Raw genomic sequence first — 56793 nt, 5'->3', positions numbered from 1 at the left:
TCTACAACATGTGTCACATTAAAATTTGAATCTACCAAACGAATAGTACTTTGGTTAGTAGTATTCTTAAAATCACAGATATAAAACTCCTGAGCATAAGCTCCTAGTGAAAAAAGAAGGAAGATGAAGATGGCTCTCATAGTGTATTTTTCAAATTTGGGACCAAAATACTTAAAATAGCTGTAGATTGAATCTTAACTTTTAGCTTTCCGGGGCTAATTCAACTTTAAGCCCGTTCATTTCCGGTTTCATATGTATTTGACAACCTAAACGACTATTTTCTTTTACATGGAAGGCTTCTGCCAGCATAGCATCTTCATCATAACTCATTTCCGGCAATTCATGGTCGCTTAACACATAACATTGGCAGGAAGCACACATTGCCATTCCTCCACAAATACCTATAGTTCCTTCCGGTGCCAGTTCATAAGATCGAACTATTTCCATCAAATTCATATTCATATCGGTTGGGGCGTCAACCTCATGCAAAATGCCTTTTCGATCTATGATAGTAATTTTAATGTCGGTCATCAATTAATCGATCGATTTAATTACTGCTTTAGGAGCTTCTTTTTTACTACCGTCAAAGCCCTCTACACCACTAACAGTTGTATATTTCATAACATAACGTTTATCGGGGAAGATACGTTGGTATGCACTTTGACACATTAGAGTTGCTTCATGAAAACCGCAAAGAATTAATTTTAGTTTTCCGGGGTAGGTATTAATATCTCCAATAGCATAAATTCCGGGAATGTTGGTTTGATAATCTAAAGAATTGTCAACTTTAATAGCGTTCTTCTCAATTTCCAGTCCCCAATCTGCAATAGGGCCTAATTTTGGTGCCAATCCAAATAAAGGTATAAAATGGTCACACGCTCTATTAAAGACTTCGGCACCTCTTTTAATAGAAACGCCTTCCACTCTATCATTCCCTAAGATATCAATGACCTCTGCAGGTGTGATTAGTTCAATCTTTCCAAGATTTTTCAATTCCTGAACTTTCTCAACACTATCCAATGCCCCACGGAATTCGTTTCGTCTATGAATAAGGGTTACACTGGAAGCTACATCCGTCAAAAAAATACTCCAGTCCAATGCCGAATCACCACCTCCGGCAATAACAACTTTTTTGTCACGATAGATTTCCGGGTCACGAATAATATATTCTACTCCTGTATCTTCAAAATCTGAAATATTGTTAATTGGAGGTTTTCTGGGTTCAAAGCTTCCTAGCCCTCCTGCAATAGCAACAATAGGCGCACTATGTTTTGTGCCTTTATTGGTCGTTACAATAAAAGTTTCATCATCCAATTTTTCAATTGTTTCAGCTCGCTCTCCTAATGTAAAACCCGGTTCAAAGGGTTCAATTTGTTTCATTAAATTGTCTACCAGATCTCCCGCCAAAATTTCAGGAAAAGCAGGAATATCGTATATAGGTTTCTTGGGATATATTTCGGCGCATTGTCCTCCGGGTTGGGGTAAGGCATCAATTAAGTGACATCGTAGTTTTAATAAGCCTGCCTCAAAAACAGTAAAAAGACCCGTGGGTCCAGCACCAATAATAAGTATGTCTGTTTTTATCATGTAAAATGACCTTGTTGATTTCTGGGCAAAAGTAACTTCTCTTATAAGTTTAGTAAATGATATTTGTCACGTTTCATCTACACTTACAACACTTTCAATCTGAGGAGCGTACTTTTTAATGGTCATTTCCACTCCGCTTTTAAGTGTCATTTGGTTCACCGAACAGCCTACACAAGCACCTTTCAGTTGAACACGGACAATTTTTCCATTATCAATGGACATCAATGAGATATCACCTCCGTCACTTTGTAAAAAAGGCCGGATTTCATCGAGCGCTTCCTCAACTTTTGTTTGTAATTCTTTTTGATTCATATTATTTCTTTACGGCACTACAACCTGCCATAGTGGTTATTTTTATTGCTTCGGTGGGAGGAAGGTTTGTGTTCCTTCGAACTGTTTCTTCTACTACATTTTTTGTGATATTTTCAAAAGCTTCCTCCAGAAGTGTTGCTGTTTGCAAAGCCGCTGGTCGCCCACTATCACCAGCTTCTCGAATACTTTGCACTAAAGGAATCTCCCCTAAGAAAGGTACTTCCAAATCTTCTGCGAGATGATGTGCTCCTTCTTTTCCGAATATATAATACTTGTTTTCCGGTAGTTCTTCCGGTGTAAAATATGCCATATTCTCAATAATCCCAAGCACAGGTACATCTATGTTCTCCTGTTGAAACATTGCAACTCCTTTACGTGCGTCTGCCAATGCTACGTTTTGGGGAGTACTTACTACAACAGCTCCGGTAATAGGTAGTGATTGCATAATACTCAAGTGTATGTCACCGGTTCCGGGAGGAAGATCGATCAACATAAAATCCAGTTCTCCCCAGGCAGCATCAAAAATTAATTGATTAAGAGCTTTAGCTGCCATAGGTCCACGCCAGATCACTGCCTGATTAGGTTGGGTAAAAAACCCAATGGAAAGTACTTTTACTCCATAATTTTCAATAGGTTTCATCTTGCTTTTTCCATCGACATTAACAGACAAAGGTTTCTCCATAGCAACATCAAACATAATAGGAATTGAAGGCCCGTAAATATCTGCATCCAAAATTCCCACTTTAAAACCCATTTTTGAAAGTGTTACCGCCAGATTTGCAGCTACCGTAGACTTCCCAACGCCTCCCTTCCCGGAGGCAACAGCAACAATATTTTGAATACCCGGAATGGGCTTTCCTTTAATAAGATTTGGGTTTTGAGGTTTGGCAGGAGCTTCTACCTTTATGTTTACTTGTACTTGTGCATCTGCATACACCTGTTCCTTAATAACTTTTATTACATCTGCTTCAGCACGCTTTTTAATATGTAATGCCGGTGTAGCTAATTTCAGGTCTACGATCACTTCATCTGCAAAAGTTACTACATTTTGGACCGCACCGCTTTCTACCATATTTTTCCCCTCTCCAGCAATAGTAATGGATTCAAGGGCTTTTAATATATCTTGTTTATTAAGCTTCATATTTTCTTTCAGCAATATTTAGATTCATTCTAAAGTACAAATATAGTAGTAAAACTTCGGAAAATGAAGTGACGGCATTGAAATGATTTATAGTACGATAAGTAGTATTTTACTTGGATTGGAAGATCTATTTTAAGCTTATAATTCTTTCATAGGGTCCCAAAATAATTTGTCGAAATTTTGGATCTGGTTTTCTATTACTTCTACTCCTTCACTTTCTAACAATTGTTGCATTAAATTGGTGCCATCAAAGTGATGTTTTCCGGTAAGCAGTCCTTTTCGGTTTACAACCCGGTGTGCCGGGACACCCTCTTTATTTCCACTGGCATTCATGGCCCAACCCACCATTCTGGCACTTCCGGAGGCTCCTAAGTAATTAGCAATTGCTCCATAGGAAGTTACTCTTCCGTAAGGAATAAGCCTGGCTACTTCATATACTTTTTCAAAAAAGCCGGTTTCAGACATATTTAAAAATTATTGAAGATTTTTATGGCAGTAATTATAGAAATCACTGCTGTTATAAATCCTATGATGTAGTTCATATTCACCTTCAATTTTCCCTGATCTTCCTTTCTTCGAAAATACTGTACATAAATAATCAACATAGTAAACGCTCCAAACCCTGAAGCAATGACTGCTGCCAAAAGCTCGGGCTGTGTAAATTTAAACCACCCAAATCCAGCAAACGTAATACTTATATATACCCAATATGGTAATGGCAATAAGTTGAGTGCTCCTAAAAACATCCCGGAGAAAAACTTACTTGTTTTGGATTTATTGACTTCTTCCGGCATTTCCCTGCGTGTATCCTTGGCAATGAAAAAAAAGAAAATGGTAATACAAATGAATATCCCTAAGGCTACTTTTTGAAGCATATCCACCACTTCAGGGTGCCTGTCAAGATAACCGGCAAATAAGAGCGCAATATATGTTTGCACCATTACGGTTACACAAACACCAATGGAAAAAAGAAGTCCTTTTTTCCGCCCTTCTTTCATACTAATTTTTGCGGCAGACATATTTAGTAACCCTGGCGGAATCACGCCCACAAATGAGGCTAAAAAGCCAACTACAAAATTTAAAATCAGAGCCATTTATGTTTGTTAATACCGTGAATATAAACAAAATTATACGAACCGGAATTTAAACCGAACATAGGTAATTTTTTTGTTTTCTTCTAAGTATTGGCTTTCGTAAAAAGTTTGTATTTGTGTTACTTCTTCCGGAGAATGGTTATTCCCATAAACATCATGATGAGCGTATTCAATTTCTTCGTCAAGTCCATGCAATAATCCTAACGTATAACCATGCATAAACTCACTATCTGTCTTTAGGTGGACAACACCATCTGGTTTTAATATTCGTTTATACTTGTTTAGAAATTCAATATTGGTCAATCTGTGTTTGGTTCGTTTATATTTTATTTGAGGGTCCGGAAAAGTAATCCATATTTCGTCTACTTCATTTTCGTCAAAAAGGCGATCAATTAACTCAATTTGAATTCTCAAAAAACATACATTAGTAAGGTTTTCGTCTAATGCAGTTTTTGCTCCTCTCCAGAAACGGGCACCTTTAATGTCTATCCCTATAAAGTTCTTACCGGGAGATCGTTGTGCTAAATTTATTGAATACTCTCCTTTACCACAGCCTAGTTCCAGTACGATTGGGTTATTGTTTTTGAAAAAATCTCTTCTCCAGTTTCCCTTTAATTCATGAGTATCATTAAGAATTTCATCCCGAGACGGCTGAACCACATTTGCAAAGGTTTCATTTTCTTTAAACCGTTTTAATTTGTTTTTACTTCCCACAGAATTAATTTTTTGGTAAAATTAAGGAAATATTATACCCTTACTAATATCCGTACCTTTGTTTTTATGGCAAAGCAAAAAACCATTTTAGTAGCACCGTTACACTGGGGTTTGGGACATGCCACACGATGTATTCCTATTATACGGGAATTATTGAACACCTATAATGTTATTATCGCCTCAGATGGAGCTGCACTATTATTACTGCAAAGAGAATTTCCTCAACTACCAACCATCGAATTACCTTCTTATAATATTACTTATCCAAAAAAAGGGGAATATTTTAAATGGTCATTGTTTTTTAAATTACCCCACATCAAAAAAACAATAGCTTCTGAAAAAAGAATCGTCAAAAAGCTTGTTTCTGAAAATGTGATTGATGGAATTATAAGTGATAATCGATTTGGTATACACAGTAAAAAAGTTCCTACAGTATTCATAACACATCAACTCAATGTACTTTCAGGAAAAACCACTTATTGGAGCAGTAAACTACACCAAAGCATCATTAAAAAATTTGATGAATGCTGGGTCCCGGACGTAGAAAAATCTCCAAATTTAAGTGGAAGATTAGGCCATATTAATGCAGCAAATCTAAAATTAAAATACATTGGGCCACTAAGTAGAATGCAAAAAAAAGAAGCTGTTAAAAAATATGATTTTATGGCTTTACTCTCCGGGCCGGAACCTCAGCGAACTATTCTGGAGGAAAAATTATTGGAAGAATTTACTGAAAAAGGAGTAAAAGTATTATTGGTCCGGGGTATAGTAGAAACAGAACAAAAAACAGATCAGTTTAAAAACATCACTATCGTTAATTTTATGGACACTCCCCAATTGGAAACTGCAATTAATGAAAGTGAAATAGTAGTTTCACGCTCTGGTTATACTACAATTATGGATCTTGCCATATTAGAAAAAAAAGCCTTTTTTATTCCTACCCCCGGGCAATACGAACAAAAATACCTTGCAAAACGTTTAAAGAGTTTAAGGTTGGTCCCTTATTGCAAACAAGACAACTTTACGATTGAAAAATTAGATGAAGTTTCTTTCTATAAAGGATTAAAAGGTTTTAAAGTTTCTTATAGGGTTGATCACTTATTTGGACTTTTCGAGGGTAAATGAAAATTCTGAGCCTATACCTATCTGGCTTTCAACATAGATTTTTTCATCATGCGCCTCTACTATATGTTTCACAATGGAAAGCCCTAATCCGCTACCTCCCTCTTTTCTAGATCCACTTTTATCTACCCTGTAGAATCTTTCGAAAAGCCGTGGAATGTGTTCTTTTTCGATTCCCTCGCCATTATCGGTCACCCTTACAATCACTTTATTTTTAATAAGCCCTTCAATACTTACCTCCGTTGTTCCGCCATTTTTTCCATATTTAATAGAATTTACGATAAGGTTAGAGAGCACTTGTTGGATTCTTTCTCTATCTGCATTTACAAATATTGGATCTTTATAATCGATATCAAATATCAGGGAAATGTTCTTTTTGGCTGCTTTCATCTCGATCAAATCAAATACATTTTGAACCAATTCAATAATATTGAAATCTTCCTTTACAAGATTTAGGTCACCCACTTCAAGTTTAGTAATCATGTCTAAATCTTTAATAATATAAATAAGTCTTTCTACCCCTCTATTTGCACGTTGTAAATACTTCTTTCGAACCAATTTATCCTTCATTGCACCATCCAGTAAAGTCAAAATATATCCCTGAACAGTAAACAAGGGTGTTTTAAGTTCGTGAGAAATATTCCCAATAAATTCTTTTCGGTAGTTTTCACGAACTTTCAAACTTTCTATCTCCAATTTTTTATCCTTTGCAAAACGCTCTACTTCTTTGGTGAGCGTTTCCATATCTGTTGTGATTCGTTCCGGATTTAGAGTAGAAGCATCTAAAAGACTTACATCATCGTAGATCTTTTTAATCCGTCTATATATAAACTTCTCAACCAGCCGTTGAATAATGAAGAACGAAAAAAAATAACATATTAGCGCAAAACCAATTAAGAACCAGAAATCAATTCCTTGGTAGAAATAAAAAAAAACACCCATTACAAGTGTCAAAAAAAGTGTAATGGATGCAGAAGTAAAAGCTGCAAAATTATATTTTCTCTTAAAATTGTCTGCCATTAAACTACAAACTTATACCCAACTCCTTTAACAGTTTTAAATTTTTCATCTCCAATTTTTTCACGTAGTTTACGAATATGTACATCGATGGTTCTACCACCTACGACTACTTCGTTTCCCCAAACTCTATCCAGAATATCTTCTCTTTTAAAAACTTTTCCCGGTTTTGAAGCTAATAACGATAATAATTCAAATTCTTTTCGAGGCAATATTATTTCTTCTTTGCCTTTCAGAATTTTATATTCTTCTCTGTTTATTATCAAATTACCCAATTTCATATGGGTTTCCTCCTCAGTAGATTCTTTAAAACGGCGTAATAAAGCTTTCACTTTGCTAATTAAAACCTTTGGTTTTACAGGCTTTGTGATATAATCATCTGCACCGGCCTCAAATCCCGCTACCTGGGAATAATCTTCCCCTCTAGCTGTTAAAAAAGTTATAACCGTTTCAGAAAGCTCAGGGATATTCCGCAATTTTTCACAAGCTTCGATCCCGTCCATTTCGGGCATCATAACATCTAAAATTATTAAATGGGGCTTACTCTTTTTAGCTTGTGAAATAGCCTTTAGTCCATTTTCGGCAGTAATTACCTGATATCCTTCCGCAGAAAGGTTATAACCTACAATTTCCAAAATATCCGGTTCATCATCTACTAAAAGTATTCTTGTATCCTTTTTCTTCATAGTATTATAAAGGTTTTTAAAGAAGCTAAATATACTACTAATTACATTTTAGAAACTTTTACAAGGTAATTGTTAACGATTAGATAACATATTCATTAATAGTTAAAATTTTTTTGTTTTTTGCTTTTAATTTCTACATTGGGGTCATCAAATTCGTTTGATTCATTCTTAATGGCTCCCCAGGTATATTCATATTTTCTTATACCTCATTAAAAATGAAAAAATTTATTCTTTTAGCAACACTCCTTTTAAGTATTACTTCTTCGTCCCAAATTACAGGCACAAGTTTTGAAGAACCGGATCTTTTTAACGGTTTTTACACAGACACTGGTGATGCCGGTTTAATGCATGATCTTGTCAACAACATTAATGAACCTCTCGTAAACTATAGCACTACAGGTGGAGAATTAGGATTTAACGCTACATATACTCCCTATGAAACACCTGGTGTTGGATTAACAGATGGTAATTTGGCAGGTGTTACCGATAATCCTCCCAATAGCACCAACCCATTCCCAAATGGTTCTAAAGGATATGTGATTAGCGATGTAGACGGAAATTTTATTTTAGAGTTCGACCCTGTAGATCTAACAGGTGCAAATTCACCTACTTTAACGCTTGATTATTTTTTAACTGAAACCAGTTATGAAGGTGATGGAACTGTAAACGAAGCTGCTTCAGACAGGTTACGCATTTATGTTAAGGACCACACCAATTCTTCTGAAATAGACATCTTAGATACAACCGGAAGCGATATTAATGATCTTTTAATCGAAGGAAGCTGGATCACCGGGGAAGCCACACTACTTGCAAATACTACTGTGCAATTGGTCATTGAGGCCAGGAACAATGCGGGCACAGAAGCTTTCTACTTTGACAACATAGTGTTTAACGGAACATTAGGAACCAACCATTTTCAGAACAGCCAATTCTCTATTTTTCCCAATCCTGCAAATAGTTACATAAATGTTCTATCGCGGGGATTTGGTCCTAAAGCAATATCTATTTATAATGTTTTGGGAGAAAGGATAATTCATACCTCCATTAACGGCGACAGATTAGATGTTTCTTCCCTTAGCAGAGGTATATATATTGTGAGAATTACACAGGAAAACTTGACTATTAATAAGAAATTAGTAGTGAAGTAATCACTTATTTATTACAAATTTTAAAGCTTTTGTGAGAACAGAAGCTTTTTTTATTGCCTATTTTTGAAATATATTTTTCTGAAACTCCTAATGCTCGAAAAAGACATTTTTACAATTGCTGATTCTGAAGAATTTGAAAACCTAGCTCTCGAAGTTTTTAAATTTCAATACCATAATACTAAAGTATATCGAGAGTTTTGTGATTTTTTGAAAGTAACAGAAACTTCTGTAAAAAGCATCGATACCATCCCTTTCTTACCCATACAATTTTTTAAGACTCATAAAATTCTGGCTGATGGTCATACCGCAGAAAAGAGATTTATTAGTAGTGGAACAACCGGAAGTACCCACAGCACCCACCTCATAGCAGACCTTTCTCTATATGAACAAAGCTTTAATAAAGCATTTATACATAGCTATGGAGATATTTCAACATATACCATTCTTGCTTTACTTCCTTCTTATTTGGAAAGGGGGGATTCTTCACTGGTTTATATGGTAGATCATCTTATAAAAAAAGGCGCAAATTCTCATAGCGGATTTTATCTGGACAATACTGCTGCATTAATTGATAAATTAAATTTTTTAGAAGCTTGCCAACAAAAAACACTACTTATTGGTGTTTCTTATGCTCTTTTGGATTTATTAAAATTACAGAACTTTCATTTAAAAAATACACTCATAATGGAAACCGGAGGTATGAAGGGGAGACGTAAAGAAATGGTAAAAGATGAGCTGCATGAGATATTAAAAAAAGGATTTGATGTAGAAACAATTCATAGTGAATACGGAATGACCGAATTGCTTTCTCAGGCTTATTCAAAAGGCAATGGAGTTTTTATATGTCCGCCATGGATGAAGATTATTACCCGTGATACTGAAGATGCACTCACTTTAACGTCCAAAAAAACAGGAGGTATAAACGTTATTGACCTAGCCAACCTCTACTCTTGTTCATTTATAGCTACACAGGATCTGGGAAAAAGGTATCCTAACGGTAGTTTCGAAATTTTGGGTAGATTTGATACCAGCGATATTCGTGGCTGCAATTTGATGGTTTTATAAATGGATGCTCCAAAAAAAAGTAATAATGGTTGTTTCTGGATGATTGTTTCCGGAATCTTTACATTGATCGGCTATGCAGTTATTAAAAACGCATTTAGTTTTCACAGCTTTATTTCCCTGATATTAGCGTTAGGCATATCTGTTTTTTTTACGCTCAAAATTTTTGGCGGGCAACCTAGAAAAATAATTACTCAAGGGGTTGTTGTTATAGTTATTATTTACAGTGTTTTTACAATTTTTTCATATTTATTTTCGGTTATAACCCCTTACGTTAACGAGGAAGTAACATTTGCAAAAGACGAATCTGTTTCAAAAACAACGCTAATTGAAGATAAAGACACCATTTCTGTATATAATAGTAATAGGGTATGGAAAGATAATTATGGAAACAATTATGCAGGAAACCTTACCGTAAGAGAACAAGATTTTTTCAGTTTAAAAGGGCATATTAATTCATACAGGCCACCAGGCGGGGGAAATTTCTGGGGAAACTTGTATGATTATATCGACCGAAAGGACACTCCCAGCTTAGATTTGGTGATTCAGACCTTTGAATCTATTAATGCCGAAAAAAAACTAAACCAAATGGAGTTTGCCGAAATGGTCGTGAGTTGCATTCAGGATATACCTTATTCATTTGTATTTCAGGAAGCGTGTTTGCCCGCCCAACACTATGAAGAATCCATCAAGCAAATTTTAGAAAAATGCCCGGAATGTTGTATTGGGAATATAATGTACGGCATTCAGAATCCTGTATCATTTATTCAAAATTTAAAAGGAGATTGCGACACTCGCACTGTAATCATTTATGCTATCCTGAAACATTTTAATTATGATGTTGCTATTTTAAATAGTGACTTTTACAAACATTCTATTTTAGGGATTAACCTCCCGGCAAGTGGTTTGAATAAGATCTACAACGGGAAAAAATACATTCTTTGGGAAACCACTGCAAAATATTTTGAGGCAGGATATTTGTCTCCGGGTTTTAATGATATTACCTATTGGAATGTGGTACTAACCAGCAAATAATAAAACTATGAATACACAACTTTTTACTCTTGCGCTTCTGGAAATCTTGCTATCAGTGATCATCACTGTCGTTATCATTTTTGTTTCCTATAAAATGCTGAAGAAGTTATTTTTCAAAAAAGAAGAACTGGGCGGATCTAATTTAGCCTTTACTGTGTTTACTTCCGGAATAGTATTGTCTATTGGTATCATTTTAAGTGAAATTCTACCATCTATTACCAATGTAATCAGACTTTCTTTAAATCAAAATGAAGCTATTGACCTTATAATGATCGCAAAATATTCGGGCATGTATCTTTTTATAGGTTTTGTGATGGCAATTTTTATAAATGGTTCCGTATTTTTTCTGTTCTCTATATTGACCAAAGGGATAAATGAGTTCAAGGAAATACAACAAAATAATCTTTCTGTCTCATTAATAGTAGTGGCTACTTTGATAAGCATTACCCTTATCGCTAAGGATAGTATCGCTCTTTTAATAAGTTCATTGATCCCTTATCCAGAAGTAACTAATTATTTATAAAAATTGTAAGGTTTTTAGTTTATCTAAGACCAACTCTATGTTATGAAAGCGGGAAAGCTTTTTCATAATTTGGTTGGTTAGTTAGTATTGAAAATCCTGACATTTTTTATGTTGGGATTTTCATTTTTTACACCACTTTTATAATGAAATAATTTTTCTTTCCGCGTTGTAATAAAACAAATTGATCGTTTATTAAATCTGTTGTGGAAATTGTATATCCTTCAGTAACTTTTTCTTTATTTACAGAAATCGAATTTTCTTTTAAAGCGCGTCGAGCCTCACCATTCGATTTAAGGAATTCTGTCTTTTCAGCCAATACCCCAATGATATTCAAACCATTTTTAATTTCTGAAACTGAAACCTCTGCTTGTGGAACACCTTCAAATACATCTAAAAACGTCTTTTCATCTAATTCTTTTAGATTTTCCGAAGTAGACTTACCAAATAAAATAGCTGAAGCCTTCACAGCCTTCTCCAGCTCTTCTTCGTTATGAACTGTAGTTGTTACTTCCTGCGCCAACCGTCTCTGAAGTAAGCGCATATGAGGTGCTTCCTTATGTTCGGCAACTAATCCATCGATAGTCGATTTGTCTAAAAAAGTGAAGATCTTGATATATTTTTCGGCATCTTCGTCACTGGTATTTAACCAATACTGGTAGAATTTATAAGGTGAAGTCCTGTTGGCATCCAACCATACATTTCCACCTTCGCTTTTTCCAAACTTGCTGCCATCACTCTTTGTAATTAACGGGCAGGTTAAAGCATAACCTTTTCCACTTGCAATCCGGCGAATCAATTCGGTTCCTGTTGTAATATTCCCCCATTGGTCACTTCCACCCATTTGTAGTGTGCAATCATGATTCCTGTACAAATGCAAAAAATCATATCCTTGTACTAATTGGTAGGTAAATTCGGTAAAAGACATCCCTTCAGTCCCTTCTCCTGTGATCCTGTTCTTTACAGAATCTTTCGCCATCATATAATTGATAGTAATATGCTTACCTACGTCACGAATAAAATCTAAAAAAGAAAACTCCTTCATCCAATCATAATTATTCACCATGATAGCTTCATTGGCTTCCCCGGACGTAAAGTCTAAAAACTGAGATAACTGTTTACGAACACACTCTTGATTGTGTCGCAGTGTCTTTTCATCCAATAAATTTCGTTCGCTAGATTTTCCTGAAGGGTCTCCAATCATACCTGTGGCACCTCCTACCAATGCAACCGGCTTATGTCCGCAACGTTGGTAAAATGCTAACAACATAATAGGAACCAGATTCCCAATATGTAACGAATCTGCCGTTGGGTCAAACCCAATATACGCAGCTCGCATTTGTTCCATGAGGTGTTCCTCGGTCTCAGGCATTACATCGTGAATCATCCCTCTCCACTGTAGCTCTTCAACGAAATTTTTAAGTTTCAAAGTTTTGTTGTTTTAAAGATTTCAGCAAAGATAGGTGGAAGCATTAAAAGAGAAAAGAGTATTGTAAAAAAGACTATTCTTTTATAAATTTTTGGACCAGATCGCCTTTATTGGTATTTATTTTTATAAAGTATACCCCGGTTTTTAGATTAGAGACATCTAGCAGATCGATATTAGTTGTTTTAGCAAGAACTTTTCCTCCCAGTATATCGTACACCTCAATAGCACCTATAGTCAATCCATCAGTGTTTTCAAAATAGATAATAGTATCTGCGGGGTTTGGGTAGAGTATAATTTGTAATGGATTCTCAACGTCATTCAACCCCAAAATACAATTTTCACTATAGTCTGCAGTAGAATCTTTAATCCATCCGGTTTGGCTATTAGCAAACGCTTCGTTATCTACCTGAATACAATTTAAGTTGGGATTGTTCTCTGCATTAAATATGAGAAAAGAAGAATTATTTCCGTTTTGGATGTTTAAGTTCATTAATCGATTATTATTACACCACAACTTAGTAATATTGGAGTTCTCTGAAATATCCAGATTAATTAATTGATTAAAAGCAGTATCCAAAATAACAAGATCTGGATTTTCGGTTAGGTCAATGGCACTCAAGTTATTTTGGCTAAAACAAAGTATTTCAAGATTGGTGTTTTGTGATAGGTCCAGTGAAACCAAGTTATTAAAATTTAGATTGATATCCCTTAAGTTTATATTTTGAGAAAAATCAATAGTTGTCAATTGATTACCAGAAAATCTAATTTGCTCCAGATTCGGGTTTTGAGTAACGTCTATTGAAGTGAGTTTATTGAAATCACAATAAATTTCTTTAAGATTTGGGTTTTGAGTAACATTCAAGTTAGTAATATCGTTAAAAAAACAACTCAAACTCTCCAACTTTACGTTTTGTGACAGGTCTAAAGTCGTCAGTAAATTTTGACTACAGTTAAGGCTTTCAATATTGATAAAGCTCTCAATTCCTTCTAGGGAAGCAATTTCCTCAGCTCTTACATATAACCATACTACAGCCTCTGCTTCACTAACCTGTATTTCACCGTCATTATTAGTATCGGCGTTACTTTCCGGGTTGCCATCACCATCAAAATCAACCACATTTTCATTGACCAATGCATTCTTAAAATTGGCATCAGGAATATTTACGATCTGTGAATACGCAAAATTGCACATTACAAGCAGGAACAGTATAAAATAATTCTTTTTCATATAGGATAGCAAGCAACAGCTAAAAACCGTATCATAGTAATAGTAAATATACGATTATTCTCTTGGAAGTTATTGTTATTAAGGCAGAAACAAAAAATCAAACTATATTTCACCAAGAACTATTACATTAGCCCTATGGTTTTAGTTACTGGAGGTACAGGTTTGGTAGGTTCACATTTGTTGTATTCATTACTGAAAGACAATGAAAGTGTTCGTGCCATTCATAGAAGTTCAAGCGATCTGGAAGCTGTAAAAAAAGTATTCTCGTACTTTACCTCTGAACCTGAGGTTCTATTCCACAAAATTGATTGGGTAGAAGCAAATATCACAGACATACCTGCTTTGACATTAGCTTTTAAAGATATTACACATGTTTATCACGCTGCAGCATATATTAGTTTTAACCCAAAGCATTACCATAAACTTAAAAAAGCAAACATAGAAGGTACTGCCAATATTGTAAACCTCTGTCTGGAGAATAAGGTTAAAAAAATCTGTTATGTAAGTTCTGTCGCCACCTTGGGAAGTGCAGAAAAAAATGATCTAATCAATGAAAAAACCGTTTGGAACCCGGAAGATGACAATAGTGTATATGCCATTACCAAATATGGTGCAGAGATGGAAGTATGGCGTGGCACCCAAGAAGGTTTAAATGCTGTAATTGTAAACCCGGGTGTTATTCTCGGAGAAGGATTCTGGAACTCCGGCAGCGGAATGATCATAAAAAGAGCTTCAAAAGGAGTTTCTTTTTACACCACTGGCGGTTTGGGAATTGTAGATGTAAAAGATGTGGTCAATGCTATGGTTTCATTAATGAAAAGTTCAATGAAAGGACAAAATTACATTTTGGTGGGAAAAAACATCCATTACAAAGAATTGCTTTCAAGTTTATCCTATTATTTCAAAAACAGGCCGCCAAAAAAATTAGCTCCTAAATGGATCTTGACATTTATGAGAATTCTCGATTGGTTTTCAGCAAAATTATTTGGAACAAAAAGAAAATTACTAAAAGCTACTGTGAATTTATTGTATGCTACTTCTTTTTATGATGCTTCAAAAATAGAGCGGGAGTTAGATTTCAAATACACATCACACGAAGAAACATTTCTGCGGATCACCAAAAATTATGGATCAAAGTTTTAATTTGTATCAGTCTGCACCGGGTCAATTAATCCGGTTGGAGTTTCAATACTATCTTTCTTAGCATTTGTTTCTATTTCTGCCTTAGTCTTTTTTGTATTGGCCAGCTTGATACTATCGTGCTCTTTTTCAATTTGAATTAATCGTTGTTCCACCTTATTGAACATGGCAGTATAGCCATTGAGATCTGAAGTATAATATGCATTACTTTTTGCAAATTGCAGACTGTCAATATCATATTTTTTATAAAGTGTAGAATCCAATTTTATCCCTTTATCATTAATGATTCTTGAATTAATACTTCGGGCGGCATTCATTAAATAAGAATCTGTTAAAATGTCGATCATTTTTTCTTTCGGGATCAAATTCTCAGGTTTCTCGGGCCGTTTAACATCTTGACAGCCCCATAAAAACAATATAATTACAATGCCTAAAAAATATCTCATCCTCTGTTAAATGTTAAGCGCTCTGCATTACCACGATTTAAATACTTCCCGTTTTCGTATACAATCTGGCCGTTTACAAATGTATGTGTAATGCGGGACCTAAAAGTTGTCCCTTCAAAAGGTGACCAACCACACTTATAAGCCAGATTCTCTTTTGTAACGGTCCAGGGAGCATTAGGATTTATTAAAACCAGATCTGCTTTATATCCTTCTCTTATAAATCCGCGTTCTTTTATCTGAAATAATATCGCCGGGTTATGTGCTGTTTTCTCCACTATTTTCTCAATGGAAATCCTTCCTTTATGATACATTTCGAACAATGCTTCTAAAGCATGTTGTACCAAAGGCCCTCCAGAAGGAGCTTTGGTATATACATTATCTTTCTCTTCTATAGTATGCGGTGCATGATCTGTAGCGATCACATCAATACGCCCATCATTTAAAGCTTTCCAAAGTCCGTCTCTATCTTTTTGTGTTTTTACTGCAGGATTCCATTTTATCTTAGTGCCTTTGGTCTTGTAATCCTCATCTGTAAACCATAAATGGTGTATGCAAACCTCAGCAGTAATCTTCTTTTTGGCTAATGGCTCTTTATTACTGAAAAGATGTGTTTCCTTTTCCGTAGAAAGATGAAAAACGTGTAAACGTGCACCTGTTTTTCTGGCAAGTTCAATTGCTCTTGACGAAGAGATGTAACATGCCTCTTCGCTTCGGATAATAGGGTGTAATTCTATTGGGATGGCATCACCATATTCTGCCTTATATTTTGCTAAATTTTCTTTGATCGTTGACTCATCTTCACAATGAGCAGAAATCAACAGGTTGGTTTTACTGAAGATCTCTTTTAAAATTTTAGGATCGTCTACCAACATATTTCCTGTAGATGAACCTAAAAACAACTTGAGACCTGCCACTTTGGTTTCATCTACTTTTAGTATCTCAGACAAATTATCATTGGTGCCGCCAAACATAAAAGAGTAATTGGCCCAAGAAGTTTTTTGGGCAATTGTAAATTTTTCTTCTAACAACTCAATAGTGGTAGCCTGTGGTACAGTATTGGGCATTTCTATATAAGAAGTGATCCCTCCCGCTACAGCTGCTCTCGATTCGGTTTCGATCGTTGCTTTATGTGTGAGTCCCGGTTCTCTAAAATGTACCTGATCATCTATCATCCCGGGAAACAGGTAATGCCCGTCTGCATCTATTACTCTAGTATCTGCAGATTTTACACTAATGCTCTCAGACACTTCAATGATGCGATCATTTTCAACAAGCACATCACCAAGAAAGATCGCTCCCTCGTTAACAATATTTGCGTTCTTTATTAAAATATTCTTCATTAAATATCGTACTTGGTAAAAAGACTTTTAAACTTCATTTTTATTACTCCAAAAATGGCTTCGGAAATAATCCCACTACTCATTTTTGATTCTCCTCTGGTTCTATCGGTAAAGACCACAGGGACTTCCACAATTTTAAATTTACTGAGATAGGCCTTAAATTTCATTTCAATTTGAAACGCATACCCTATAAATTGAATTTTATCCAGATGTATTTTCTCTAATACAGCACGTTTATAGCATACAAATCCTGCCGTAGTATCATAAATATTCATTCCCGTGATAAATCGCACATATTTTGAAGCCACCCAAGACAACAAAACCCTGCTCATAGGCCAATTGACAACATTCACTCCCTTTACATAACGGGAACCAATAGAAAGGTCATATCCTTCTTTAGCACAAGCATTATATAAACGAATTAGATCATTTGGATTGTGAGAGAAATCTGCATCCATTTCAAAAATGTAATTATACTTTCTTTCCAATGCCCATTTAAAGCCGGCAATGTATGCAGTCCCCAGTCCTTTTTTCTCTTCACGCTCCAAAATAAAAAGCTGACCAGGGTAAGTTTCAAATAGTGATTTAACAGCATTTGCAGTACCATCCGGAGAATTATCATCCACCACTAAAATATCAAACGCTCGTTGTAATGAAAAAATGTTACGAATAAGGCGTTCAATATTTTCAATTTCGTTGTAAGTGGGAATTACCACTACCGCTTCGGACATATTTCCCTTTTTTTGGGCAAATGTACCTCTTTTTACCTAAACAATATGCGAATGAAATTCGAATTGAACTCCTTTTTACAAATCTATTTTGGTGTACCTTTGCTATAAAACTTAATGTGCAATACATAGAACGACACACAGAAACCTTAGATTGGATCACACTGTTATTAGTGTGTTGTTTTGTATTGCTTGCCTTTGCAAAATATTTATATCCTAAACGGTTTGAGGAATTTATATTGTTGCCTATTACCAATAAATATTTTTTGGTGCAAGGCAGGAATGATGAAATACAACATCCTTTTAATATATTATTATTTGCTTCTCAAGTAATCTCAGTTTCATTATTCATTTACCTTATCATAAAAAAAATCGACCCTGAAATACCAAAAAACAATGCATGGTTATTCGTTCAAATTTCTACAGGTTATATTGTCTTTGTATTTATAAAATTCTCAATTGAGAAGATTATTGGTGCTATTTTCTCTATTGACTCACTTATAAATAGTTATTTATATCATAAATTAAGTTACAGAAACCTCATGGCAATACTTTTTTTTGTTGGAAATCTTATCTTTTTTTACGTCCTGAATCCTTCACTTAATCTATTGTTTATCTTTGTTTCGGTCATTTTATTGCTAAACGGTATTGCACTGTTTTACAGTTATAAAACAAATGGAAACCTAATTTTAGGTAATTTCTTTTATTTTATTTTGTATCTTTGCGCTCTTGAAATTTCACCTTATATTATACTCTATAAAGCGTTATCATAGAAGGTAAATTTAATATGCTGCTTATGAAAGTGAAAACTATTTTAGTTTCTCAACCCGAACCTAAAGTTGAAAACTCTCCTTATTTCAATTTAATTGAAAAACAAAAAGTAAAGATAGATTTCAGGCCTTTTATTCATGTAGAAGGTGTTTCAGGGAAAGATGTGCGTTCTCAAAAGGTAGATCTTACCAATTATACAGCTATCATTTTAAATAGTAGAAATTCTGTTGATCACTTTTTCAGAATTGCTGACGAATTGCGTTTCAAAGTGCCGGATACAATGAAGTATTTTTGCCAAAGTGAAGCTGTAGCATTTTATCTTCAGAAATATGTGGTATACCGTAAAAGAAAAATATACGTAGGCAAAAGGACATTTACCGAACTTTCCCCCCTTATAAAGAAATATAAAACCGAGAAGTTTTTAATGCCTTCTTCAGATAAGTTAAAACCTGAAGTTCCTTCTGTATTAAACGATTTGGGCGTAAACTGGAAACAAGCTACTTTTTACAAAACTGTAGTAAGTGACCTATCCGATCTGCGTGACGTATATTATGATATTTTGGTTTTCTTTAGCCCAAGCGGAATAGAATCTTTACTTCAAAATTTTCCGAATTTCGAACAAAATGATACCCGTATTGCTGTTTTCGGAAACACCACTGTAAAAGCAGCTACAGAAAGTGGTTTACGTGTTGATATACAAGCACCCACTCCGGAAACACCATCAATGACCATGGCTTTGGAAAAATATATTAAAGAAGTCAATAAAAAATAATTTTTCAGTTGTATTGAAATAAAAAAAGCCTTCGAAATTTCCGAAGGCTTTTTTTATTTCAAACTTTTATTTATCCTACCTGCGGCGCACCTAGAAGAATTTCATTATTGGCATATTCTTCAAACTTTTTAAAATTGTCTTTAAAAGAAGTTGCCAATTCTTTTGCTTGAATATCGTACGCTTTCTTGTTCTTCCAGGTTTCTTTAGGATTTAACACTTCAGTTGGAACATTAGGGCATTCCTGTGGAACATTCAACCGAAAGATTGGGTGTTGCTCGTATGGTACATTATCCAGTTCGCCATCAAGTGCAGCTGTGATCATAGCACGAGTGTATTTAAGTTTCATTCGGGTCCCTACACCATAAGGACCTCCTGTCCATCCTGTATTGATCAACCATACATTTACTCCGGCCTCTTTCATTTTAGCACTTAACATTTCAGCATATTTTGTAGGGTGCAACGGCATAAACGGCGCTCCAAAACAAGCCGAGAAACTTGGTAATGGTTCGTTGACCCCTTCTTCGGTCCCAGCAACTTTGGCAGTATATCCACTAATAAAATGGTATGCTGCTTGTCCTGGTGTTAATTTTGAAATAGGAGGCAAAACACCAAAAGCATCCGCCGTTAAAAAGAAGATGTTTTTAGGGTTTTCTCCTATAGAGGGCTCCTGAATATTTTCTATATGATAAATAGGGTAGCTTACACGTGTATTTTGTGTAATGGAAGTATCGGCAAAATCCACTTCGCCATTTTCGTCCATAACTACATTTTCCAAAATAGCTCCGGGTTTGATCGCATGATAAATATCCGGTTCGTTTTCTTCAGAAAGATTGATCACTTTTGCATAACAACCTCCTTCAAAATTAAAGATGGTATTCTCAGCAGTCCATCCATGCTCATCGTCTCCAATTAATTTACGGTTTGGGTCTGCAGAGAGCGTGGTTTTACCAGTTCCGGACAGACCAAAGAATATAGCCGTTTCCCCGTTCTCGCCTACATTGGCAGAACAGTGCATTGGCATTGTGTTTTTATCTACCGGAAGTATAAAATTAAGTGCGGAAAAAATTCCTTTTTTAATCTCTCCGGTATATCCCGTACCTCCTATTAAAGCTATTTTTTTTGTAAAATTTAAAATAGCAAAATTGTGTTGCCGTGTACCATCTACTTCAGGGTCTGCCATAAACCCGGGGGCATTTACAACAAGCCATTCCGGATCAAAGTCTTCTAATTCTTCTTCTGTCGGGCGTAAAAACATGTTATAGGAAAACATGTTAGACCAGGGATATTCATTAATAACACGTATGTTTAAACGATAGTCATCATTGGCACAGGCATAGCTGTCCCGAACGTAAATTTCTTTTTCAGAAAGATAATCAACTACTTTTTCATATAAAACATCAAACATATCCGTTGGAAACGGAATGTTGATATTTCCCCACCATATTTTATCACGAGTAATATCATCTTTTACTATAAACCGATCTTTAGGAGATCTTCCCGTAAATTCACCGGTATTTACTGCAAGTGCCCCACTGCTTGCTTCCTTTCCTTGTCCTTTTCGTAATGTCTCGTTGTGAAGTTCTTGAGAAGATAATTGATAATTAACTTTTGCATTCTTGATTCCATAAGAGTCTAACGAAATCGATTTTGCAGTTTGGTTTTTATCGACCATAACTAGTTTTAATTGTTGTGGCTACAAAAATAATAAATCTAACAGAGATAAAATGGTTAAAAAAGTATAATTATCCCTACTTAATTGTTAATAAACCATAGACCAAGCGTAACCACCCAACGATAAAGAGTATACCCCCAATTGGAGTTACAGGGCCTAAGAAAGAAACACTAAAAGGCAGTACGGTTTTTAAGGCTAATAGGTATATTGAGCCTGAAAAGAATAGTATTCCCATGAGAAAAAACCAAAACACCCATTTTCTGGTTTTGGAAGGAATCCCCGTTGCAAAACCAATCACTAAAAGTGCCAGTGCATGATACATTTGATACCGCACTCCGGTTTCAAAAGAGCTAAGCGCCTGTGCGTCTACAAGTTCTTTTAACCCATGCGCCCCAAATGCCCCAATTGCAATAGTAACAGCAGCTAATAACGAAGCCGTCACCACAATTTTTTTATCAAAATTCCTCATGAATTACACTTACAATTAGTACTTTCGTCTTGTTAAACACTACTGCTACAAAGCTAGTAAAAAACCTACGGATGAGAAACATTTTGATAATTGGAGCAGGCCGTTCTGCTATAAGTTTGATTCAATATTTAATTGACAGAGCTGAAGCTGAAGAACTATTTATCACCATTGGTGATATTTCTGTACAAAATGCCCAGAAGTTCAATGAAAAACACCCCAATGTCCGTGGAATTGTACTTGATGTATTTAACGAATCTCAGCGAAAAAATGCCATTTCCAATAGTGACTTGGTAATCTCGATGCTTCCGGCACGTTTTCATATTGAAGTGGCAAAGGACTGCATAGAATTTGGCAAACACCTGGTGACAGCTTCTTACGTAAGTGATCAAATGCAGCTTCTAGACAAAAAAGCCAAAGCCAAAGGACTGGTGTTTATGAATGAAATAGGTCTTGACCCCGGGATTGATCATATGAGTGCAATACAAGTGATTGACCGTATACGGGAGAATGGTGGGAAGATGTTACTTTTCGAATCCTTTACGGGTGGATTGATCGCACCGGAAAATGATGATAACCTTTGGCATTATAAATTCACATGGAATCCCCGAAATGTAGTTTTAGCAGGACAAGGCGGTGCTGCAGAATTTATTCAGGAAGGAACCTATAAATATATTCCATACCACAGGCTGTTCAGAAGAACAGAATTTCTGGAAATTGAAGGCTATGGAAAATTTGAAGCTTACGCCAATAGAAATTCATTGAAATATAGAAAAGTATACGGCCTGGAAGATATTTTAACTTTGTATCGTGGAACCATTCGCCGGGTAGGTTTTAGCAAAGCATGGAATATGTTTGTCCAGTTGGGAATGACAGATGACAGTTATACTATACCGGATTCTGAAAACCTTTCATACAGGGATTTCATCAATCTTTTCTTGCCGTATTCTCCAACTGATTCTGTAGAATTGAAATTGCGCCATAGTTTAAAAATTGATCAGGATGACCTTATGTGGGGAAAATTGTTAGAACTTGATATTTTTAATACCGAAAAGAAAATTGGTATTAAAGATGCATCTCCGGCTAAGGCACTTCAGAAAATACTAATGGATAAATGGACCCTCGCCGAAGAAGATAAAGATATGATCGTCATGTATCATAAATTTGGCTACGAATTAAATGGTGAAAAAAAACAAATAGACAGTAATATGGTCATTAAAGGTAGTAACCAAACACACACTGCTATGGCAAAGACCGTTGGGCTGCCAGTTGCTATTGCTGCTTTAAAGATCCTGAATGGAGAAATTACCACTCCCGGAGTACAAATTCCTATTGCCAAAGAAGTGTATGAGCCCATTTTGAAAGAATTGGAGTCCTTCGGAATTACTTTCAAAGAAAACCAAGTGCCTTATTTGGGCTATAACCCTGACAATGTAGAAGGATAACCGAAAACTTTTAGTTTTATTGATTTACCTCCTGCCTAAGAAGATACTTACAAAATATAGCAAAGTTGCTAATGAACCCAATGCTGAAACCACATAGGTTCTGGCTGCCCACTTTAAAGCGTCTTTCGCTCCCGCATACTCCTGCTGAGTCACCATATTTTCACGCTGCAACCAAACTAAGGCCCTTTTGCTGGCATCAAACTCTACAGGAAGCGTAATAAATGTAAATAAGGTTGTCATAGCAAATAACAGAATCCCAACTAAGAAAATGGAATTCCCAATAAACGATCCCGTTACAGAAAGCACCAATCCAGCCATGATTACAAAGTTGGAAAGCTTACTTGAGATATTTACTGCCGGAACTATTGCCGAACGCATTTTTAACCAGCTATATGCGGTAGCATGCTGTACAGCATGTCCGCATTCATGTGCAGCAACCGCAGCAGCTGCAGCATTACGTTGCATATAGACCGGTTCACTAAGATTAACTGTTTTAGTTGCCGGATTGTAATGGTCTGTTAATTGCCCTGCAACCGATATCACTTTCACATCATGTATACCATTGTCGCTTAGCATTTTTTCGGCAACCTCTTTACCGCTCATTCCATTTTGAAGATGAATTTGAGAATATTTTTTGAACTTGCTTTTTAGCTTATTGCTAACATACATGCTCACCAAAAAGATAATTCCTGCCAGTATATAATATCCAATCATAACTATTGTCCCGTAAAAACGGGTGTCTTTTTAAATGTTACTAAATTATCTTAAACACAGCAAATACTATGCAAAAAGTTTAGCCAACAATATTTACAATCTTTCCGGGAACAATAATCACCTTTTTAGGCGTACGACCCTCCAAATAATGGGCTGTCTTCTCATGTGACATCACGGCAGTCTCTATGTCATCTTTAGACATGTCAAGAGGCAATTCCATCGTGAAACGCATTTTTCCATTAAAAGAAATGGGATATTCTTTAGTACTTTCCACCAAATGACCTTCATCAAACTTCGGAAAAGGAGTAGCTGAGATGCTTTCTGAATACCCTAATCTATTCCATAATTCTTCAGCAATATGTGGCGCATAGGGTGAAATTAGGATTGCCAGCGGTTCCAGAATTTCCCGGTTGTCACATTTTTGAGCGGTCAGCTCATTAACAGCGATCATAAAGCTGGAGACCGAAGTATTAAAACTAAAGTTCTCAATATCCTCTTCCACTTTCTTAATGGTCTTGTGCAAGGTTTTTAAGCTGTCTTTAGCTGCCTTTTCTTCTGAAACATTAAAACTTTCATCTGCTCCGGTATGGTATAATTTCCATAGCTTTTTTAAGAAAGAATGTACTCCGGTGATTCCGGCAGTATTCCAGGGTTTTGCCTGCTCCAGCGGGCCTAAGAACATTTCATACAGACGTAGTGTATCTGCTCCATATTGCTCACAAATATCATCGGGATTCACCACGTTATATTTGGACTTGGACATTTTTTCAGCTTCACGTGAAACTTTAAAAAAACCATCATCCTCAGTGATAAATTCAGCGTCTTTATATTCCAGACGCCATTTTTTAAAGGCTTCTATATCTAATTCATTAGAGGCATTCACTAAAGAGACATTTGCATGAACTTGTATCGCATCACAATAGACCTTATTAAAATCATCTCTTCCAATAAATCCTCGTTTCAGCAAATAATTTCTTATCGTTTCATTAAATGTATCATCATGGCTACACTCGTAAGTATTACCATAATCAGTATTTAATTTACTTTTTGTTATAAATAATTCGTTCGGTAAACTTTTCAGAAACTCTGTATCAATATCAAAAACACGGTCTCTTTCACAGCCATTCGCATAGATCACCTTATATACAAAAGCACTCTCCCCAAGAATCATCCCCTGGTTGATGAGTTTCTTAAAAGGTTCATCCACATGTAAAACCCCACGGTCGTACAAGAATTTCACCCAAAAGCGACTATAGAGCAAGTGACCCGTAGCATGTTCACTTCCTCCCACATAGAGGTCTACATTTCCCCAATAGTCCATCGCTGCTTTGGAAGCAAGTTCATTATTGTTATGAGGGTCCATATACCGGAACATATAACAACTGCTTCCTGCCCAGCCCGGCATGGTATTCAATTCTAAAGGAAAGATGGTTTTATTGTCTATTTTATGGTTAGGGACCACTTCATTTTTCTCTGTATCCCAGGCCCATACATCCGCTCGTCCCAAAGGAGGCTCCCCATCTTCGGTAGGTAGGTATTTTTCTACTTCCGGAAGCATTAAAGGTAAATGCTCCGTGGCGATCATTTTGGGTAATTTGTTTTCATAGTACACAGGGAACGGCTCTCCCCAGTAACGTTGTCTTGAAAATACAGCATCTCGCAAGCGATAATTTATTTTCCCTTTGCCAATTCCTTTTTCTTCTAAAGCATCTATCACCTTTTGAGTTGCTTCGGTGTAGTTAAAGCCATTTAAGAAATCGCTATTAGCGATAATTGTATTGTCCTTATCGGCATAAGCTTCTTCAGAAATATCTATTTCTTCAAAAATATTTGGGATAGGAATATTAAAATGTGTTGCAAAGTCATAATCCCTTTGGTCACCACAAGGTACACTCATTACAGCTCCTGTTCCATAACTTGCCAACACATAATCTCCTATCCAGATGGGAACATCTTCACCGGTAAAAGGATGTACAGCATAAGCGCCTGTAAAGACACCGCTAATGCTCTTTACATCTGCCATACGTTCTCGTTCACTTCGTTTTGCTGTAGCTTCAATATATTTTGAGACCTCAAAACGCTGTTCCATGGTTGTAATTCTATCTACAAGTTCATGTTCCGGTGCCAAGGTCATAAAACTGGCTCCAAAAATGGTATCGGGGCGTGTGGTAAAAACCTCAATGCTTCCATCATGGTCTTTCAGTTTAAAATGTACCAATGCTCCTTTGGAACGTCCTATCCAATTGGTTTGTGAATCCTTCAGTGGTTGTGGCCAGTCTATAGTATCAAGTCCGTCCAGTAAACGTTGTGCATAAGCAGTAATTCGCATACTCCATTGCATCATTCGTTTTCGGACCACCGGATAGCCTCCACGCTCGGAAACACCATTCACAATTTCGTCGTTTGCTAATACGGTCCCCAGTTGCGGACACCAATTCACTTCGGTTTCAGCCAGGTATGCCAACCTGTATTTAAGTAATTTCTTTTCTTTTCGTTTTTCGGAAAAGGAATTCCATTCTTCCGCAGTAAAAACAGGGATATCGACTTCACATTCTGCGTTGATACTTTCATTCCCCTGTTCAGAAAACACTTTGACCAATTCGGAAATTGGAAAAGCTTTTTCATGTCTTTTGCAATACCAGCTTTCAAATAATTGAATAAATATCCACTGTGTCCACTTATAATAATTGGGGTCTGAAGTACGTACCTCTCTGCTCCAATCGAAGGAAAATCCAATTCTGTCAAGTTGCTCACGGTAGCGGGTGATGTTTTCTTCGGTAGTTCTTCGAGGATGCTGCCCGGTTTGAATAGCATATTGCTCTGCCGGCAGTCCAAACGAATCGTATCCTTGCGGGTGTAAGACATTATAACCTTTGTGGCGTTTATAACGAGCATAAATATCACTTGCAATATATCCTAGCGGGTGTCCTACATGCAGCCCTGCACCAGACGGGTACGGAAACATATCCAGTACATAGTACTTAGGCTTTTCACTTTGATCCTCAGCTTCAAAAGTTCCGTTCTCAGCCCAGTAGTCCTGCCAGAATTTTTCTATGGTGTTGAAATGATATTTACTCATTGCTTATTTTCTAAGAAAAGCAAATTTAAGATTTCTTAGAAGAAGTAAAACCTAATTATCATTAAAAAAAGGGATATGCTAATTTTTAGAAATTTTACAGGCTTTCTTTGGTAATGTAGGAGATTGGCGCTTTTAAAAAATGATGTATTTCAAATGCTGATTACTAGTTAATTATGATAATTGCAGGGAAGTGTTTAAAATTTGACATCCAAATCAAGCCTAACTCTACTCCCATTTTCCTTTGCTGTTCCCAAAGGAATAAGTTGTTCAACAAAATAATACTTCATTTTTAAGCTTATTTTTTTATCAATTTTATATCCTGCAACAAGCTCAATTCCATTAAAGTTGGTTAGTCTTCCATCTGGCGACCCAAATGAAGAATAGTCCCATCTTGCCCAATCATTTTGAGCAAGGAAGTCAACTGCAGAAAATTGTTGAAGTTTTGCATAACTTGTACTAAACAACCAATCTCCTTTTTTCTTTAAAGTTCCGTATTTTAAACCTAAGACCCATCCGAATTTTTGGCCTTTAAATTTGTTGGGTATGGAATCGTTCTTGTTATAATCTTGTAGATTTCTGTAGTAATCTAATTCAATATTCAAGGGTTTATTATTTAGAACCTTAAATTTTGTGCCTAGATGTAGTATAGAATAATCAAGTAAGAATGTATCATTACCATCAGGTATATTAGGGATATTCTTAAATAAGTACAGCGAAGGAAACAGGACCAATCGTTTATTTAAAAAAGAAGTGGAAATTTGATAACCTTGAAAATAAGAGTCCTTATTTAAAGATCTATTAGAAGTAGCTATAATGTAATGGCCTCCTCTAAAGATGAAGGAATCAATAATGTTTGAGTTTATTCCGAAGCTTTTTTCAAGAGAAATTCCCTCCGGATACACATTGTCACTCCAAAAGAGTTCATTACTTTTTTCGAAAGGAAAAGTATTCTTGCCAACCCAAAATTTGAATGTATTCCAATTACCTTGAAAATATGCTTTCTCTATACCAATGGACAACGTCCCAAATTCTTTAAATCCATCTCCAAGTGTTAATTGTGGGTCTTGTTGCTTACGGGGATTACCCGTTCTTAATCTAAATCCTGTTTCATACCACTTAGCTCCATATTTAACACCCGCCCTCAATCTGTAGCGAAGTCTGGTTCTATCGTCTCTGAACGTACCGTCAGATTTTTTCGAGTTCCAGTCTTGCTCAACGCGAAACCGAAAATCCAAATCAAAAATTAGTTTAGATTTAAGAGAATCCGTTTGAGCTAATATAGTTACGGGAACAATTAGAAATATCAGAATAAATAGTAGTTTTCTCAAATTGCAGTCAACTGGTTTATATACGCATAAAATATACATATATTCTCCCGATTGAGTCATATATGAATGGGATTATTGTCCGCTACGTGTTTTAAATTAGGGCATCAGGGAAATATCTGGAACTTCAGAATCTATACAATTGCAATTCTTTAATTATCGGAAAGGCTATAATTCATGTACAGCACAAACTACCTATAGTAATTATTTATATATCAATACAAAGACTGTTTGGAAATGTGAGATTATCCTATGCAGACAATAATCAGGATTAGAATATTAATGTTTCCAATAAAATTATTGAGGAATTCTACCATTATATTTAACCGTCTCGCCAGAGCCTAATTTCCTTAATGTTAAAAATCTCAAAAAGAAAAATCGCCTGGAATTTTTTTCTAAACGACTTCATTATTTTTTGAAGCCCAATGCTAAATACACCATATCCTTATAACTTCGACCAATAGGTAAATGTTTACCCTGTATTTCAATTTCATTAGCATCTATAAATTCAATTTTTGATTTTTGTATTATGAATGAACGATGAATACGAATAAAGTTATTTGGTAATTTTTTTTCTAATTCACTAATAGTAATACGAGTGTAAATTGTTTTGGCTTCTGTAACTATTTTTACATTTTCTCTTTGACTTTCAATATATAATATTGAATTGAGGTCTACTTTTGCTTTCCGTTTGTTGACTGTAAAAAATAAGCTTTGGTTTGTTAAATTGTCTTCGTGATTCGGGGTATAGCTATTTGGTTGGCCCATCATTTTTTGTATCGCAATCATAAACCGGCCAAACTCAATAGGCTTTAAAAGATAATCCAAGACCTGATAATTATAGCTTTCTAAAGCAAACTCATGGTATGCTGTAGTTATGATTACTTTTGGTGGCTTCTTTAGAGCACCTAAGAACTCTAAACCAGTTAATTTTGGGAGATGAATGTCAAGAAAAATTAAATCAATTTTTTTCTTGTTCAAAACCTTCATTGCCGAAATAGCATCATTACATATTGCCTCCAGCTGCAAAAAATCAACCTGACAAATAAAATCTTTAAGAACGTCTACTGCCAATGGTTCGTCTTCTATAATAATGCATTTAATGTTCATACTCCCTGATTTAAATCCAGAAAAATTTCAGCCAAAAACTTTTTCCCGTGTTTCCTTGTTTCAAGATGATATTTTGGATACATCAATTCAAGTTGGCGCTTCAGATTTTTGAGTCCAATTCCATCCTCTTTATCAATATTTTGGTAATTAGGGTCAAAAGAGTTTTCAACCTTAAATGTTAATTTATTCTTCCGTACAATTAATTCAATATATATATAGGATCTATTTGTTGAATGATACACACCATGTTTAAAAGCATTTTCAACAAAAGGCATTAAAAGAAGTGGTTTAATTTTAGCATTGTAATCGTCTATTTGATTCTTAAAAACAATTTCAAGGCGGTCATCATATCTAATTTTATGTAGTTCAACATAATTTTTTAAAAAATCCAATTCCTTCTCAACATAAATGTATTGATTCTTGCTTTCATATAAAACAAAACGTAAGAGATTTGAAAGCTTAACAACCACTTCTGGTGTCTTTTCCGATTTTTTTCGAGCAAGCGAATAGATATTATTGAGGGTATTGAAGAGAAAATGTGGGTTAATTTGTGATTTTAAAAAGTTAAGTTCGGTCTTAAGTTTCTCTTTTATTAGAAATTGCTCCCTTTCTCTTTGTCTTTGAGCATTAGACATTAGTTTAAGAGAAATCGCCAAACAAGCAATGAAAATTTTATCCATAAATGAATTTATAACACCCTGATAAGCAAAAGTTTCTTCAATATCAAAATTCACATAAAGTGTTGGAGATAAAATATATACAATTATGATTTGAGCAATTGCAGTAAACAAAATAAGAACAAAACTAAGCGATAAAACTAACTGCCAAATATTTACTTTCTTGGATGAATACTTTGAAAGTATAAAAAACATGATATATACCATCGGTAGTTTGATGGCCAACAACATTAAAGTTTCTGCTTTAAACGAAATAGAAAATGCCTCTGAGACAGATAAGTTGTATTTGTTAACAAACCATAAAAGATCAGCATATACTTCAAACGCATGGTATGCCAACCAGAAAAGAAAATGCTTTACCCATCGTTTCCGCATATTACAAAAATACATCTTTAACAGTTACCCTTTTAAAAGTACTATCAAAGACCTATTTAAATGCACAAACAACACCATTTTACAGACAAATAGAAAAAACTCCTTTAGAAGCAATTAAACAGTCTTCTATGGCAACCCGAATTACTTCTGCAACATAGGAAAAGATCGGTGATTCATTTGATATAAGTTTGAATATAAAATCAAAAAAATGAAGTATCTGTTTTATTTCTTAATTGTTGTCTTATCATCACAAATTTCTAAAGCACAATGGGCCACAGGTTCAGATATCCCTGAACGTATTCGAGCCGGTCAAACAGCTTCTTATATTAAAGATGGAGAAGGTTTCCTATTAATCACATCCGGAAGAAATCAGGATGAAATCATAACTACTACAACTCAAAAATATCAATTAAGCACTAATTCCTGGAGTACTTTAGCGCCACACCCTACCCCATTATTGGGAGGCGCTACTGCAATTTTGAAGGATACACTTTATACTATTGGCGGGCTAACAACCACTCCGGGAAGCCCTATCAACACAGTTCGAAAGTACAATATTGAAACTAATAACTGGTCACAAGCAGCTAATTTCCCAAGAACTATTGTAGATGCTAAGGCAGTAGTATACCAAGACAGTCTTATCTATGTTATTGGCGGATACCAACACAAAACTTATTTGTACAATAGCACCTATGATCATTGGCGAGAAGCAACCCCTGTATCTCCATCTTGAAATGGTCTTAACTGGGGAGGGTTTACAATACATAACAACAAACTTATTTATGTATGCGGGAGTGATGGCTTTCTATCACCAAATTATTGGAATACCGTTAAGGTTGGAACAATAGACCCTAATGACAGATCAATTATTACCTGGACAGACGCCACACCATTTCCCGGGGAAACGAGAACCTTTTTTAATGCACATCCATGGAAAGACGGCATTATTATGACTGGCGGGAGTACAGATAATACTTTCGATACTTTCTCAAATGAAACCTATTTTTATAACCCAGATACCGATGTATGGATACAACTGCCATCAAAGCCTACTGCATGGCTAACAGGGAATAGTGGAAGCATCTTAATTGATGATAATTCTAAATTAATATGTGCTTCTGGTTTCCAAACAGAATATCTTTTTGAAACCGAAATATTTTCTCAAGAAGGTAGCCTGGGAATAAACGACATCACCGAGAGTTTTTGCGAGTTAGAAAAATTTAAAATCATTTCAGGTAATTTATTGCAAATCGTCTTTTGCGTTTCAAAGCCCGGACCTATAGAACTCACCATTAGGGATGTACGAGGGCGTATCATAGAAAAAACAAATCGTAATGTAAGTATACCCGGCAGTCACAGTTTTTCAATTAAAGATTTTGATGTGCCAAATGGAATATATTTTTGCACACTTTCTCAAAATGGCAGTTACAAGACAAAGAAAATGCTAATTTCAAATTAGAAAGAGTAATCTCCCAAAAAAGAACATTAAGGAAATATCCGGAACTGTAGGGTCTATGTAATTACAGTTCTTCAATCTCTCGGAAAACTATATAGAACCTACATGGTATAGTGCATCCAGATCGATAAATTTGTAACAAAATCATTAAATTACTAATACCAAAAAATTATATAATCCAAATCCAACCATTTTACAACATTATGAAAACTTTAAACGTTGTTATGTATCAGGTATAAATTTCATTGTATTTTTACACAACCAATTAAGACATTTTATGGCATCTTCTTTTGAAAAATACCAAAAGCGCAGGTTGATCTCTTCATACTTCTCAGTAGTTATCAGTATTTCTTTGGTTCTTTTTTTATTGGGATTGCTGGGATTATTGGTGCTAAATACAAAAAAAGTTGCCGATCATTTTAAAGAAAAGATAGCTCTAACTGTCTATTTAAAAGATAATGCCAAAGAGGTTGAAATCACCCAACTAAAACAAAGCCTCGCCTTAGCTGAGTATACAAAATCTGCTGAATTCATCTCTAAAGAACAAGCCGCCGAAGAGCATACAGCAACTATCGGAGAGAATTTCATGGAGTTTCTGGGTTACAATCCACTACAGAACAGTATAGATGTATATTTACTGGCAGATTATGTGTCTCCTTCAAAATTGGAAGAGGTCACAAATGAAATTATTACCAAGGATTTTGTTGATGAAGTGGTTTACGATAAACCGTTGATCGCTTTACTTAACGACAACGTAAAAAAAATTAGCCTTTGGGTTTTGGTCATTAGCGGATTGTTCACCTTTATAGCCGTATTGTTGATCAATAGTTCCATACGCCTCTCGGTATATGCCAAACGATTTACAATAAAAACAATGCAAATGGTAGGTGCTACCAAACGCTTTATAAGACGCCCTTTTATTTGGAAAAGTATTCGCTTAGGAATGATAGGTGCTATTTTAGCAATGATAGGAATGGGAGCCGTATTATATTACCTCAACATAAGTTTCCCTGAATTACAGTTACTAAACGATAAGCTTTTGTTGGGAATATTGTTTTTGTTCATCTTTTTTATGGGATTGGTCATTACGTGGATCAGTACTTTTTTTGCGACACAACGTTTCTTAAACTTAAGAACCGATGAGCTCTACTATTAAAAATATCTGCCTATTATTTGTCTCGGTTTTTTTACTGAAAAGCTGTATTATTCAAAACCCAAAACCAGAAAAATGTGAGGTAAAAGAAGTGACTGTGGCCAAGGTCTATGAAGGAAGCTCAAAAGATATCGTGCTTGACGATACTAATAATACTTATTATATCAATCGTGGCTTAGAACAAGGGCTTGCCATTAAAGATCTGCAGAGCCGTATTTTAAATAAAAAAGCTACCTTGCACCTGGCAAAAACAATGGTCGGAACATCAAGGCATATTGCACAGCTAAAGGTTAATGATTCTATTTTTTATACCGAATTTAAGTAACTATGGGAGAGAAAAAAAGAAAGGAAGAAGCGAAAAAAAAGCATTTTATTTTTGAAAGGAAGAACTATAAATTCATGCTTATTGGTATTGCGTTTATCACTTTGGGCTTTATTCTAATGACCGGAGGAGGAAGCGATGACCCTGCTGTTTTTAATCCTGAGATTTACAGTTGGAGGCGTATTCGTTTAGCTCCTGCTCTTATTTTAATTGGTTTTGGCATTGAAGTGTATGCCATCTTATTAAACCCACACAAGAAAAAATAATCTATGGATGCTTGGGAAGCTATTGTTCTTGGCATTGTTCAAGGTTTTACCGAATTTTTACCTGTTTCTTCCAGTGGCCACTTAGAATTGGGAAAAGCAATTCTGGGGGATACTTCTGTCCCGGAAGAAAGCCTGTTATTTACCGTTGTTCTTCATTTTGCTACTGCACTTAGTACTATTGTAGTTTTTAGAAAGGACATACTGGAAATTATTAGCGGATTGTTAAAATTTAAATGGAACAAGGAGACCCAATTCTCTGTAAACATTATCCTCTCAATGCTTCCGGCAGTTATAATCGGGTTATTTTTTGAAGAAGAACTCGAAGCTTTTTTTGGAGGAAATATTGCATTTGTGGGTTGTATGCTCATTGTAACAGCTATCTTATTATGGCTGGCAGATCGTGCTAAAAACACAGGTAATAAAGTAACCTATGGAAATGCATTTGTAATAGGAGTCTCGCAAGCTATTGCAATGCTTCCGGGAATTTCCCGAAGCGGCGCCACTATTTCTACTTCGGTGCTATTGGGGAATGACAAAAGTAAAGCGGCCCGCTTTTCATTTTTAATGGTAGTCCCTTTGATCCTTGGAAAAATTGCTAAAGATATATTTAGCGGAGAATTAACTTCAGAAAGTACTAACTTCACAACACTGGGGCTAGGCTTTATCGCTGCATTTATTTGCGGACTAATTGCCTGTACATGGATGATCGCATTGGTACGTAACAGCAAATTAAAATACTTTGCTATCTATTGTGTAATTGTTGGGCTGATCGCCATTACTGTAAGTTTCTTTTCCTGATGACTGCTGAAGACTACAAAAACGGACAGCTTATTTTAATTGACAAGCCTTTGGAATGGACCTCATTTCAGGTGGTGAATAAAATTCGTTGGTTGATCAGAAAACAATTCAATATCAAAAAAATAAAGGTTGGCCATGCAGGAACACTGGACCCTTTGGCAACAGGACTACTCATTCTTTGTACTGGAAAGTTTACCAAGCAAATTGAAAGCTATCAGGCTAAGGAAAAAGAGTATACAGGAACTTTTACATTAGGTGCCACTACTCCAAGCTACGATTTGGAAACTGAAATTGACAATACCTTCGATATTTCAGAAATAACGGAAAACGATATCAATAAAGCCTGCCTGCAATTTGTAGGTGAGATACAACAGCAACCCCCGGTTTTTTCAGCTTTAAAAAAAGAAGGGAAACGTTTGTATGAATTTGCACGTGCAGGAGAAGAAGTAGATGTCCCTTCCCGTACTGTACATATTTCAGCATTTGAAATTACTCAAATAGATCTACCCATGGTTAATTTTAGAGTAGCTTGCAGCAAGGGAACCTATATACGTTCCTTAGCACATGATTTTGGAAAAGCATTGAATAACGGAGCTCATCTTTCGGCATTGCGGCGCACAAAGATTGGGGAGTTTTCTGTAGAAGATGCCATTTCAATTGAAATTTTTGAAAAACAGATCACTCTTTTATAAACTGTTTTGTGATATTTTTCCCTTCCGAAAAAAATCGAAGAAAGTACATCCCTGCCGGTAAATTAGACACATCAATTGTATTTGAAACTTTTGTAATTAAAACCCTTCCCTGAATATCAACAATCATTATTTCTTCAGCTATTAGTGTTTTAGGTTGAATATGAAGTATCTCGGTTACAGGATTTGGATGTAATAGTATTGATTCAATTTTGTAATCATCCATCCCTAATGAGCAATCTTCACTATACATGGCGTCTGCATCTTTATGCCAGTCTGGTTGGTCCTTTGCAAAAACCACATCGTCTACCTGAATACAGTTGAGCAGCGGATTTTCATAGGCCAGAAAATTATGAAGTATCGCATTATTCCCATTAGCAATATTCAGTTGGGTTAAATTATTAGTGTAACATCGCAGTGACTCCAGGTTTGGGTTTTGAGATACATCCAAAACGGTTAATTCATTATTATATACCCATAAGCGTCCTAAGTTTATATTTTGGGACACATCCAGACTCTTTAAAGGGTTTGTAGATAAATGCAGCCATTCCAGCTTGATATTTTGAGAAAGGTCAACTGTTTCCACAAAATTACCCCGGCTTTTTAATGTTTCAAGGTTGACAAAACTTTGGATACCTTCTAAAGAAACTATTTCATGGTAAGAGACAATTAACCCTGTAATGACTTCTGCTTCACTTACCTGTATCTCTCCATCCCCATTAGTATCGGCAATACTATCTCCTATCCCATTGCCGGTAGTATCCACTACTTCAAAATTGATCAAAGCATTTTTAAAATTAGCGTCGGGAATCGTTACAATTTGAGCATTTATTGAAAAAATACCTGCCAACCACAAAAAAATTACAATACTCTCTTTCATATGAATAAAGATATGTATTTAATAAGTTATTTTATCCTGAATCACCCCAATTGTGCTACAGTAGTTCTGTTTTTAAGATCCATTAATGCTCTTAAAAATGTCTTAAATTTGCTCTCCTGTAAGGTTTTTTAGATAAAAAATTCAGTTATTGCAATCATGAATTTCAATTATTCATACCGGGCCTTTATAATTACATCTCTACTCTTCGCTATTTTGTTTTTAGCTTTTAAAAGCATAAAACTTTCAAAATATGAAGTAGCTAGTGAAGAAAGCTATAATGTTGAATATACTGAAGAAGACTTTATTCCGGAAGAGGAAGATCTGGCTGCTACTTCGGTTGAACGAGTCAAAATTGAAACAAACCGTGCTTATAACGAAGCAGAAAAGTTTATTTCAGAATTAGAGAATAGCCGTACGGCACCCGAAGAAACTGCCGAAGAAAAGCTCCAGGAGATGAATAAGGCTATAGGTATTGCAAACGATTTTGACAATGAAGCAGAAATTGCAAAAGCCAAAGCAAAAATAAGAGAGGCTCAGGAAAAGCTTTCTAATAGTACTAAAAAGAAAAATAATACACTTATTTCCGGTTCAAGTCGCCAAACCACAATAAGCTATAGCCTGATAAACCGAAGCGCATTAAAAATTCCTAATCCCGTATATACCTGCAATGGATTTGGTAAGGTTGTAATCAATATTGAAGTAAATAATCTGGGAAAAGTTACCAAAACCAGTTATAACAAAGCTAGTTCCACTACAAAAAATGAATGTTTAATTGAAAGTGCTGTTAAATATGCCAAAGAAGCCCGTTTTAATACGGATGCAGGCACTCTATCACAGATTGGGACTGTAACCTACCATTTCCCCGGACAAACTAAATAGCACTAAATAAGTCGTGCCAAATCTTCAATACTATTTTGTCCCTTGTCTTTATTGTACCACACCTGAAGATCTTTTTTAAATTCTGGTGTCAAAGAACCGTTCTTTAACTTAAAATCGTGTACTGCTTTTGACGCTACAGAAGGTCTTGGACCCCAATCACCTACTACAGTATCGGTCTTGTTATCGATCACAATGAGCTTTGGGATTGATTTAGTACCGTTTGTTAAAAACAAGTTCATTAATTCAGGGTTCTCATCTCTAAGCACAACCCTCAAATTAATTTTTTCGGAAAGAGATGCAAGTTTATTCATTACCGGCATTGAATGTGCAGCATCACCACACCAGCTCTCAGTGATCACCAACCATGTTTGAAATCCATCAAAATTTGTAAACTTATGAATTATATCTTCCGGAATTTTTGTTGTTTTATCCAACCTGCGCATACGTGAATCATTTAACAACGTATATTGTGTTAACGCTTCCGTTTGGTCAGGCCCCGTACTTGTCCCCTGCTGTCTGTGGTTGGAAACTATGTTTCTATACTCTTGGTATGATACCGAATTTTTTAGACTATTCTGAATTGTGTCTTTTTGGGGTTTTTCTATTGTATTTTCCATAGAAACTATGACGGTATTTTTATAAAAAACTTACTACCTTGTATTTTATAACTGTTTAATTAAATACATGAAAAAAGAACGATGCCTTTGGTGTGGAGATGATCCGCTATATGTAGCATACCATGATCAGGAATGGGGAGTTCCCGTATTTGATGATGCAACATTATTTGAATTTTTAACATTAGAAACATTTCAAGCTGGTTTAAGCTGGATCACTGTTCTGCGAAAACGGGAGAATTTTCGGGTTGCTTTTGATGAATTTAACTATAAAAAGATTGCCAAATACGACCAGAAAAAAATTGATTCCTTATTATCGGATGCCGGAATTATTCGAAACAAACTGAAGATAAACGCTGCTATTACAAATGCATTGGCATTTATGGAAATACAAAAGGAATTTGGAAGTTTTAGTAATTATATCTGGGGGTTTGTAAACGGTAAGCCCATAAAGAATAAATTTAAACTAACATCCGAAATTCCTGCAAATACCCCGCTAAGTGATACTATTAGTAAAGATTTAAAAAAACGCGGGTTCAAGTTTGTTGGGACTACTGTCGTATACGCACATATGCAAGCGACCGGAATGGTCAACGACCATCTGGTAAGTTGCTTTAAATATAATGAGGTATAGCTTAATTAGACCCGTCTATATCTACAGTAAAAAGGTATTCGTTGGTGTTGGTAGCCAAATTAAGGGCCTTAAGTGTTTGCTTATAACGAAATTTTAGGGTTTCGTCAGTTGGTTTTTCAACTTCAAACAATTTCTCGAACCATTTTTTAGCATTTGTATGATCATTCTTAAAATAATATGCATTTGCTAATTCTTTATAAATAAAAGCAGTTCCATAGCCTTCTTTCACAACTTGTTCATAAACTACGGTGATATCAACGTCTTTATTAACGTCTGTTTTTGCTTTGGCTTGCATTTGTGAAAAAGAGACAAACGGAATGCAAGCAAAGGCCAGCAATAGCAGTAGATTCTTAATTTTCATAATTTAGGGGCTTTAAATTATTGATCGTAAATATGTTACATATTTAACAGTTATCCAAATAAAATCGATAAAGTGTAAATTAAACGTAAACCCTAATTACTATAAAACAAAAAGCACTACAGATTATTGTAGTGCTTTTTATTGAAATATATGTTTAGTAAAAAACTATAGTTTGATGATCTTTTTATTAACTCTTCCAAAGTCCCCTTCGAAAGTAATAAACAGTGTTCCTTTCCAGTTAGCATTCAAATCCAGATTAACAATACCGTTTCCGTTTGCAATATCTGTTTCAAATAATCTTTGTCCTAAAATATTGTGAATAGAAATATGAATGGGTCCGCTAATATTATTCAAATTAAACGATACACCTCCATTTGTAGGATTAGGGTATGGAGCAGAAATATTGTTTTGCGCCCAATCGCTCACCGAAAGATTTTCAACATTAATGGTCCAGTAGCCCTGTGGGGCAACAATAGGTCGCGTTAGTGTTTTTCCGGAATTGGCTTCTGCAAGGATGTAGTATTCAATATTTGTAGTGCTTATAGAAAGGCCTGCTGTCCAGTTATCATTACTTACAAACGACATTGCTGTTTCATTGAAAGTAGCTGTTCCGGTTTCTCTCCATAAGACCTTTGCGTTATTTACTCCTGAAATATGCTTGATCATTGCATCAATGGTCACTGTTGTATTCTGGTTGGCATCATCTATTGGTTGGTGTACAATCCATAAAGGTTCATCTACTCCAATACTATGTGTTATACAGTGAATCGCTCCAAAAAGAGAGATTAGGTTCTCACCTGGATTATCCACATCTATTCCTACAATATTATACCCAGGCATTAACTCCTGCCATAAAGCCAACGCGGGGTCATCTACTTCCGGCCTGTAAGTAGGTACTATAATAGATTTGTTAATGAAAACTGCATTAGAATATGTTCGGTAATAGCCTCCTGTATCCGGGTAACTTCCTGAAGAACTTGGTGGTGCCGGAATCCATTTAATATCGTATGGAGTACCAAAAGGCGATTGAAAATTATTTAGTACATAATCAATATTTGCTTCTATTTGTGGTCCGTCTGCTACTCCTGTTGGATATTGGCTTACCAAAATAGTTTCCTCATCCAAAAGTTTCATATGCATGTCTATATGATGGATGGCATCATAGGGAAGGGTTTCCATTTTGATATAATTTTGAATCCCCATATAATTTAGCATAATATCATTGATCTGGGTTTCGGTTTTGGCTGTAACACCATAAGGGTTTCCAGCTTTATTCTCATCTAAGACAAGTTTGGAAGCAAATGCATTTCCTAAACCATCAGACATATAATTACCTCCTGTATTCACCAGGTCGTTTGTACCGGAATCGGTTATATAAATGGGAAGGCTCAATAAATTTGCATGTGCCGAAGGCATTACATTGTCATTAGGGCGTGGGCGATTATATATCCAGTCGGCCAAAGCTCTTTCTCCCACATCATCCGAATAAATTGTATTTCCGGCATAATCACGAATCCAGATACTATCCCAGTTTGTATTCATAAAAATTACATTGGTAAGGTCAATACCTCCAGCAGTTAAATAAGATGATACCGCTGCTTGATTTTGTGTCGTGATGACCACTTTACATTCATTAACACCAACTGCAACAATTTGACGTAAAATATTTTGAAAATTAGATTGCCATGTAATTACTAAATATTCTATCTCTTCCCATTCTGCAGCTGCCCGTACAGGACCTGTAGGAGGAGGGGTTCTTAGTGAATTTGTGAACTCGAATTGAGAAATCAATCCTTTTTCAGCATCAGTAAGCCCTTTGGGAAGGACCTCTTTCTCCTGAGAGAAAGCAAAAGAAGAATACAATATCAATAAAAACAATAGGATTGCTTTGGGATAAAAACGTTTCATAGTGTGTAATTTTTTAGTACACGAATATACTTCAAATTTATATTATTTTAAGGCAAAGCACTGAAAACTTAGTAGTTAAGGTGTTTCAAGAAGTCTTTTCGGGAAATCTCTTCTGCTCCTAAACTCTCCAAATGCTTGGTATATACCTGACAATCTATAAGTTGGTATCCTTCGGACTTTAAATACATTACCAAGTGATAGAATCCTACTTTAGAAGCATCGGTTGCTTTACTAAACATGCTTTCACCACAAAATAGTTTCTTTTCCGGAAGATCAACACCATATAGCCCCCCAACCAATTCATTATTTTTCCAAACTTCAACAGATATAATATGCTTTAGGTGGTACATTTCAATATATGCTTCTTTCATTTCAGAAGTAATCCAGGTATCTTTTTGCCCTATTCTTTTTATAGAAGCACAATTTGAAATCACTTCAGTAAAAGCTGTATTAAAAGTCACGTCAAATTTTTTACTTGTTATTGTTTTCCGAAGACTCTTAGATATTATAAATTTATCCGGAAATAATACCATCCTGGGGTCTGGGCTCCACCAAAGTATTGGACTTTCTTGATCATACCACGGAAAAATCCCTGAACGATACGCCAACAATAGTCGATCTGTCGACAAATCTCCACCAATGGCCAGAAGCCCTTCTTCTGAAGCTTCCTCTGGGTTTGGAAAATCAAGATTTTGAGATAACAATTTCATGAATAATGACAAACAACAACTCTATTCAAGAGTATTTGCACTTTTTTTATTAGAATAACAACAAACCTATTAAAAATACGGCACTCCCTATACACATTAAGAGAAGTGTATATGGTAAGATCTCTTTGGCCTTCAACTTTGTTATCCCTAATAATGGCAAAGCCCAGAAAGGCTGCAACATATTGGTGATCTGATCTCCATAGGCCAACGCCATAATTGCTTTAGGCAGTGGAACACCTAATTTTAAAGCAGATTCTACCACTATAGGGCCTTGTACTGCCCATTGACCACCTCCGCTAGGCACAAATATATTTACCAATCCGGCACTAAAAAATGTAAAAATAGGCAAGGTGGTTGTGGTAGCTATAGATACAAAAAAGTCCGATATCTGTACCACCATACCACTATCGCGCATAATACCCATAATTCCAAAATATAACGGAAACTGAATTAAAATACCAGATGCACCCTTGATAGCTTCTTCCAAAGCATTCAAAAAACTGGAAAAACTGCCGTGTAAAAGCAAGGCCAGACCCAACATAAAGAAATTGAGCAAATTGGGTGTGATGGCAAGGCTTAAAATGGCTTCATGATATTGATAAAAAAAAGCAATCAACACAATGATTCCAAAGCCTATTCCAAAAATCCTGGACTGATCGATACGTTCCGCACCACGTAATTTTCCATTTTCTGAAGCAGGACCTGTATAAATAGGAAGTTGTGTTGCTTTTACAGGTGCTTTCTTTCCCAGAACATACAAAAAAGAGGGAATGACAATCAGTAAAATTCCAAAGAGAACTAAATTGAATCCGCTAAGGATCGTGGCACTAAACGGAATTAAATCCGGAAGTTGAGCTTGTACTGTTGTATCGCTGATTCCTGTCATTAAACTCGCCAGATGTCCGGTTTCTGCTACTTTTAAAGGAGCTGAACCACTCATTCCTCCATGCCAGATCATCAAGCCTACATAGCCGGAGGCACCAACAAGTGGGTAATTGATCTTAAATCCACGCATTTGAGCAGCTTCGGCTACTTTACGCGCCATAATAGCTCCAAAAATAAGACCCAGTCCCCAATTAAAAAAGGATACCAACATCGTTGCAATACTCACCAATAATACAGCATTAGCAGTATTACTCACCAAATTAGTAAGCCCTTGTATGAGGTAATTAATAGGTTTGCTAAGCACCAGTATATGCCCCAAAACCAGAATAAGCATCATTTGATAGGCAAAGACCAGCAGACTGTTATTCCAAATACCATTTTCCCAATACGATAGAATTGCTAACAGGTGATTTTCTTCCTTAGGAGCATCTGTAAAAAAGAATGCCAGACCTATTGTTACTACTGTTAGTATGATCGCTATTGAAAATGGAGAGGGTAAAAACCGTTTAAAAATGGTTTCTATAGTTTGGGTGATCTTCATTCTGCTAAAATAAGAAAAGCCCAAGAATACTCTTCAGAGACTCTTAGGCTTTAAGCTTACAACGTTGATGGGTATATTAAAACGGTAAATCGTCGTGATCTTCTTCGTTTAGGTCGTTGGCAGGTTCAAAAGCATCTGCAGGAGGCATTGGCGGCATGTCCTCAGTTACAGATTGATCTATATTTTCAAGACGCCATCCTTGTATAGAGTTAAAATATTTTACTTCTCCTTGTGGGTTTGTCCATTCTCGCCCACGAAGGTTAATGCTCACTTTCACATTTTGTCCTACCTGGAAATTATTCAGTAATTCGGTTTTATCCTGCACAAACTCTATCATAATATGTTGCGGATATTGCTCTTCGGTAGTAATAACCAACTCTCTTTTTCTAAAACCGTTGTTCCCGTAGGTCTTGGTCTCATCTATCATTTTAATCTTTCCTTGTACTTCCATTATTCTATAATTAATTTTCTGTTGTTATGTTTATTCTGAAAAATCATCGTGCTGTTAATATTTTCCACGCTTCGGAAACAGTACCGTTTCTTAGCGAATCTTGTGCTCTTTTATGTGCTTCTTCCGAAGCATTAACAAAAACCTCAGCTCCTGCAGGCAATTCTTCTACATTTGCAAGCATTCCAAGATCGTTTCCGGTTAGTGTAGTACTGTTTTTGATTGCATCCGGTAATGCGTCCACGCCAATTCCTAAGGTGGACAATGGTTTAGGCACTTCAAATAACCCTTCCTTAGCACGGCTGTACCAATTACCACCCATACGTGCTACGGTATCGATTTTAAGTGGATCAATTTTACCTTCTGTATCTAAAATTTCTTCTTTAATATGTAATTTTACCACATTGCAGATCACCAAATTTCCGGCACCGCCCTCAGTTCCTAAAGCTACCACATTGAGTACTTTGCATTCAAACTGTACCGGAGCTTCAGCCACCCGGGGAGGTTTTACAACATGAGAAGGAACCTCTGTAAATCCGGCTTTTATAAATTCGTTGACATCTTTGGCATATTCCGTAGAAGACAAAGACATCTGTTGTACCATATCGTAACTTACAATATTAACGACCGCTTCTTTTGTTTCTAAAATATTTTCCAGTGTATGTTTAGTGGTATTATCACGAACTCTCCTTGCCGGAGAAAAAATTAAAACCGGAGGGTTGGCACTAAAAACATTGAAAAAACTATACGGAGACAAATTAACGTTCCCTTTAGCGTCCACAGTACTTGCAAAGCATATAGGGCGTGGAGAAATGGCGCCTAAAAGGTAGCCGTGTAGTTTTCCAGTGCTAATATCTTGAGGATTAATTGAAATCATTGCTTGCAAATGTACCCAAAGTATATAGGTTGTAAAAATTTGATTGCACAATAATATTAACATATTTGCTTTATATTTAAATGCTGATCTCAGAAATTTTTTATGCAGAATAAGACTACATTTATTCGTTGGTTTTTTGTTATTATCTCTATTTGTATCATTAGTTTGATCTTATGGAACACTTATGTGTTTTTCAATCAATTAAAAGAGAATGAACGTGATAAAATGCAAATTTGGGCAGCCGCACAGGAAGAATTTCAAAAAGTTGGTTTAGGGGATGGGGAGATCAATAGGATAGTATTAGATGTCCTTCAAAGTAATACGGCAACTCCCATGATCGTATATACCCATAGGGAGGACTCTTATAATGTACGTAATATTGTTGAAAAAGAAACAGATTCAATAAAACTGAGAGAAAAAAGAATAGCGCTTACAAAAAAGTTCTCTTCAGAGTATAAGCCCATTGAAGTTACCTATAAAGAGGAATTATTACAGACGATATATTATGGAAATTCTCCTATCATTAATAAATTAAAATACTATCCTCTGGTATTGATCCTCATTATTGTGTTTTTCTTTTTAGCATTGTATTTCTTTTATCAAACTGCAAAGTCTGCAGAACAAAACAGGCTTTGGGCCGGGATGGCTAAAGAAACTGCGCATCAAATTGGCACTCCTTTATCTTCTCTTGTAGGATGGAACGAAATTTTGAAATCGGAAAATGTCAATCCAGAATATGTTGCAGAAATGGAAAAAGACGTTGACAGGTTAAAAACGATTACCGAGCGGTTTTCCAAAATTGGGTCTGTTCCAAAACTGGAACGAAAAGATCTGGTCGGTGAAACTCGTAAATCTTTTGATTATCTTAAAAGCAGAAGCTCGAAATTAATTGATTTTGAATTAGAAATTCTCGATGAACCTGTTTTTGTTGCCTTAAATTCACAGTTATTTAGTTGGACTATAGAAAACCTTGTGAAAAACTCTATCGATGCTATGAAAGGCAAAGGAAAAATTAAGATCACCATTGAAAGTGGTTCAAAATATGCTTTGGTACGTATCGCAGATACCGGAAAAGGAATTTCAAAAAAGAACTTCTCTAAAATCTTTAAACCGGGTTTTACCACAAAAAAAAGAGGTTGGGGATTGGGCCTTTCATTAGTTAAAAGGATCATTGAAAAATACCATAATGGTAAAATACGCGTTTTAAAAAGCATTCCTGGAGAAGGTACTATTATGGAAATCTCTTTATTATTGTATTCTTAACATGACCGTTATAAATCATATTTTACACACCGCACATCTTACAAATAACTGTCCGGAGTGCTTTGCAACTGATGGTTTAGAGTTTACTTTTAGCCAGAAAGAAACCGATACACGATTCTATAAAAAGGCAAATAAAAGCATCAATGAAAATTTATATTGTCATACCTGTAAGAATACTATTTATCCTGTAAATTGGACAGACGATATAGAACGGGTATACCTATACAACAAAAAAATAGTCGTTATTAAAAAAGCAGGAATCCGTTTTAAATCAATAAGCTATATCCTTTTATTAGCAGGAATAGTAATGGTAACCATCTTAGTTCTTTTATTAGAAAAGTATTAAGAAATATTCTCTTGAATTGCTGTCGCTAAGTTTGAAAATTCTTCGGGAGTCATTGCAACTTTATGTGCAAACGTCATCTCCTTCATCTCGTTGATAGGGATAAGGTGCACATGTACATGTGGTACTTCCAGACCAATTACTGCCATTCCAATCCGTTCACAGGGTACGGTTCTTTCTAAAGCTTTTGCAATTTTTCTTGAGAATTGCATCAATTGAAGGTAGGCATCTTCTTCCAGATCAAAGATTTTATTAACCTCTTCTTTGGGTACACACAAGGTATGCCCTTTTGCGTTAGGATTAATATCTAAAAAAGCAATAAAATTCTCATCCTCTGCTACTTTATAGCATGGAATTTTTCCTTCAATTATTTTTGTAAAAATAGAGGCCATTGTTAATCCCTTGAAATTTCTAAAATTTCAAATTTAATAATTCCGTTTGGGACTTGTATTTCAGCAATTTCACCAACTTCTTTCCCTAACAAGCCCTTTCCAATAGGAGAGTCTACTGATATTTTCCCGGTTTTAAGATCGGCTTCACTTTGTGCCACCAATTTATATTGCATTTCCATACCATTGGCTTGATTTTTTATCTTCACAGTAGAGTGCACCAATACTTTAGACGTATCAAGAATAGATTCATCAATAAGGCGTGCATTAGCAACGGTTTCTTCTAATTTAGAGATACGCATTTCCAGCATTCCCTGAGCTTCTTTAGCGGCATCGTATTCGGCATTTTCACTTAAATCTCCCTTATCACGAGCTTCCGCAATAGCTTGCGAAGCTTTTGGGCGTTCCACATCACGTAATTGATCTAACTCTTCCCGTAATTTTTTTAATCCTTCCGCAGTATAATAAGATACTTTACTCATAACTTCATCGTTTGTGTTAGTATAACACGGTTATTCAAATTTTTCAACAAATCCCGAAAAAATAGGGCTGGTTGATTAAAACACAAAAAATCCCATACGTGACGGGATTTCGTTTAACAAATATACTAAAAATTTAATTTTGACTGTTTTTATTGTACTTTCGCCCCTACATTTTTTTCAATTTATGAAAATTCAAATTTTTACTTTATTGGTACTTTTAATGTTTATTGGCTGTAAAAAAGACGATAACGTAAACACTAATAATCCTTATTTGGTTGATCCTTTAGTAAGTTTAAACCTCAATCTGAACCTCCCAGAGTACAATGCTCTAAAGTTTCCAGGAAATAGCATCATTATTAATCAGCAGGGTATTAAAGGAATTGTAATTTACAATGTAAACAATGACCTATATACAGCTTTTGAGCTTAGTGACCCAAACCATACTCCAAGTAACTGCTCAAGAATGGATATTGAAGGCATTATTGCAAGTTGCCCTTGCGCAAATGATTCAAATGAATATGATATTGTTACCGGGCAACACCAAAGTGATGAAAGTATGTTTCCAATGCTTCAATACCTTGCTGTAAGAACAGGTAATAATATTGTGATTTCCAATTAAAATTTAACAGTAGCTCCTACTAAAAAATTGGTTGTTGCCTGCGGGTAATACCCTGCTCCTTCTATAGTCGTTATGGTTCCGGGATCACTAAAATCGTCATCATATGTAAAGAAATACCCGTTAGAAACATATTCTACATTGAAAACGTTATTTATCAAGCCCGAAAAGTGTATGGCTTTTACATAAGGTACATTTTCTAAAGTATAATTTACATTAAGGTCGTTGATAAAAAAACTGTCCAATTTTGAAACTTCACTATCGATATTCCCCATATACTGCTCGCCAACAAATTTTGTAAGTAATGCTACCTGAAAGTTCTTAAAAGGATGGTATTCTATTATATTTCCTGCTATAACCTGTGGTGAAAAAGAGATATTGGTATTTCCCAAATTTATCAATTCACCATCACGAGAGGTTACAAAATCCACATTTTTATTAGAACTCAACGCTAAATTAGGACGAAATTTAATTGTTGAAGTAACAGCAATATTTGCATCTATTTCCAGTCCCAATCGGTAACTTTTACCACTTGTAGCCCTGACAGGTGCTCCAACATCATCAATAGCTCCGGTAAGTACCAATTGGTCTTTATAATTCATATAAAAAAGATTGCTGTTTACCTGTATTGCCTTGGAGGCATAACGCCAGCCAAGTTCAAAATCGTCTAATTTTTCTGAAGTATTTATCCCTTGTTCAAAATCGCTTCTTCGCGGTTCGCGATTAGCCCTTCCATAAGAGGTATATAATTGATTTTTGGTATTTACCTGAAATGAAACACCCGCTTTTGGATTAAAAAAGCTATAGTCCTCATTTATTTCCAAAAGCTCCCGATCTGAAGTTAATCCAGAAGTTTTATACATAACGAATCTTTCCTGCAAATCTCCAAAAATACTCCAATGATCATTGATCAACCATGTAGCTTTTGTAAAAAAAGTAAATTCACTTTTGTCTCCGGTTCCAAAGTAATAGCGATCTCTAATTTCACCGGTACTTGCATATCTTGCCCAGATTACTTCTCCAAAATGATCTCCGTCATACTTACTATAAAATGCTCCTGCTCTTACATCAATTTTATTGTTTTTATAGTTTACATTAGTACTTAGCGCATAAAAATTATTATCCAACCAACGGCGGCGAATTAAATCTGTAGTATTAATAGTATCTCCTCCTATCTCGATAGGTGTGAAATCATAAAATTCAAAGTTTTCGTCCTCTTTATATTGTTCAAAATAGCCTCTTCCATACGTATAATTAAATGTTACATTACTGCTCCAGTTGTTATTGTAACGTTGGTTCCACACCAGTTGATAGTAGTCCTGTGAATAATTGTCTACTTCGTTATCGTAGTATTGTTGATTTCCTTCTTCATCTGTATAAGATCCTGCAAAATTTGCCGTCCTGTTGCTCTCCAATGTTTCTTTATCAATCCCATTCCAAGCTTGATACGTTTCTTCTCTTCCGCCAAAGGTAATTGCTTTTATCAGTGTATTATGATCTTTGAAGGCCCCTTGAAGAAAGTACGATTTAAGGTCGGAACGTGCCCGATCAATATAGCCGTCTGACTGAATTGTCGACAGGCGTCCGGCAATTTCAAATTGGTCACTTATTATTCCTGTACTAAATTTTACATTGTGTTTTCTTGTATTATAAGAACCAAATGAATTTGCAATTTCTCCATATGCTTCTTCCGAAACTGCATCTGTCAAAAGGTTCAAACTCGCGCCAAAAGCCCCTGAGCCATTTGTTGAAGTCCCTACTCCTCTTTGCAATTGCAGATTTTGCACCGAAGACGTAAAATCCGGTAAGTTTACCCAAAAAGTTCCTTGGCTTTCGGCATCGTTAAAAGGGATACCGTTAAGGGTAACATTTACTCTGGAAGCATCGCTCCCTCTTACACGAATATAGGTGTATCCAATACCTGCTCCTGCGTCACTGGTAGTTACCACAGATGGCAAATAACTGAGCATATAGGGTATGTCCTGCCCCAAATTCCTTTTTTCCAACTCTTCTTTTTCGAGATTGGAGTGTGTTATTGGCGAATCTGCTTCAACTCGAACAGATTTTACAATAACAACCTCAAGGTTTTCAACTTTAGTAGTATCTACTACTGTTTCCTGTGCCGAAATAGTACAGCACATTACTCCTAAAACGAGTACACTAAATAACTTTTTCATTCGTAACGATTTTACGAATAAAAGGGGTCATTATTCTATGTTAATTGGTTATTAAAAAAACCAGTTTAGAATTCACATCCTTCAACCGGCCAGCGTATTATTGAAAATGTTCATATACATTTTCTTAGCGCTTGATTTCCTAAACAGCATTACCTGTTCCAGGTTCTATGGGTATAATCTCAGCTTTTTACAGCACCCCTTTGAGATGTGTACAAAGGTAGTTATTTCATTCATTATTTAGAGAATTTTTTATCATATCCTTAATACTTATCCGTTTTTATAGTACCTAACTTTATGATATGGTTATTTTTAAAAATAAATTCACCTTAAAAATTATCCTAAGTTATATTGTATTAGGTGCTTTGGCTGTCTTGGTGAGTATTTTTTTATATTCAGAATATAAGGATTTTTTAGCCTTCAATGTAAAAAATGCCGAAAAGGAAAAATTTATTGAAACCGGAACATTAATAAATACATTGTACCAGACAGATAGTTTCTCCCGCCTTGCACTGCTTACCAAGAAAGAAAAAGATTTTGAGCTTTATACATCCAAAACAGATACTCTTTTCAATAAAATTGAAGAACTTAAATTACTAACCTCCGGGGCATATCAAAAACAACTGCTGGATAGTGTTAAAGAGTTACTTACTCAAAAAAACAGAAATATTGAACAACTTAGGGTTTTAAAGCTTACAAGTAGTCAGGATAATAGTTTAGATGATATTCTTAAAGAAATTAAAGCACTTGAAATAACGATGGGAAAAAATTCATTGGAAACAATGATAAAAAACCCTTCAAAATTAACAAAAAAGGAAACCAGAATATGGCAATCTTATGTTGATTGGCTAAATATGAATACTATAAGTGATACGTCAAAATTAAAATCTAAAACTGTAGATTCTATGTTAGTGGCGTCACGCTATATTGTTTCTGAAGCTAAAAAAGAAAATTCGGAAATACGAAAGTCACTTCAGCAAAAAGAAAATGAACTAATACGTAATGATCTTAACATTTCGAGACGATTACAACAAATTATCACTACCCTTGATACCGAAGTTACCAAAAACAATTTCTTGGAAAAAGCAGCACAACAAGCCTCCATTGACCGAGCTCAAGAAATTTTTAAAATAGCAGGGGTCATTGGTTTTTTGTTAGTTTTTTTCTTTAGCTACTTAATTTTGAACGATTTTTTTAAAGCGGAAAAATTTAAACAAAACCTTAAAAAAGCCAAGCAATATTCAGATTCATTACTAAAAAGCCGCGAACAGCTTATAGCCACTGTAAGTCATGACTTAAAAACACCCTTAAACACAATTGTAGGCTATTCAGAATTATTTGAAAATACACTTCTTACCAAAAAACAAAAACATTATATCAAACAGATTACGTACAGTTCTAACTTTATTAACAAACTGGCAGATGACCTTTTAGACCTTTCAAAATTAGATGCCGGTAAGCTATCCATTGAACCTGTGCCTTTTTCATTAGAACACCTGATACATGAAAATGTAAAAGCAATACAAAAAATCCATTCGCAAAAACCTATAGACCTTACCATATCAATTGATGCGTTTATAAGAGGAGCCCTATTTAAAAGTGATCCGTTGCGTATTCAGCAAATTATAAATAACCTGGTGGGAAACGCTTTTAAGTTTACTGAACAAGGGCAGATCGCCATTGCAGCAAAACAACTAAGCTGTAATCAAGATATAGCAACAATTGAAATTTCAGTAAAAGATTCCGGGATTGGTATTTCAGAAGAAAAACAGCAGTTAATATTTAAAGAATTTACACAAGCTGAAGCAGAGACTATACATAAATTTGGCGGTAGTGGATTAGGTTTGACGATCTCAAAAAAATTAACCAAATTACTAAAAGGAGCTCTAAAAGTAGAAAGTAGTTTAGGCAAGGGAAGTACTTTTACTCTAATAGTACCATTGACGAAAATTGATGCAATTGGTTTAAATATTCCTGTTGAAGTATCAAAAGGACTTTTTCCTTTAAAAGCATTGGTTATAGATGATGATCCTTCTATGATCGCCCTATTAAGTGAGCTCTTTGCGCAAATGAATATTGAATGCTTTGCTTGTACAGACTTCAATGCCTTTTTAAAGAATACTGATCTTCAATTTGATTTTGTCCTTACCGATATTCAAATGCCGGGAGTAAATGGTTTTGAAGTTTTAAACGCTCTTAGAAGTGGGGAAATCTTGAGTTATAAAGATCAACCAGTGATTGCCATGACTGGAAACCGCAAATTTACACGAGAAGAATATTTAAATAAAGGGTTCTCCGAAATGCTTCAAAAACCGTTTAAAAGGCAACAGTTAGTAATGGTTTTAAATAAAATTTTTCCTCATTACTTTTTAGAAAAAAAGTCTGAAGAGATAGGTTCTCTCTATAAAACTGATGAAAACAATATTTATAATTTAGCACTTTTAAGATCCTTTTTAGATACTGAAGAAGCACTAAGTGAAGTGCTTGATGTATTTTACAATCAGTCTGAAGAAGATCTTTTTCAATTGGAGAATGCTATTCAAAAATCAGACTATAAAACCATAACGGCAATTGCACATAAAATGCTTACAATGTGCCGGCAACTTGAAGCCAAAGAAATAATAGCCCTGCTTGATACTTTTGAAAGATGTCACGGCAAAACTTGTACTAAGCTTGAAATGAAAGTACTTTTTGAAAAATTGAAAATTGAAATGAAAAAACTCGTGGAAGCCCTTAAAAATAGAAGTGAGTTACAGTTCTAATTTGTATTGCGCAATTTTATTGTAGAGTGTTTTTCGAGTTATCTTCAATAATTTCGCAGCTTGAGATTTATTAAAATCTGCTTCTTTAAGAGCATTCAAGATCAATTGTCTTTCATTGAACTGTTTTGAAAAATCTACAACAGTAGCCTTAGTTGTGGTTAAAACCTCTTTAGGAATTGCTTCTAAAGGGACTAAAGATCCTTGTGTTAATAATACAGATCGCTTAATTACATTTTTTAATTCCCGAAGATTTCCTGGCCAGGTATACCTTTTAAAAGCAAGTTTCACTTCTTTGGAAAACCCAATGATATCTTTTCCTAATGATGCGTTGGCCTGAGATAAAAAATATTCAGTAAAAAGCATCATGTCTTCACTGCGTTCCCGTAGCGAAGGAATATGAATAGAAAATTCATTAAGTCTGTGAAATAAGTCCTCTCTAAATTTCCCTTCACTTACTGCTACTGTCAAATTCTCATTAGTAGCAGATATGATTCGTACATCTACTTCAATTTCAGTATTACCACCAACAGGTTTTATTTTCTTTTCCTGTAAAACCCGTAACAGCTGTATCTGGTTTTCATATGAAAGATTTCCTATTTCATCTAAGAAAAGAGTTCCTTTATGTGCTGTCTCAAAATGCCCTTTTTTATCACTAATTGCTCCGGTAAAACTGCCTTTTAAATGACCAAAAAATTCGCTGGAAGCAATCTCTTTAGGGATCGCTCCACAATCCACAGCGACAAACTTTTCATTTTTTCGAGAACTATATTCATGTATTGCTTTTGCTGCTACTTCTTTACCTGTACCACTTTCTCCTTGTATTAACACATACATATCTGTAGGCCCTACTAATTTAATGTACTCATTAAATTTTTTAGAGCTATCACTCATTCCTGTTACAAATGAGTTCTCCTCTGTTACACTTTTCGAGCCTATTTCTTTATTAACTACATCTGTATCTATAGCATGAGATATACTTTCGGTCTCCGAAGCTTCATTGATAACCATCAACAATTCTTCAGGACGAAAGGGTTTTGAGATATAATCCAGCGCACCCTTCTTAATCGCATCTACAGCTGAGGAAACCTCAGCATAACTTGTCATAAGGATCGTTTTAGTACCGGGAGCAACTCTTTTGGCAAAATCCAGCAATTCAAGGCCGGAATCATCGGGAAGCTTCAAGTCTGTAATAAGTAAATCGAATTTTTGTTGTTGCAGTTTCTTACGGGCATCTTTACCATTATAGCTTAATACCACATTAAAACTTTTTCGCTCTAAAAATGTAGTTAACATTTTACCGAAGGCAATATCATCTTCTACTATAATTATTTGCTGTCTCATACTTCCCTTATGGCAACGTAAAAATAAGGAGTATATGAGCTTAGAATCTTTAAAGTTTTCATAAAAAAAGGCATCCTGTTAGGACACCTTTTTCTGTTGAATCTAATGGACCGGTTACTTATTTACCTTTTATCCATTTGCCGTTACTGTCTAGATAAACCGTCTTACTTGCTTTTTTTGAACCATCGGCAGCCAGAGTAGTGATAACCAGCTTAAATTCTCCTTTCCCATTTTTGTAGGCTTTAGAAATGGTAGCATCCTGATAGGCTTTAGCTACTGCATCCTTTACAGGTTTTGGTAGCTCTGACGCTTTTAACTCTTTGTAATCTTGGGTTGTTAAGGAAGCGTCCTTTTTTACAGCAACTGTTTCAACAGAAGTCTCATTCATAGTTGTAGGCTGTTTTTCTTCTGTTTGTGCATTTACTGCGGTTAGTGTTCCTAATGCAAATACTGAGGCAAAAATTAACTTTTTCATTCTTTTTTTGAATTTTAATATTTCTAAATCTTTTTAATATGCAATGTAGATTGAAAAAGTAGTGCCAGGTATTAGAAAAACAGTTAAACTACTTATTTTGTGATATTTACAGAGGTTTTTATTTTTTCTAAAAACTAGAAGAGTGTGTAATTTTGATATACAATTGTATAATCTTTACACATAAAATGTATCTAAGTACTACTCTATTTTTGGTGGTTTCCTATTGGACTTTTTTAATGCCTGTGATTTTTTAGCCTTTAGTCTCTGCTCAATAACACTTTTAGAAGGTTTTGTTTTTTTACGAGGTTTAGAGACCTTTAAGTGTTGTTTCAGCAATTCCAAAAGCCGTTCGGTCACAATAGATTTGTTCCGGTATTGGCTACGGGTTTCGCCACATTGTAAAGTAATATTCCCTTCCGAAGAAATTTTTGAAGTCAATTTACGCTTAAGCTGTTCTTTCTCTAATGTTGTAAGTCCTTCTGAAGCCTCTATATTAAATGACACCTCAACTTTTGTTGCCGTTTTATTAACATGCTGCCCTCCGGAACCGCTGCTGCGTATTGCTTTAAAATTAAATTCTTTTATGAGGGTCTCGGTATGCATCAGGCATTAGGGCGATGTTCTTTGCTTAAAAGATCATTAACCGTTTTTACAGGATTAAATGTTAACTGAGGTACTTCTATAAATGCTGTGTTCCACTTTGCCATACCGCCATTCCACAAACCGGGAAGCTCAAGTGCTTTTAATTTTTTTCCGTTTTGAGATTTTTCTGAAATAAATCCGGTTCTGGGGTCTCTATATTTTGAAAGATCAAATTTATTCCCTTTATAATCCCTAACACCGCAAACAATATCAACAGGATTAAAATGTGTAGCTTCATCTACAACAGAACTCTGACGGGCATTGTTCATATCGATTTGCGCAGTTTCTATAATCTGAAGCGTTGTGATCCCGGTTTCACTCTTAACCCAAAACGGTCCTCCCCCCGGAGCTCCTGTATTTTTTACCACTCCACATACCCGCAAAGGCCTATTAAGAATATAGATGATCTCCTGTTTACTTTCCGGAATATCCTTTATACTAAGCTCATTCCAAAGAAAGGATTTAATTTCTTTGACAGATTCTGACGAGCCACTCTCTGTATTGATCTCTTTTAAGTAGTTAAATATCTTCTGTTGTAGCCAAAGTAATTTTCCTGCAAGCAATTTTTTATAAAAGGCAATATCTTCTATATACTCTTCGGCAACAACATTGTCTATGTTTTTTATAAAAATAATATCTGCATCTATTTCATTGAGGTTTTCCAATAATGCGCCATGACCGGAAGGACGAAAAATCAAATTACCTTTATCGTCCCGAAATGGTTTATTTTCTTCGGTAACAGCAATAGTATCGGTTTCATTTTTCTGAAACGAATACGATAGGTTAAAATTGGTCTTTGTTTTTTTGCTGACACGTTTTCTAACATTATTGTATTCTTTCTTGAAAAAAGGAACATGGTCTTTTGAAAGAGTAAAGTGTATAAAAGCATCATCTTTCACCGAAGCATAAAATGCAGCTTCAAATAGTTGTTCTTCGAAAGCAGTAGTAGCGTATTTTGCATATTTATGGAAAGGTATCAGCCCCTTTGGAAGATTGCCAAAATTAAGACCTTTTTCTTCCAACATTGTTTTTACAAAATAGTAACTCCGCATTCCTTTGGTACAATGCTTATAATTTGTATAGTTTTCCCTGATCTTCTTTCTGGCAGCATTTACAAATGCAAATTCTTTAAGAGAATTAAAAAAAGTAATCAGGTCTTTCGCATCTGCATTTTTTAGATATTTATTAAGTTTTTCTTTTTCAGGGTCATATTCCTGCAAGAAACGATGTAAAAATTGGAACATTCTGGTAGCTGCTCCGGATGCAGGAACAAACTTTACAATATCCAACTTATTCTTTTTGCCCTCATAGAGTGAAACCAGCTTTTGCTTAATTTCTTCCGGAATCACCTCTATTCCATTACCCACCGAAGCTGTAGTTACAACCTGTACATAGGGTATTCCTCGTGAAAAAGTTTCTAGTTGATTAACTATATTATCTACAGAGAGGCCGTGATTTTCAATTTGTTGAAGGTCTTTCTTTGTTAACATTAGGTCTTCTCCTTGAGCAATTTTTGAATAGTTATAACAGCGTTGTTTAAACGCTCAGAATTGGATCCTTTTAAAATCTTGTAGGGAACAGCAAGCTTTTTAAGCTCCTTTTCAAAAATACAAAACATTTTTTGTCTGTCATCAGGTCTGTCCCTTAAATTATCGAAAACCCAGGGAGTATCCACATAGGTTAGAAAATAAAGATCATAAGTGTTTTTATAAGTATATTCTTCAATTTCCCGAGGGCAAAACCCATTGTAATAATATTGGGAATATACTTTAATTTCCAGCAAATTAGTATCACAAAAGAGGACAGTTTTCACTTTTCTTGCCGCATCGTTTTCGGCTTTCATTTGTCCTATGGCTATAGGGAGTAGATCTTCTTTAGTACACTTTTCTTTCTTGGCATCCCATTTTTCCTGAAGGTATTCACGCATATATTCAGGCACCCATAATGTATTAAAGTATTCTGACAACTGCTTTGCAAGCGTAGTTTTCCCCGTAGATTCAGGGCCAAATAAAGCTATTTTCAGGCAGGTTGACGGCTGCTGTTCAAGTGCTTTTTCCATTCTAAGTATCCAAAAATTGCTATGAGTAAAAATATAGTAAACTGCAATCCTGTAAACCCTAATCCTTTTATAAAATAAAGTGGAATAGAAATAATATTTCCTGCAATCCAAAGCAACCAGTGTTCTATTTTTTTATTTGCCATAAGCCACATGGCAGCAAAAAATACTCCGGTTGTAAAAGTGTCAAAATAATCTGTTAATCTATCAAAACGATTAAAATATAAATATATGAATATAACGAATACAGCTGTTGATAAGAAGATGCCTAAAGCCTTTAGAGTATCAGCCCTATTTAAAGTTGAAATCTCTATATGATGCCCTTCTATTACTCTTGTCCACATATACCAACCATAAATACTCATTAGTGTATAATATGTGTTTATGATCAAATCTCCATATAGTACAAACTTGTAACAGATATAAATATAAATCACAGTACTAATAATGCCTGTAGGATATACCCAAATATTTTCTCTTTTTGCAAACCAAACACTTGCGACACCAAACAGAACAGCCATTACTTCAAGTATAATATTTGCTGTGGTTGCTGTTTTGTAAGGTTCTAAGAAAAAGTCTATAATTTGGTTCATACTAACTTTCTAGGTGGTTTTAGTTTCAAATGCAGTGCCCATAACCACCAAATCGGCACCGGCATCATACGCTAACTTTTT

Annotated in this window: 63 protein-coding genes (2 of these 63 running past the window's edge); 23 read left to right on the top strand and 40 right to left on the bottom strand. The window is 35.3% G+C overall.

Annotated elements, in window-relative coordinates:
* From ACY2RT_RS08015 to trmB, 8 genes are all read right to left on the bottom strand, one after another.
* Window positions 1-140 carry the start of a T9SS type A sorting domain-containing protein gene (locus ACY2RT_RS08015; protein ID WP_490155385.1) on the bottom strand. Its footprint begins 865 nt before the window's first position, so 140 of the gene's 1005 nt are visible here — the first part of the coding sequence; the start codon lies at window positions 138-140; its stop codon lies beyond the left edge, outside the window.
* A 61-nt stretch (window positions 141-201) separates the two neighbouring features.
* Window positions 202-531: a 2Fe-2S iron-sulfur cluster-binding protein gene (locus ACY2RT_RS08010; RefSeq protein WP_490155384.1), complete on the bottom strand. Its 330-nt coding sequence runs from the start codon at window positions 529-531 to the stop codon at window positions 202-204.
* A 3-nt stretch (window positions 532-534) separates the two neighbouring features.
* The gene (locus ACY2RT_RS08005) at window positions 535-1587 is read right to left on the bottom strand and encodes an NAD(P)/FAD-dependent oxidoreductase (RefSeq protein ID WP_490155383.1); all 1053 of its coding nucleotides are present in this window, start codon (window positions 1585-1587) and stop codon (window positions 535-537) included.
* Window positions 1588-1653: 66 nt separating this feature from the next.
* The gene (locus ACY2RT_RS08000) at window positions 1654-1899 is read right to left on the bottom strand and encodes a NifU family protein (protein ID WP_490155382.1); all 246 of its coding nucleotides are present in this window, start codon (window positions 1897-1899) and stop codon (window positions 1654-1656) included.
* A gap of 1 nt (window position 1900) precedes the next feature.
* On the bottom strand, window positions 1901-3040 hold the full coding sequence (locus ACY2RT_RS07995; protein ID WP_490155381.1) for an Mrp/NBP35 family ATP-binding protein: 1140 nt from the start codon (window positions 3038-3040) through the stop codon (window positions 1901-1903).
* Between the two features lie 138 nt (window positions 3041-3178).
* On the bottom strand, window positions 3179-3505 hold the full coding sequence (locus ACY2RT_RS07990) for an MGMT family protein (RefSeq protein ID WP_490155380.1): 327 nt from the start codon (window positions 3503-3505) through the stop codon (window positions 3179-3181).
* Window positions 3506-3507: 2 nt separating this feature from the next.
* Window positions 3508-4134 (bottom strand): lysine transporter LysE, encoded by a 627-nt coding sequence (locus ACY2RT_RS07985; protein WP_490155379.1) that lies wholly within the window; start codon window positions 4132-4134, stop codon window positions 3508-3510.
* Window positions 4135-4167: 33 nt separating this feature from the next.
* The gene (trmB, locus tag ACY2RT_RS07980) at window positions 4168-4848 is read right to left on the bottom strand and encodes a tRNA (guanosine(46)-N7)-methyltransferase TrmB (protein WP_490155378.1); all 681 of its coding nucleotides are present in this window, start codon (window positions 4846-4848) and stop codon (window positions 4168-4170) included.
* 66 nt (window positions 4849-4914) lie between these two features.
* Between trmB and ACY2RT_RS07975 the strand changes: the two genes are divergently transcribed.
* The gene (locus tag ACY2RT_RS07975) at window positions 4915-5973 is read left to right on the top strand and encodes a glycosyltransferase (protein WP_490155377.1); all 1059 of its coding nucleotides are present in this window, start codon (window positions 4915-4917) and stop codon (window positions 5971-5973) included.
* Here ACY2RT_RS07975 and ACY2RT_RS07970 read toward each other — a convergent pair.
* A complete protein-coding gene (locus tag ACY2RT_RS07970) occupies window positions 5947-6990 on the bottom strand; it encodes a sensor histidine kinase (RefSeq protein ID WP_490155376.1) in 1044 nt (347 codons plus the stop codon). The genes ACY2RT_RS07975 and ACY2RT_RS07970 overlap by 27 nt on opposite strands.
* Complete coding sequence (locus ACY2RT_RS07965; RefSeq protein WP_490155375.1) at window positions 6990-7673, bottom strand: response regulator transcription factor; 684 nt, start codon at window positions 7671-7673, stop codon at window positions 6990-6992. Before ACY2RT_RS07965 ends, ACY2RT_RS07970 begins: the two co-directional genes overlap by 1 nt.
* 215 nt (window positions 7674-7888) lie before the next feature.
* Here ACY2RT_RS07965 and ACY2RT_RS07960 point away from each other — a divergent pair, with 215 nt between their 5' ends.
* The 4 genes from ACY2RT_RS07960 to ACY2RT_RS07945 all read left to right on the top strand — a co-directional run bounded on the left by ACY2RT_RS07960 (window position 7889) and on the right by ACY2RT_RS07945 (window position 11441).
* Window positions 7889-8821 (top strand): T9SS type A sorting domain-containing protein, encoded by a 933-nt coding sequence (locus ACY2RT_RS07960; protein WP_490155374.1) that lies wholly within the window; start codon window positions 7889-7891, stop codon window positions 8819-8821.
* Window positions 8822-8911: 90 nt separating this feature from the next.
* A complete protein-coding gene (locus tag ACY2RT_RS07955; protein WP_490155373.1) occupies window positions 8912-9886 on the top strand; it encodes a LuxE/PaaK family acyltransferase in 975 nt (324 codons plus the stop codon).
* Window positions 9887-10918, top strand: coding sequence for a hypothetical protein (locus ACY2RT_RS07950; protein ID WP_490155372.1), 1032 nt, complete (start codon window positions 9887-9889; stop codon window positions 10916-10918).
* 7 nt (window positions 10919-10925) lie between these two features.
* Entirely contained in the window at window positions 10926-11441 is a 516-nt protein-coding gene (locus tag ACY2RT_RS07945) for a DUF350 domain-containing protein (RefSeq protein WP_490155371.1), read from the top strand.
* Window positions 11442-11568: 127 nt separating this feature from the next.
* Here the strand turns inward: ACY2RT_RS07945 and tyrS are convergent, their stop codons facing one another.
* Window positions 11569-12867, bottom strand: a complete 1299-nt coding sequence (gene tyrS, locus ACY2RT_RS07940) for a tyrosine--tRNA ligase (protein ID WP_490155370.1) — start codon at window positions 12865-12867, stop codon at window positions 11569-11571.
* Window positions 12868-12940: 73 nt separating this feature from the next.
* Entirely contained in the window at window positions 12941-14095 is a 1155-nt protein-coding gene (locus ACY2RT_RS07935; protein WP_490155369.1) for a T9SS type A sorting domain-containing protein, read from the bottom strand.
* A gap of 135 nt (window positions 14096-14230) precedes the next feature.
* Here ACY2RT_RS07935 and ACY2RT_RS07930 point away from each other — a divergent pair, with 135 nt between their 5' ends.
* On the top strand, window positions 14231-15238 hold the full coding sequence (locus tag ACY2RT_RS07930) for an NAD-dependent epimerase/dehydratase family protein (protein ID WP_490155368.1): 1008 nt from the start codon (window positions 14231-14233) through the stop codon (window positions 15236-15238).
* Here ACY2RT_RS07930 and ACY2RT_RS07925 read toward each other — a convergent pair.
* The 3 genes from ACY2RT_RS07925 to ACY2RT_RS07915 are packed head-to-tail and all read right to left on the bottom strand — an operon-like array spanning window position 15235 to window position 17752.
* Entirely contained in the window at window positions 15235-15681 is a 447-nt protein-coding gene (locus ACY2RT_RS07925; RefSeq protein WP_490155367.1) for a DUF4296 domain-containing protein, read from the bottom strand. The genes ACY2RT_RS07930 and ACY2RT_RS07925 overlap by 4 nt on opposite strands.
* Window positions 15678-17021: a dihydroorotase gene (locus tag ACY2RT_RS07920; protein ID WP_490155366.1), complete on the bottom strand. Its 1344-nt coding sequence runs from the start codon at window positions 17019-17021 to the stop codon at window positions 15678-15680. The genes ACY2RT_RS07925 and ACY2RT_RS07920 overlap by 4 nt, the downstream gene beginning before the upstream one ends.
* Window positions 17021-17752, bottom strand: coding sequence for a polyprenol monophosphomannose synthase (locus ACY2RT_RS07915; protein ID WP_490155365.1), 732 nt, complete (start codon window positions 17750-17752; stop codon window positions 17021-17023). Before ACY2RT_RS07915 ends, ACY2RT_RS07920 begins: the two co-directional genes overlap by 1 nt.
* Window positions 17753-17868: 116 nt before the next feature.
* Between ACY2RT_RS07915 and ACY2RT_RS07910 the strand changes: the two genes are divergently transcribed.
* Both ACY2RT_RS07910 and ACY2RT_RS07905 read left to right on the top strand, forming a co-directional pair.
* Entirely contained in the window at window positions 17869-18522 is a 654-nt protein-coding gene (locus ACY2RT_RS07910; RefSeq protein ID WP_490155364.1) for a DUF4271 domain-containing protein, read from the top strand.
* A gap of 23 nt (window positions 18523-18545) precedes the next feature.
* On the top strand, window positions 18546-19292 hold the full coding sequence (locus tag ACY2RT_RS07905; RefSeq protein WP_490155363.1) for a uroporphyrinogen-III synthase: 747 nt from the start codon (window positions 18546-18548) through the stop codon (window positions 19290-19292).
* A gap of 70 nt (window positions 19293-19362) precedes the next feature.
* Here ACY2RT_RS07905 and pckA read toward each other — a convergent pair whose 3' ends face one another.
* Together pckA and ACY2RT_RS07895 are read right to left on the bottom strand one after the other, a co-directional pair.
* A complete protein-coding gene (gene pckA, locus ACY2RT_RS07900) occupies window positions 19363-20964 on the bottom strand; it encodes a phosphoenolpyruvate carboxykinase (ATP) (RefSeq protein WP_490155362.1) in 1602 nt (533 codons plus the stop codon).
* A 76-nt stretch (window positions 20965-21040) separates the two neighbouring features.
* Entirely contained in the window at window positions 21041-21433 is a 393-nt protein-coding gene (locus ACY2RT_RS07895) for a DUF423 domain-containing protein (protein ID WP_490155361.1), read from the bottom strand.
* A 71-nt stretch (window positions 21434-21504) separates the two neighbouring features.
* Here ACY2RT_RS07895 and ACY2RT_RS07890 point away from each other — a divergent pair, with 71 nt between their 5' ends.
* Entirely contained in the window at window positions 21505-22875 is a 1371-nt protein-coding gene (locus ACY2RT_RS07890; RefSeq protein ID WP_490155360.1) for a saccharopine dehydrogenase family protein, read from the top strand.
* A gap of 24 nt (window positions 22876-22899) precedes the next feature.
* On the opposite strand, the gene ACY2RT_RS07885 is transcribed toward ACY2RT_RS07890, so the two are convergent.
* From ACY2RT_RS07885 to ACY2RT_RS07865, 5 genes are all read right to left on the bottom strand, one after another.
* The gene (locus ACY2RT_RS07885) at window positions 22900-23589 is read right to left on the bottom strand and encodes a zinc metallopeptidase (protein ID WP_490155359.1); all 690 of its coding nucleotides are present in this window, start codon (window positions 23587-23589) and stop codon (window positions 22900-22902) included.
* 79 nt (window positions 23590-23668) lie between these two features.
* Window positions 23669-26668: a leucine--tRNA ligase gene (locus tag ACY2RT_RS07880; protein ID WP_490155358.1), complete on the bottom strand. Its 3000-nt coding sequence runs from the start codon at window positions 26666-26668 to the stop codon at window positions 23669-23671.
* Window positions 26669-26862: 194 nt separating this feature from the next.
* Window positions 26863-27996, bottom strand: coding sequence for a putative porin (locus tag ACY2RT_RS07875; protein WP_490155357.1), 1134 nt, complete (start codon window positions 27994-27996; stop codon window positions 26863-26865).
* Between the two features lie 405 nt (window positions 27997-28401).
* Entirely contained in the window at window positions 28402-29103 is a 702-nt protein-coding gene (locus ACY2RT_RS07870) for a LytR/AlgR family response regulator transcription factor (RefSeq protein ID WP_490155356.1), read from the bottom strand.
* On the bottom strand, window positions 29100-29837 hold the full coding sequence (locus tag ACY2RT_RS07865; protein WP_490155355.1) for a sensor histidine kinase: 738 nt from the start codon (window positions 29835-29837) through the stop codon (window positions 29100-29102). Before ACY2RT_RS07865 ends, ACY2RT_RS07870 begins: the two co-directional genes overlap by 4 nt.
* A 275-nt stretch (window positions 29838-30112) precedes the next feature.
* Here ACY2RT_RS07865 and ACY2RT_RS07860 point away from each other — a divergent pair, with 275 nt between their 5' ends.
* The 8 genes from ACY2RT_RS07860 (at window position 30113) to truB (ending at window position 34842) form a co-directional block, all read left to right on the top strand.
* A complete protein-coding gene (locus ACY2RT_RS07860; protein WP_490155354.1) occupies window positions 30113-30313 on the top strand; it encodes a hypothetical protein in 201 nt (66 codons plus the stop codon).
* A gap of 50 nt (window positions 30314-30363) precedes the next feature.
* Window positions 30364-30888: a Kelch repeat-containing protein gene (locus tag ACY2RT_RS07855; protein ID WP_490155353.1), complete on the top strand. Its 525-nt coding sequence runs from the start codon at window positions 30364-30366 to the stop codon at window positions 30886-30888.
* 216 nt (window positions 30889-31104) lie between these two features.
* On the top strand, window positions 31105-31614 hold the full coding sequence (locus ACY2RT_RS07850; RefSeq protein WP_490155352.1) for a T9SS type A sorting domain-containing protein: 510 nt from the start codon (window positions 31105-31107) through the stop codon (window positions 31612-31614).
* A 274-nt stretch (window positions 31615-31888) separates the two neighbouring features.
* Window positions 31889-32767: a cell division protein FtsX gene (locus ACY2RT_RS07845; protein ID WP_490155351.1), complete on the top strand. Its 879-nt coding sequence runs from the start codon at window positions 31889-31891 to the stop codon at window positions 32765-32767.
* Complete coding sequence (locus tag ACY2RT_RS07840) at window positions 32751-33089, top strand: hypothetical protein (protein WP_490155350.1); 339 nt, start codon at window positions 32751-32753, stop codon at window positions 33087-33089. Before ACY2RT_RS07845 ends, ACY2RT_RS07840 begins: the two co-directional genes overlap by 17 nt.
* 2 nt (window positions 33090-33091) lie before the next feature.
* Complete coding sequence (locus ACY2RT_RS07835) at window positions 33092-33352, top strand: DUF3098 domain-containing protein (protein WP_490155349.1); 261 nt, start codon at window positions 33092-33094, stop codon at window positions 33350-33352.
* A gap of 3 nt (window positions 33353-33355) precedes the next feature.
* Window positions 33356-34150 carry an undecaprenyl-diphosphate phosphatase gene (locus tag ACY2RT_RS07830; protein WP_490155348.1) on the top strand — a complete coding sequence of 265 codons (795 nt, stop codon included), beginning with the start codon at window positions 33356-33358 and terminating at the stop codon, window positions 34148-34150.
* Window positions 34150-34842, top strand: a complete 693-nt coding sequence (gene truB, locus ACY2RT_RS07825; protein WP_490155347.1) for a tRNA pseudouridine(55) synthase TruB — start codon at window positions 34150-34152, stop codon at window positions 34840-34842. Before ACY2RT_RS07830 ends, truB begins: the two co-directional genes overlap by 1 nt.
* On the opposite strand, the gene ACY2RT_RS07820 is transcribed toward truB, so the two are convergent.
* On the bottom strand, window positions 34829-35719 hold the full coding sequence (locus tag ACY2RT_RS07820) for a T9SS type A sorting domain-containing protein (protein WP_490155346.1): 891 nt from the start codon (window positions 35717-35719) through the stop codon (window positions 34829-34831). The two genes, truB and ACY2RT_RS07820, sit on opposite strands and share 14 nt — an antisense overlap.
* A 156-nt stretch (window positions 35720-35875) precedes the next feature.
* On the opposite strand from ACY2RT_RS07820, the gene ACY2RT_RS07815 reads away from it, so the two are divergent.
* Entirely contained in the window at window positions 35876-36598 is a 723-nt protein-coding gene (locus ACY2RT_RS07815) for a hypothetical protein (RefSeq protein WP_490155345.1), read from the top strand.
* A gap of 2 nt (window positions 36599-36600) precedes the next feature.
* On the opposite strand, the gene ACY2RT_RS07810 is transcribed toward ACY2RT_RS07815, so the two are convergent.
* The gene (locus ACY2RT_RS07810; RefSeq protein WP_490155344.1) at window positions 36601-37215 is read right to left on the bottom strand and encodes a thioredoxin family protein; all 615 of its coding nucleotides are present in this window, start codon (window positions 37213-37215) and stop codon (window positions 36601-36603) included.
* Window positions 37216-37282: 67 nt separating this feature from the next.
* Here ACY2RT_RS07810 and ACY2RT_RS07805 point away from each other — a divergent pair, with 67 nt between their 5' ends.
* Window positions 37283-37846, top strand: coding sequence for a DNA-3-methyladenine glycosylase I (locus ACY2RT_RS07805; RefSeq protein ID WP_490155343.1), 564 nt, complete (start codon window positions 37283-37285; stop codon window positions 37844-37846).
* A 1-nt stretch (window position 37847) separates the two neighbouring features.
* Here ACY2RT_RS07805 and ACY2RT_RS07800 read toward each other — a convergent pair whose 3' ends face one another.
* From ACY2RT_RS07800 to ACY2RT_RS07775, 6 genes are all read right to left on the bottom strand, one after another.
* Entirely contained in the window at window positions 37848-38207 is a 360-nt protein-coding gene (locus tag ACY2RT_RS07800) for a hypothetical protein (RefSeq protein WP_490155342.1), read from the bottom strand.
* 165 nt (window positions 38208-38372) lie between these two features.
* Window positions 38373-40115: an agmatine deiminase family protein gene (locus ACY2RT_RS07795; RefSeq protein WP_490155341.1), complete on the bottom strand. Its 1743-nt coding sequence runs from the start codon at window positions 40113-40115 to the stop codon at window positions 38373-38375.
* A gap of 68 nt (window positions 40116-40183) precedes the next feature.
* Window positions 40184-40825, bottom strand: coding sequence for a leucyl/phenylalanyl-tRNA--protein transferase (aat, locus tag ACY2RT_RS07790; RefSeq protein WP_490155340.1), 642 nt, complete (start codon window positions 40823-40825; stop codon window positions 40184-40186).
* Window positions 40826-40874: 49 nt separating this feature from the next.
* Window positions 40875-42251 (bottom strand): short-chain fatty acid transporter, encoded by a 1377-nt coding sequence (locus ACY2RT_RS07785; protein WP_490155339.1) that lies wholly within the window; start codon window positions 42249-42251, stop codon window positions 40875-40877.
* A 76-nt stretch (window positions 42252-42327) separates the two neighbouring features.
* Window positions 42328-42702: a DUF3127 domain-containing protein gene (locus tag ACY2RT_RS07780; protein ID WP_490155338.1), complete on the bottom strand. Its 375-nt coding sequence runs from the start codon at window positions 42700-42702 to the stop codon at window positions 42328-42330.
* A gap of 43 nt (window positions 42703-42745) precedes the next feature.
* A complete protein-coding gene (locus ACY2RT_RS07775; RefSeq protein ID WP_490155337.1) occupies window positions 42746-43576 on the bottom strand; it encodes a flavin reductase family protein in 831 nt (276 codons plus the stop codon).
* 102 nt (window positions 43577-43678) lie between these two features.
* On the opposite strand from ACY2RT_RS07775, the gene ACY2RT_RS07770 reads away from it, so the two are divergent.
* Together ACY2RT_RS07770 and ACY2RT_RS07765 are read left to right on the top strand one after the other, a co-directional pair.
* The gene (locus ACY2RT_RS07770) at window positions 43679-44839 is read left to right on the top strand and encodes a sensor histidine kinase (protein ID WP_490155336.1); all 1161 of its coding nucleotides are present in this window, start codon (window positions 43679-43681) and stop codon (window positions 44837-44839) included.
* Between the two features lies 1 nt (window position 44840).
* Window positions 44841-45185: a hypothetical protein gene (locus ACY2RT_RS07765; RefSeq protein WP_490155335.1), complete on the top strand. Its 345-nt coding sequence runs from the start codon at window positions 44841-44843 to the stop codon at window positions 45183-45185.
* On the opposite strand, the gene ACY2RT_RS07760 is transcribed toward ACY2RT_RS07765, so the two are convergent.
* Window positions 45182-45574 (bottom strand): HIT family protein, encoded by a 393-nt coding sequence (locus ACY2RT_RS07760; protein WP_490155334.1) that lies wholly within the window; start codon window positions 45572-45574, stop codon window positions 45182-45184. The two genes, ACY2RT_RS07765 and ACY2RT_RS07760, sit on opposite strands and share 4 nt — an antisense overlap.
* A gap of 2 nt (window positions 45575-45576) precedes the next feature.
* Window positions 45577-46053 (bottom strand): transcription elongation factor GreA, encoded by a 477-nt coding sequence (gene greA / locus ACY2RT_RS07755; protein WP_490155333.1) that lies wholly within the window; start codon window positions 46051-46053, stop codon window positions 45577-45579.
* Between the two features lie 184 nt (window positions 46054-46237).
* On the opposite strand from greA, the gene ACY2RT_RS07750 reads away from it, so the two are divergent.
* Window positions 46238-46672 carry a hypothetical protein gene (locus ACY2RT_RS07750; protein ID WP_490155332.1) on the top strand — a complete coding sequence of 145 codons (435 nt, stop codon included), beginning with the start codon at window positions 46238-46240 and terminating at the stop codon, window positions 46670-46672.
* On the opposite strand, the gene ACY2RT_RS07745 is transcribed toward ACY2RT_RS07750, so the two are convergent.
* Window positions 46669-48846 (bottom strand): TonB-dependent receptor, encoded by a 2178-nt coding sequence (locus ACY2RT_RS07745; RefSeq protein WP_490155331.1) that lies wholly within the window; start codon window positions 48844-48846, stop codon window positions 46669-46671. The genes ACY2RT_RS07750 and ACY2RT_RS07745 overlap by 4 nt on opposite strands.
* Before the next feature lie 299 nt (window positions 48847-49145).
* On the opposite strand from ACY2RT_RS07745, the gene ACY2RT_RS07740 reads away from it, so the two are divergent.
* On the top strand, window positions 49146-51605 hold the full coding sequence (locus ACY2RT_RS07740) for a hybrid sensor histidine kinase/response regulator (protein ID WP_490155330.1): 2460 nt from the start codon (window positions 49146-49148) through the stop codon (window positions 51603-51605).
* On the opposite strand, the gene ACY2RT_RS07735 is transcribed toward ACY2RT_RS07740, so the two are convergent.
* From ACY2RT_RS07735 to ACY2RT_RS07705, 7 genes are all read right to left on the bottom strand, one after another.
* Window positions 51594-52946 carry a sigma-54-dependent transcriptional regulator gene (locus ACY2RT_RS07735; protein WP_490155329.1) on the bottom strand — a complete coding sequence of 451 codons (1353 nt, stop codon included), beginning with the start codon at window positions 52944-52946 and terminating at the stop codon, window positions 51594-51596. The genes ACY2RT_RS07740 and ACY2RT_RS07735 overlap by 12 nt on opposite strands.
* A 118-nt stretch (window positions 52947-53064) precedes the next feature.
* On the bottom strand, window positions 53065-53421 hold the full coding sequence (locus tag ACY2RT_RS07730; protein WP_490155328.1) for a hypothetical protein: 357 nt from the start codon (window positions 53419-53421) through the stop codon (window positions 53065-53067).
* Window positions 53422-53619: 198 nt separating this feature from the next.
* On the bottom strand, window positions 53620-54024 hold the full coding sequence (gene arfB / locus ACY2RT_RS07725) for an alternative ribosome rescue aminoacyl-tRNA hydrolase ArfB (RefSeq protein ID WP_490155327.1): 405 nt from the start codon (window positions 54022-54024) through the stop codon (window positions 53620-53622).
* Window positions 54024-55553: a DUF4301 family protein gene (locus ACY2RT_RS07720; RefSeq protein ID WP_490155326.1), complete on the bottom strand. Its 1530-nt coding sequence runs from the start codon at window positions 55551-55553 to the stop codon at window positions 54024-54026. The genes arfB and ACY2RT_RS07720 overlap by 1 nt, the downstream gene beginning before the upstream one ends.
* The gene (locus ACY2RT_RS07715) at window positions 55553-56122 is read right to left on the bottom strand and encodes an AAA family ATPase (protein WP_490155325.1); all 570 of its coding nucleotides are present in this window, start codon (window positions 56120-56122) and stop codon (window positions 55553-55555) included. Before ACY2RT_RS07715 ends, ACY2RT_RS07720 begins: the two co-directional genes overlap by 1 nt.
* Window positions 56083-56712, bottom strand: a complete 630-nt coding sequence (gene pnuC, locus ACY2RT_RS07710) for a nicotinamide riboside transporter PnuC (protein ID WP_490155324.1) — start codon at window positions 56710-56712, stop codon at window positions 56083-56085. Before pnuC ends, ACY2RT_RS07715 begins: the two co-directional genes overlap by 40 nt.
* 9 nt (window positions 56713-56721) lie before the next feature.
* Window positions 56722-56793 carry the 3' end of a phosphoglycerol geranylgeranyltransferase gene (locus tag ACY2RT_RS07705; protein WP_490155323.1) on the bottom strand. Its footprint extends 633 nt past the window's final position, so 72 of the gene's 705 nt are visible here — the last part of the coding sequence; its start codon lies beyond the right edge, outside the window — the gene reads right to left on this strand; the stop codon is at window positions 56722-56724.

It is taken from the genome of Ulvibacter sp. 2210JD10-4 (assembly GCF_058148525.1).
Note: the sequence above shows the minus strand (reverse complement) of the source record. Positions and strands in the feature narration are given on the sequence as shown.

Coding starts and splice junctions, on each gene's coding strand:
- ACY2RT_RS08010 (WP_490155384.1), bottom strand. CDS start 531: ATGACCGACATTAAAATTACTATCATAGATCGAAAAGGCATTTTGCAT.
- ACY2RT_RS08005 (WP_490155383.1), bottom strand. CDS start 1,587: ATGATAAAAACAGACATACTTATTATTGGTGCTGGACCCACGGGTCTT.
- ACY2RT_RS08000 (WP_490155382.1), bottom strand. CDS start 1,899: ATGAATCAAAAAGAATTACAAACAAAAGTTGAGGAAGCGCTCGATGAA.
- ACY2RT_RS07995 (WP_490155381.1), bottom strand. CDS start 3,040: ATGAAGCTTAATAAACAAGATATATTAAAAGCCCTTGAATCCATTACT.
- ACY2RT_RS07990 (WP_490155380.1), bottom strand. CDS start 3,505: ATGTCTGAAACCGGCTTTTTTGAAAAAGTATATGAAGTAGCCAGGCTT.
- ACY2RT_RS07985 (WP_490155379.1), bottom strand. CDS start 4,134: ATGGCTCTGATTTTAAATTTTGTAGTTGGCTTTTTAGCCTCATTTGTG.
- ACY2RT_RS07975 (WP_490155377.1), top strand. CDS start 4,915: ATGGCAAAGCAAAAAACCATTTTAGTAGCACCGTTACACTGGGGTTTG.
- ACY2RT_RS07970 (WP_490155376.1), bottom strand. CDS start 6,990: ATGGCAGACAATTTTAAGAGAAAATATAATTTTGCAGCTTTTACTTCT.
- ACY2RT_RS07965 (WP_490155375.1), bottom strand. CDS start 7,673: ATGAAGAAAAAGGATACAAGAATACTTTTAGTAGATGATGAACCGGAT.
- ACY2RT_RS07960 (WP_490155374.1), top strand. CDS start 7,889: ATGAAAAAATTTATTCTTTTAGCAACACTCCTTTTAAGTATTACTTCT.
- ACY2RT_RS07955 (WP_490155373.1), top strand. CDS start 8,912: ATGCTCGAAAAAGACATTTTTACAATTGCTGATTCTGAAGAATTTGAA.
- ACY2RT_RS07950 (WP_490155372.1), top strand. CDS start 9,887: ATGGATGCTCCAAAAAAAAGTAATAATGGTTGTTTCTGGATGATTGTT.
- ACY2RT_RS07945 (WP_490155371.1), top strand. CDS start 10,926: ATGAATACACAACTTTTTACTCTTGCGCTTCTGGAAATCTTGCTATCA.
- ACY2RT_RS07935 (WP_490155369.1), bottom strand. CDS start 14,095: ATGAAAAAGAATTATTTTATACTGTTCCTGCTTGTAATGTGCAATTTT.
- ACY2RT_RS07930 (WP_490155368.1), top strand. CDS start 14,231: ATGGTTTTAGTTACTGGAGGTACAGGTTTGGTAGGTTCACATTTGTTG.
- ACY2RT_RS07925 (WP_490155367.1), bottom strand. CDS start 15,681: ATGAGATATTTTTTAGGCATTGTAATTATATTGTTTTTATGGGGCTGT.
- ACY2RT_RS07920 (WP_490155366.1), bottom strand. CDS start 17,021: ATGAAGAATATTTTAATAAAGAACGCAAATATTGTTAACGAGGGAGCG.
- ACY2RT_RS07915 (WP_490155365.1), bottom strand. CDS start 17,752: ATGTCCGAAGCGGTAGTGGTAATTCCCACTTACAACGAAATTGAAAAT.
- ACY2RT_RS07905 (WP_490155363.1), top strand. CDS start 18,546: ATGAAAGTGAAAACTATTTTAGTTTCTCAACCCGAACCTAAAGTTGAA.
- pckA (WP_490155362.1), bottom strand. CDS start 20,964: ATGGTCGATAAAAACCAAACTGCAAAATCGATTTCGTTAGACTCTTAT.
- ACY2RT_RS07895 (WP_490155361.1), bottom strand. CDS start 21,433: ATGAGGAATTTTGATAAAAAAATTGTGGTGACGGCTTCGTTATTAGCT.
- ACY2RT_RS07890 (WP_490155360.1), top strand. CDS start 21,505: ATGAGAAACATTTTGATAATTGGAGCAGGCCGTTCTGCTATAAGTTTG.
- ACY2RT_RS07885 (WP_490155359.1), bottom strand. CDS start 23,589: ATGATTGGATATTATATACTGGCAGGAATTATCTTTTTGGTGAGCATG.
- ACY2RT_RS07880 (WP_490155358.1), bottom strand. CDS start 26,668: ATGAGTAAATATCATTTCAACACCATAGAAAAATTCTGGCAGGACTAC.
- ACY2RT_RS07870 (WP_490155356.1), bottom strand. CDS start 29,103: ATGAACATTAAATGCATTATTATAGAAGACGAACCATTGGCAGTAGAC.
- ACY2RT_RS07860 (WP_490155354.1), top strand. CDS start 30,113: ATGCCAACCAGAAAAGAAAATGCTTTACCCATCGTTTCCGCATATTAC.
- ACY2RT_RS07855 (WP_490155353.1), top strand. CDS start 30,364: ATGAAGTATCTGTTTTATTTCTTAATTGTTGTCTTATCATCACAAATT.
- ACY2RT_RS07850 (WP_490155352.1), top strand. CDS start 31,105: ATGACTGGCGGGAGTACAGATAATACTTTCGATACTTTCTCAAATGAA.
- ACY2RT_RS07845 (WP_490155351.1), top strand. CDS start 31,889: ATGGCATCTTCTTTTGAAAAATACCAAAAGCGCAGGTTGATCTCTTCA.
- ACY2RT_RS07840 (WP_490155350.1), top strand. CDS start 32,751: ATGAGCTCTACTATTAAAAATATCTGCCTATTATTTGTCTCGGTTTTT.
- ACY2RT_RS07835 (WP_490155349.1), top strand. CDS start 33,092: ATGGGAGAGAAAAAAAGAAAGGAAGAAGCGAAAAAAAAGCATTTTATT.
- ACY2RT_RS07830 (WP_490155348.1), top strand. CDS start 33,356: ATGGATGCTTGGGAAGCTATTGTTCTTGGCATTGTTCAAGGTTTTACC.
- truB (WP_490155347.1), top strand. CDS start 34,150: ATGACTGCTGAAGACTACAAAAACGGACAGCTTATTTTAATTGACAAG.
- ACY2RT_RS07820 (WP_490155346.1), bottom strand. CDS start 35,719: ATGAAAGAGAGTATTGTAATTTTTTTGTGGTTGGCAGGTATTTTTTCA.
- ACY2RT_RS07815 (WP_490155345.1), top strand. CDS start 35,876: ATGAATTTCAATTATTCATACCGGGCCTTTATAATTACATCTCTACTC.
- ACY2RT_RS07810 (WP_490155344.1), bottom strand. CDS start 37,215: ATGGAAAATACAATAGAAAAACCCCAAAAAGACACAATTCAGAATAGT.
- ACY2RT_RS07805 (WP_490155343.1), top strand. CDS start 37,283: ATGAAAAAAGAACGATGCCTTTGGTGTGGAGATGATCCGCTATATGTA.
- ACY2RT_RS07800 (WP_490155342.1), bottom strand. CDS start 38,207: ATGAAAATTAAGAATCTACTGCTATTGCTGGCCTTTGCTTGCATTCCG.
- ACY2RT_RS07795 (WP_490155341.1), bottom strand. CDS start 40,115: ATGAAACGTTTTTATCCCAAAGCAATCCTATTGTTTTTATTGATATTG.
- aat (WP_490155340.1), bottom strand. CDS start 40,825: ATGAAATTGTTATCTCAAAATCTTGATTTTCCAAACCCAGAGGAAGCT.
- ACY2RT_RS07785 (WP_490155339.1), bottom strand. CDS start 42,251: ATGAAGATCACCCAAACTATAGAAACCATTTTTAAACGGTTTTTACCC.
- ACY2RT_RS07780 (WP_490155338.1), bottom strand. CDS start 42,702: ATGGAAGTACAAGGAAAGATTAAAATGATAGATGAGACCAAGACCTAC.
- ACY2RT_RS07775 (WP_490155337.1), bottom strand. CDS start 43,576: ATGATTTCAATTAATCCTCAAGATATTAGCACTGGAAAACTACACGGC.
- ACY2RT_RS07770 (WP_490155336.1), top strand. CDS start 43,679: ATGCAGAATAAGACTACATTTATTCGTTGGTTTTTTGTTATTATCTCT.
- ACY2RT_RS07765 (WP_490155335.1), top strand. CDS start 44,841: ATGACCGTTATAAATCATATTTTACACACCGCACATCTTACAAATAAC.
- ACY2RT_RS07760 (WP_490155334.1), bottom strand. CDS start 45,574: ATGGCCTCTATTTTTACAAAAATAATTGAAGGAAAAATTCCATGCTAT.
- greA (WP_490155333.1), bottom strand. CDS start 46,053: ATGAGTAAAGTATCTTATTATACTGCGGAAGGATTAAAAAAATTACGG.
- ACY2RT_RS07750 (WP_490155332.1), top strand. CDS start 46,238: ATGAAAATTCAAATTTTTACTTTATTGGTACTTTTAATGTTTATTGGC.
- ACY2RT_RS07745 (WP_490155331.1), bottom strand. CDS start 48,846: ATGAAAAAGTTATTTAGTGTACTCGTTTTAGGAGTAATGTGCTGTACT.
- ACY2RT_RS07740 (WP_490155330.1), top strand. CDS start 49,146: ATGGTTATTTTTAAAAATAAATTCACCTTAAAAATTATCCTAAGTTAT.
- ACY2RT_RS07735 (WP_490155329.1), bottom strand. CDS start 52,946: ATGAGACAGCAAATAATTATAGTAGAAGATGATATTGCCTTCGGTAAA.
- ACY2RT_RS07730 (WP_490155328.1), bottom strand. CDS start 53,421: ATGAAAAAGTTAATTTTTGCCTCAGTATTTGCATTAGGAACACTAACC.
- arfB (WP_490155327.1), bottom strand. CDS start 54,024: ATGCATACCGAGACCCTCATAAAAGAATTTAATTTTAAAGCAATACGC.
- ACY2RT_RS07720 (WP_490155326.1), bottom strand. CDS start 55,553: ATGTTAACAAAGAAAGACCTTCAACAAATTGAAAATCACGGCCTCTCT.
- ACY2RT_RS07715 (WP_490155325.1), bottom strand. CDS start 56,122: ATGGAAAAAGCACTTGAACAGCAGCCGTCAACCTGCCTGAAAATAGCT.
- pnuC (WP_490155324.1), bottom strand. CDS start 56,712: ATGAACCAAATTATAGACTTTTTCTTAGAACCTTACAAAACAGCAACC.